This is a genomic window from Pandoraea sp. (genome assembly GCF_004297875.1).
Classification (GTDB): Bacteria; Pseudomonadota; Gammaproteobacteria; order Burkholderiales; family Burkholderiaceae; genus Pandoraea.
Genome location: NZ_SCSK01000044.1, coordinates 1 through 56,087, shown reverse-complemented (window position 1 = coordinate 56,087; position 56,087 = coordinate 1). Strand labels below are relative to the sequence as shown.

The 56,087-nt window shown below is 62.0% G+C and carries 56 protein-coding genes, 1 tRNA gene and 2 pseudogenes (1 of these 59 running past the window's edge); 43 read left to right on the top strand and 16 right to left on the bottom strand.

What is annotated here, in order from left to right; translation table 11 throughout:
- A protein-coding gene (locus EPN80_RS13025) for an FAD-dependent monooxygenase (RefSeq protein WP_293027773.1) crosses the window boundary here: on the bottom strand, window positions 1–1,284 show its 5' portion. It extends 432 nt beyond the left edge of the window; the window shows 1,284 of its 1,716 coding nt (coding positions 1–1,284); its start codon is at window positions 1,282–1,284; the stop codon falls past the left edge of the window.
- Window positions 1,285–1,427: 143 nt separating this feature from the next.
- Between EPN80_RS13025 and EPN80_RS13020 the strand changes: the two genes are divergently transcribed.
- From EPN80_RS13020 to mdoH, 8 genes are all read left to right on the top strand, one after another.
- The gene (locus tag EPN80_RS13020) at window positions 1,428–1,874 is read left to right on the top strand and encodes a MarR family transcriptional regulator (protein WP_293027771.1); all 447 of its coding nucleotides are present in this window, start codon (window positions 1,428–1,430) and stop codon (window positions 1,872–1,874) included.
- Window positions 1,875–2,173: 299 nt separating this feature from the next.
- On the top strand, window positions 2,174–3,367 hold the full coding sequence (locus EPN80_RS13015) for a Wzz/FepE/Etk N-terminal domain-containing protein (protein ID WP_293027768.1): 1,194 nt from the start codon (window positions 2,174–2,176) through the stop codon (window positions 3,365–3,367).
- 298 nt (window positions 3,368–3,665) lie between these two features.
- Window positions 3,666–4,088 (top strand): PaaI family thioesterase, encoded by a 423-nt coding sequence (locus EPN80_RS13010; RefSeq protein WP_293027765.1) that lies wholly within the window; start codon window positions 3,666–3,668, stop codon window positions 4,086–4,088.
- A 64-nt stretch (window positions 4,089–4,152) separates the two neighbouring features.
- Window positions 4,153–4,527: a RidA family protein gene (locus EPN80_RS13005; protein ID WP_293027761.1), complete on the top strand. Its 375-nt coding sequence runs from the start codon at window positions 4,153–4,155 to the stop codon at window positions 4,525–4,527.
- A gap of 92 nt (window positions 4,528–4,619) precedes the next feature.
- A complete protein-coding gene (gene panE, locus EPN80_RS13000; protein WP_293027757.1) occupies window positions 4,620–5,546 on the top strand; it encodes a 2-dehydropantoate 2-reductase in 927 nt (308 codons plus the stop codon).
- Between the two features lie 107 nt (window positions 5,547–5,653).
- Window positions 5,654–6,508 (top strand): alpha/beta hydrolase, encoded by an 855-nt coding sequence (locus EPN80_RS12995; RefSeq protein WP_293027755.1) that lies wholly within the window; start codon window positions 5,654–5,656, stop codon window positions 6,506–6,508.
- A 121-nt stretch (window positions 6,509–6,629) separates the two neighbouring features.
- The gene (locus EPN80_RS12990) at window positions 6,630–8,222 is read left to right on the top strand and encodes a glucan biosynthesis protein G (RefSeq protein ID WP_293027753.1); all 1,593 of its coding nucleotides are present in this window, start codon (window positions 6,630–6,632) and stop codon (window positions 8,220–8,222) included.
- Window positions 8,195–10,702: a glucans biosynthesis glucosyltransferase MdoH gene (gene mdoH / locus EPN80_RS12985; RefSeq protein WP_293027750.1), complete on the top strand. Its 2,508-nt coding sequence runs from the start codon at window positions 8,195–8,197 to the stop codon at window positions 10,700–10,702. Before EPN80_RS12990 ends, mdoH begins: the two co-directional genes overlap by 28 nt.
- A 41-nt stretch (window positions 10,703–10,743) precedes the next feature.
- On the opposite strand, the gene EPN80_RS12980 is transcribed toward mdoH, so the two are convergent.
- Window positions 10,744–11,454: a peptidoglycan DD-metalloendopeptidase family protein gene (locus tag EPN80_RS12980; RefSeq protein ID WP_293027747.1), complete on the bottom strand. Its 711-nt coding sequence runs from the start codon at window positions 11,452–11,454 to the stop codon at window positions 10,744–10,746.
- A gap of 331 nt (window positions 11,455–11,785) precedes the next feature.
- Between EPN80_RS12980 and EPN80_RS12975 the strand changes: the two genes are divergently transcribed.
- From EPN80_RS12975 to EPN80_RS12965, 3 genes are all read left to right on the top strand, one after another.
- Window positions 11,786–11,989: a cold-shock protein gene (locus tag EPN80_RS12975; protein WP_047214869.1), complete on the top strand. Its 204-nt coding sequence runs from the start codon at window positions 11,786–11,788 to the stop codon at window positions 11,987–11,989.
- A gap of 283 nt (window positions 11,990–12,272) precedes the next feature.
- Entirely contained in the window at window positions 12,273–12,551 is a 279-nt protein-coding gene (locus EPN80_RS12970) for a hypothetical protein (protein ID WP_293027743.1), read from the top strand.
- An 85-nt stretch (window positions 12,552–12,636) separates the two neighbouring features.
- Window positions 12,637–13,263, top strand: coding sequence for a LysE family translocator (locus EPN80_RS12965; protein WP_293027740.1), 627 nt, complete (start codon window positions 12,637–12,639; stop codon window positions 13,261–13,263).
- An 89-nt stretch (window positions 13,264–13,352) separates the two neighbouring features.
- On the opposite strand, the gene EPN80_RS12960 is transcribed toward EPN80_RS12965, so the two are convergent.
- The 3 genes from EPN80_RS12960 to EPN80_RS12950 form a co-directional block, all read right to left on the bottom strand.
- Window positions 13,353–14,261, bottom strand: a complete 909-nt coding sequence (locus EPN80_RS12960) for a LysR family transcriptional regulator (protein WP_293027737.1) — start codon at window positions 14,259–14,261, stop codon at window positions 13,353–13,355.
- A gap of 15 nt (window positions 14,262–14,276) precedes the next feature.
- Window positions 14,277–15,101, bottom strand: coding sequence for a class III extradiol ring-cleavage dioxygenase (locus tag EPN80_RS12955; protein WP_293027735.1), 825 nt, complete (start codon window positions 15,099–15,101; stop codon window positions 14,277–14,279).
- Between the two features lie 61 nt (window positions 15,102–15,162).
- Window positions 15,163–15,558 carry a DoxX family protein gene (locus EPN80_RS12950; RefSeq protein ID WP_047214864.1) on the bottom strand — a complete coding sequence of 132 codons (396 nt, stop codon included), beginning with the start codon at window positions 15,556–15,558 and terminating at the stop codon, window positions 15,163–15,165.
- A gap of 207 nt (window positions 15,559–15,765) precedes the next feature.
- On the opposite strand from EPN80_RS12950, the gene EPN80_RS12945 reads away from it, so the two are divergent.
- The gene (locus EPN80_RS12945) at window positions 15,766–16,875 is read left to right on the top strand and encodes an NAD(P)/FAD-dependent oxidoreductase (RefSeq protein ID WP_293027728.1); all 1,110 of its coding nucleotides are present in this window, start codon (window positions 15,766–15,768) and stop codon (window positions 16,873–16,875) included.
- Window positions 16,876–17,094: 219 nt separating this feature from the next.
- Here EPN80_RS12945 and EPN80_RS12940 read toward each other — a convergent pair.
- Together EPN80_RS12940 and fdxA are read right to left on the bottom strand one after the other, a co-directional pair.
- A tRNA-Asn gene (locus EPN80_RS12940) sits at window positions 17,095–17,170 on the bottom strand.
- A 71-nt stretch (window positions 17,171–17,241) separates the two neighbouring features.
- Window positions 17,242–17,565 (bottom strand): ferredoxin FdxA, encoded by a 324-nt coding sequence (gene fdxA / locus EPN80_RS12935; RefSeq protein ID WP_047214862.1) that lies wholly within the window; start codon window positions 17,563–17,565, stop codon window positions 17,242–17,244.
- A gap of 236 nt (window positions 17,566–17,801) precedes the next feature.
- Here fdxA and pncB point away from each other — a divergent pair, with 236 nt between their 5' ends.
- The 5 genes from pncB (at window position 17,802) to rmuC (ending at window position 23,692) form a co-directional block, all read left to right on the top strand.
- A complete protein-coding gene (pncB, locus tag EPN80_RS12930) occupies window positions 17,802–18,989 on the top strand; it encodes a nicotinate phosphoribosyltransferase (protein ID WP_293027725.1) in 1,188 nt (395 codons plus the stop codon).
- A 76-nt stretch (window positions 18,990–19,065) separates the two neighbouring features.
- On the top strand, window positions 19,066–19,728 hold the full coding sequence (locus EPN80_RS12925; RefSeq protein ID WP_293027721.1) for a lactate utilization protein C: 663 nt from the start codon (window positions 19,066–19,068) through the stop codon (window positions 19,726–19,728).
- 104 nt (window positions 19,729–19,832) lie between these two features.
- A complete protein-coding gene (locus EPN80_RS12920; RefSeq protein ID WP_293027719.1) occupies window positions 19,833–21,251 on the top strand; it encodes a sodium:proton antiporter in 1,419 nt (472 codons plus the stop codon).
- Window position 21,252: 1 nt separating this feature from the next.
- A complete protein-coding gene (locus EPN80_RS12915; RefSeq protein ID WP_293027717.1) occupies window positions 21,253–22,242 on the top strand; it encodes a D-glycerate dehydrogenase in 990 nt (329 codons plus the stop codon).
- Between the two features lie 19 nt (window positions 22,243–22,261).
- On the top strand, window positions 22,262–23,692 hold the full coding sequence (rmuC, locus tag EPN80_RS12910) for a DNA recombination protein RmuC (protein ID WP_293027714.1): 1,431 nt from the start codon (window positions 22,262–22,264) through the stop codon (window positions 23,690–23,692).
- 18 nt (window positions 23,693–23,710) lie between these two features.
- Here the strand turns inward: rmuC and EPN80_RS12905 are convergent, their stop codons facing one another.
- From EPN80_RS12905 to EPN80_RS12880, 6 genes are all read right to left on the bottom strand, one after another.
- Entirely contained in the window at window positions 23,711–24,211 is a 501-nt protein-coding gene (locus EPN80_RS12905; protein ID WP_293027850.1) for a GNAT family N-acetyltransferase, read from the bottom strand.
- Window positions 24,211–24,489, bottom strand: a complete 279-nt coding sequence (locus EPN80_RS12900; RefSeq protein WP_293027711.1) for a hypothetical protein — start codon at window positions 24,487–24,489, stop codon at window positions 24,211–24,213. The genes EPN80_RS12905 and EPN80_RS12900 overlap by 1 nt, the downstream gene beginning before the upstream one ends.
- 34 nt (window positions 24,490–24,523) lie before the next feature.
- On the bottom strand, window positions 24,524–25,798 hold the full coding sequence (glp, locus tag EPN80_RS12895; protein ID WP_293027708.1) for a gephyrin-like molybdotransferase Glp: 1,275 nt from the start codon (window positions 25,796–25,798) through the stop codon (window positions 24,524–24,526).
- A gap of 87 nt (window positions 25,799–25,885) precedes the next feature.
- Window positions 25,886–26,479 carry a molybdenum cofactor guanylyltransferase MobA gene (mobA, locus tag EPN80_RS12890; RefSeq protein ID WP_293027706.1) on the bottom strand — a complete coding sequence of 198 codons (594 nt, stop codon included), beginning with the start codon at window positions 26,477–26,479 and terminating at the stop codon, window positions 25,886–25,888.
- Between the two features lie 110 nt (window positions 26,480–26,589).
- Window positions 26,590–27,705, bottom strand: a complete 1,116-nt coding sequence (moaA, locus tag EPN80_RS12885; protein ID WP_293027702.1) for a GTP 3',8-cyclase MoaA — start codon at window positions 27,703–27,705, stop codon at window positions 26,590–26,592.
- A gap of 141 nt (window positions 27,706–27,846) precedes the next feature.
- Entirely contained in the window at window positions 27,847–30,891 is a 3,045-nt protein-coding gene (locus EPN80_RS12880; RefSeq protein WP_293027699.1) for an Rne/Rng family ribonuclease, read from the bottom strand.
- A gap of 601 nt (window positions 30,892–31,492) precedes the next feature.
- On the opposite strand from EPN80_RS12880, the gene EPN80_RS12875 reads away from it, so the two are divergent.
- The 4 genes from EPN80_RS12875 to EPN80_RS12860 are packed head-to-tail and all read left to right on the top strand — an operon-like array spanning window position 31,493 to window position 34,594.
- Window positions 31,493–32,497, top strand: coding sequence for an RluA family pseudouridine synthase (locus EPN80_RS12875; protein WP_293027696.1), 1,005 nt, complete (start codon window positions 31,493–31,495; stop codon window positions 32,495–32,497).
- A complete protein-coding gene (locus EPN80_RS12870) occupies window positions 32,484–33,146 on the top strand; it encodes an HAD-IIIA family hydrolase (RefSeq protein WP_293027693.1) in 663 nt (220 codons plus the stop codon). The genes EPN80_RS12875 and EPN80_RS12870 overlap by 14 nt, the downstream gene beginning before the upstream one ends.
- A complete protein-coding gene (locus EPN80_RS12865) occupies window positions 33,143–33,535 on the top strand; it encodes a Rieske 2Fe-2S domain-containing protein (RefSeq protein ID WP_293027846.1) in 393 nt (130 codons plus the stop codon). Before EPN80_RS12870 ends, EPN80_RS12865 begins: the two co-directional genes overlap by 4 nt.
- 36 nt (window positions 33,536–33,571) lie before the next feature.
- Window positions 33,572–34,594, top strand: coding sequence for a S49 family peptidase (locus EPN80_RS12860; RefSeq protein WP_293027690.1), 1,023 nt, complete (start codon window positions 33,572–33,574; stop codon window positions 34,592–34,594).
- 46 nt (window positions 34,595–34,640) lie between these two features.
- Here the strand turns inward: EPN80_RS12860 and EPN80_RS12855 are convergent, their stop codons facing one another.
- Window positions 34,641–35,357 (bottom strand): SAM-dependent methyltransferase, encoded by a 717-nt coding sequence (locus tag EPN80_RS12855; protein ID WP_293027687.1) that lies wholly within the window; start codon window positions 35,355–35,357, stop codon window positions 34,641–34,643.
- Window positions 35,354–35,962 carry a Maf-like protein gene (locus EPN80_RS12850; RefSeq protein WP_293027684.1) on the bottom strand — a complete coding sequence of 203 codons (609 nt, stop codon included), beginning with the start codon at window positions 35,960–35,962 and terminating at the stop codon, window positions 35,354–35,356. The genes EPN80_RS12855 and EPN80_RS12850 overlap by 4 nt, the downstream gene beginning before the upstream one ends.
- A 105-nt stretch (window positions 35,963–36,067) precedes the next feature.
- Here EPN80_RS12850 and EPN80_RS12845 point away from each other — a divergent pair, with 105 nt between their 5' ends.
- From EPN80_RS12845 to nagZ, 22 genes and pseudogenes are all read left to right on the top strand, one after another.
- Complete coding sequence (locus EPN80_RS12845; RefSeq protein WP_293027681.1) at window positions 36,068–36,658, top strand: YceD family protein; 591 nt, start codon at window positions 36,068–36,070, stop codon at window positions 36,656–36,658.
- Between the two features lie 90 nt (window positions 36,659–36,748).
- The gene (rpmF, locus tag EPN80_RS12840) at window positions 36,749–36,928 is read left to right on the top strand and encodes a 50S ribosomal protein L32 (protein WP_047214845.1); all 180 of its coding nucleotides are present in this window, start codon (window positions 36,749–36,751) and stop codon (window positions 36,926–36,928) included.
- Window positions 36,929–37,065: 137 nt separating this feature from the next.
- Window positions 37,066–38,127: a phosphate acyltransferase PlsX gene (plsX, locus tag EPN80_RS12835; protein ID WP_366469571.1), complete on the top strand. Its 1,062-nt coding sequence runs from the start codon at window positions 37,066–37,068 to the stop codon at window positions 38,125–38,127.
- A gap of 12 nt (window positions 38,128–38,139) precedes the next feature.
- On the top strand, window positions 38,140–39,129 hold the full coding sequence (locus tag EPN80_RS12830) for a beta-ketoacyl-ACP synthase III (RefSeq protein ID WP_293027678.1): 990 nt from the start codon (window positions 38,140–38,142) through the stop codon (window positions 39,127–39,129).
- A gap of 102 nt (window positions 39,130–39,231) precedes the next feature.
- Window positions 39,232–40,161, top strand: coding sequence for an ACP S-malonyltransferase (gene fabD / locus EPN80_RS12825; RefSeq protein WP_293027676.1), 930 nt, complete (start codon window positions 39,232–39,234; stop codon window positions 40,159–40,161).
- Between the two features lie 17 nt (window positions 40,162–40,178).
- Window positions 40,179–40,928: a 3-oxoacyl-ACP reductase FabG gene (gene fabG / locus EPN80_RS12820; RefSeq protein WP_293027674.1), complete on the top strand. Its 750-nt coding sequence runs from the start codon at window positions 40,179–40,181 to the stop codon at window positions 40,926–40,928.
- Window positions 40,929–41,052: 124 nt separating this feature from the next.
- Window positions 41,053–41,292 carry an acyl carrier protein gene (acpP, locus tag EPN80_RS12815; RefSeq protein WP_047214840.1) on the top strand — a complete coding sequence of 80 codons (240 nt, stop codon included), beginning with the start codon at window positions 41,053–41,055 and terminating at the stop codon, window positions 41,290–41,292.
- 135 nt (window positions 41,293–41,427) lie between these two features.
- A complete protein-coding gene (gene fabF / locus EPN80_RS12810) occupies window positions 41,428–42,660 on the top strand; it encodes a beta-ketoacyl-ACP synthase II (protein WP_293027670.1) in 1,233 nt (410 codons plus the stop codon).
- 49 nt (window positions 42,661–42,709) lie between these two features.
- Window positions 42,710–43,174, top strand: coding sequence for a protein YgfX (locus EPN80_RS12805; protein ID WP_293027667.1), 465 nt, complete (start codon window positions 42,710–42,712; stop codon window positions 43,172–43,174).
- Between the two features lie 31 nt (window positions 43,175–43,205).
- Window positions 43,206–43,805: an RNA polymerase sigma factor RpoE gene (gene rpoE, locus EPN80_RS12800; RefSeq protein ID WP_047214838.1), complete on the top strand. Its 600-nt coding sequence runs from the start codon at window positions 43,206–43,208 to the stop codon at window positions 43,803–43,805.
- 37 nt (window positions 43,806–43,842) lie between these two features.
- The gene (locus tag EPN80_RS12795; RefSeq protein WP_293027663.1) at window positions 43,843–44,469 is read left to right on the top strand and encodes an RseA family anti-sigma factor; all 627 of its coding nucleotides are present in this window, start codon (window positions 43,843–43,845) and stop codon (window positions 44,467–44,469) included.
- Window positions 44,470–45,522, top strand: coding sequence for a MucB/RseB C-terminal domain-containing protein (locus EPN80_RS12790; protein WP_293027661.1), 1,053 nt, complete (start codon window positions 44,470–44,472; stop codon window positions 45,520–45,522).
- Window positions 45,523–45,556: 34 nt separating this feature from the next.
- Complete coding sequence (locus tag EPN80_RS12785) at window positions 45,557–47,101, top strand: DegQ family serine endoprotease (protein WP_293027659.1); 1,545 nt, start codon at window positions 45,557–45,559, stop codon at window positions 47,099–47,101.
- Window positions 47,102–47,111: 10 nt separating this feature from the next.
- Window positions 47,112–47,390 carry a glutaredoxin family protein gene (locus tag EPN80_RS12780; protein ID WP_293027656.1) on the top strand — a complete coding sequence of 93 codons (279 nt, stop codon included), beginning with the start codon at window positions 47,112–47,114 and terminating at the stop codon, window positions 47,388–47,390.
- 115 nt (window positions 47,391–47,505) lie between these two features.
- Entirely contained in the window at window positions 47,506–49,299 is a 1,794-nt protein-coding gene (lepA, locus tag EPN80_RS12775; RefSeq protein WP_293027653.1) for a translation elongation factor 4, read from the top strand.
- A gap of 15 nt (window positions 49,300–49,314) precedes the next feature.
- Entirely contained in the window at window positions 49,315–50,208 is an 894-nt protein-coding gene (gene lepB / locus EPN80_RS12770; RefSeq protein ID WP_293027650.1) for a signal peptidase I, read from the top strand.
- 135 nt (window positions 50,209–50,343) lie between these two features.
- Window positions 50,344–51,009: pseudogene (rnc, locus tag EPN80_RS12765) on the top strand (ribonuclease III); the annotation flags it as partial.
- Window positions 51,010–51,248: 239 nt separating this feature from the next.
- Window positions 51,249–52,142: a GTPase Era gene (era, locus tag EPN80_RS12760; RefSeq protein WP_293027647.1), complete on the top strand. Its 894-nt coding sequence runs from the start codon at window positions 51,249–51,251 to the stop codon at window positions 52,140–52,142.
- The gene (gene recO / locus EPN80_RS12755; protein WP_293027644.1) at window positions 52,108–52,947 is read left to right on the top strand and encodes a DNA repair protein RecO; all 840 of its coding nucleotides are present in this window, start codon (window positions 52,108–52,110) and stop codon (window positions 52,945–52,947) included. The genes era and recO overlap by 35 nt, the downstream gene beginning before the upstream one ends.
- On the top strand, window positions 52,944–53,705 hold the full coding sequence (gene pdxJ / locus EPN80_RS12750; RefSeq protein WP_293027641.1) for a pyridoxine 5'-phosphate synthase: 762 nt from the start codon (window positions 52,944–52,946) through the stop codon (window positions 53,703–53,705). The genes recO and pdxJ overlap by 4 nt, the downstream gene beginning before the upstream one ends.
- Before the next feature lie 28 nt (window positions 53,706–53,733).
- Entirely contained in the window at window positions 53,734–54,147 is a 414-nt protein-coding gene (gene acpS, locus EPN80_RS12745; protein ID WP_293027638.1) for a holo-ACP synthase, read from the top strand.
- Window positions 54,140–55,168: a beta-N-acetylhexosaminidase gene (nagZ, locus tag EPN80_RS12740; RefSeq protein ID WP_293027635.1), complete on the top strand. Its 1,029-nt coding sequence runs from the start codon at window positions 54,140–54,142 to the stop codon at window positions 55,166–55,168. Before acpS ends, nagZ begins: the two co-directional genes overlap by 8 nt.
- A 55-nt stretch (window positions 55,169–55,223) precedes the next feature.
- Here the strand turns inward: nagZ and EPN80_RS12735 are convergent.
- A pseudogene (locus EPN80_RS12735) lies at window positions 55,224–55,370 on the bottom strand (helix-turn-helix domain-containing protein); the annotation flags it as partial.
- Between the last annotated feature and the right edge of the window lie 717 nt (window positions 55,371–56,087).

Here is a 56,087-nt window from a genome sequence, read left to right as displayed (position 1 = left end):
GAGTGGCGAATGCAGATAGTCGTGCGCGCGCGACGTGCGCCAGTGAAACAGCGGACGCACGAATTCGTGGCGCAGCGACAATGCCAGCGTCGCGTCGCGCAGCAGGCGAAATCCATGCGAAGGCGGTGTCATGAAGCGGGTGCTCTTGCCGGCTTCGGCGATGATCTCCCGCGCCGCGCCGACGCGATCTGCGGAATAGGCGGCCAGCAAGGTGGCCGGCGCCCAGCCCTTGACGACCCCGGCCAGTTTCCAGGCCAGATCGAGTGCATCCTGAAAACCCGTATTGGCGCCGCGCACGCCGAAAATCGGCAACAGGTGCGCGGCGTCACCGACGAACGCGACGCGGTTGTGCACGAACTCGGGCAAGGTCATGGCGCGGGCCGAATACACCGAACACCAGTCGAGCTGCCAGGGCGTGCCGGCGCGGCCGATCATCGCCAGTTGGGCGTCGATGCGCTGCTTGAGCGCTTCGGGGCGCAGCGCGACTTCGGGGCTTTCGCCGGCGGGCAGTTGATAGTCGATGCGCCAGATATTGTCCGGCTCGCGGTGCATCAGTACGGTATTGCCCGGATTCCAGTCGGGCGCGAAGAACGCCAGGCGCTCGGTCGGCAGGTCGAGATCGATCAGGATGTCGGCGATCACGAAACGCCCTTCATAGCTGTCGCCGACCAGGCGCAGATTCATCGCCTGACGAATGGTCGAGCGCGCGCCATCGGCGGCGACCAGCCAGTCGCTGCGATGCGTGTAGGGACCCTCCGGCGTATCGACCTGCAGGGTGACGCCGCGCTCGTCCTGGCTGAGCGATTCGACCCGATTGCCCCAGCGCAATTCGATCAGCGGCTCCTGGGCGATGGCCTCGACCAGGTACCCCTCCAGGATGTTCTGCTGCAGATTGATGAGCGGTCCGAAGCGATCGTCGTCGTCGCTGGGTGCCTCCATGCGAAACACACGCTGGCCGCGATAGAACGAGTTGCCGCTGCGCCACGGCAGCCCCTTGGCAAGCACCCGGTCGGCAACGCCGACCTGTTGCAGCACCTCCAGCGAGCGGCGCGTGAAGACGATCGCACGACTGCCCTCCGAGACTTGCTGCTCGGCTTGCAGCACCACGGTGCGAACCCCATGCCGGGCTAGCAGCAAAGCCGTGGACAGGCCGATCGGGCCGCCGCCGACAATGGTCACGGGCGTTGAAGGCTCCGTGCTCCCGGCGCGTGGCGGTCGGGCGTATGGATGAACCTGATACTGGTAATACAGCGAGCTGCGCGGTTGGATATCGGGCTGATGCATGGTTTGGGCAGGCGATGAAGGGGCATGGTCGGCTGAGCGGTGGGCACTTGCCGGCCATGCCGATTTAGTTGCGTTAGCAACGATATTAATGTGATATGGTTGCGTTAGCAACTAAATTTGGCCGAACTCAGGGAAACCACTTAATGCAACCCAAGCAACGAAGTCTCGAAGCGTTTCTGACTTACAAGATGCACCGGCTGATGAAGCAGCACGACCGGCGCATGGGGGCGCGCTACACGGAGCTATCCGGCCTGTCGCTGAGCGAGGGGCGCGCGCTGGTGACGATTGGCTCGGCGGGTTCGTTATCGATTCAGGAATTGGCGCGCCGTGCCAACCTGGACAAAAGCCAGGCCAGTCGCGGCGCCGAAGGGCTGGTGCAGCGCGGCCTGGTGGCGCGGGTGCCGGACGAGCACGACGGTCGCGCCGTCAAGGTCACGCTGACGCCGGCCGGCAAGGCCGCCTACAGGCATGCATTCGCCGAGGCCCGCGCTTACTACGAGGGGTTGTTCGCGTGTTTGAGCGAAGACGAGCACGACACGTTTGATCGGCTGCTCGACAAGTTGCTGGTGCAGTCGGAGCGTTTAGGGTGAGGCAAGAGTCTTGATTCGATGCGGCCGTGCAAGAGGGACGTTTGATTGATATCGAAACTGATGGGTCGACGGAGTCGGCGGTGAGCGCTACAGGTTTTGTGTTAATTAATTATTACGATAATCATTAAGAATTTCTAATTATAAGAAAATAACAAATAAATAAAACGCCTGAACCTTGCGGAGCGGGGGCACTTTCTCGTATGATCCGGTCATCAGAAATGTGGGAGTTTTCTGAGGTTTTTTGTTAGGGCTCAAAGAAAATTTCTTGAGCGGGGAAAGTTTAGGCCGGGGTTGTAAATATGAATCAGTCAGGGGCGGCAACAGATTTCAGCGACGATACGATTGACCTCATGCAGCTACTTTCGCGCCTATGGCGAAGGCGACTGCTTGTGATAGTTTTGTCTGTCATTTTTGCTGCAGCAGTATTTGCATTGATTTTTATAAAGAAATGCCAGTATCAAAGCAGTGGCTTTCTGCAATTGCCGATGCAGTTGACAGAATATAACGCCGCAAAAGCCGCGCTTGTCGACAACAGGACTTTTCAGCGTTTCCTGGTGGCCAATAAGCTCGAGCACGACCGCGACGCGGTTTATTTGAGCAACGAGTTGAGTGAACAATTTCTGCAAAAAAATGCGTCAGCGATTTTCCCGTATTCCAAGGACGACTTGCGGTACCTGAACGGTATCAAGACGCCCCTGGATCCCAACCTGCTGGGCTTTTCGATTTCGTTGACCAGCGAGTTGCCGGCGAGCGCACAGGCGCGAGTCAAGATCCTGGGCGATTTCATCAAAGATACGCTGCTGCAGCAGGCCCTCATGAGCACGGTGCGCGACAAGGCCGGCGCCGCGCTGCAGCGCAAGCAGGAAATCGATAACCAACTGATCCAGCAAAAACTGAAGCTCTCGGTGGCGCTGGAGAAACAAAAAGCACTTCAGCAAATCGCCGCGCAATATCCGCAGGCATCCAAGGGCGATGCCAGGCAACTGCTGTCCAACGCCGCCGACGGTGCCCGCTATTTGTCGCCGGTGGTGCAACTCGTGGGCGTGGCCTCGGGCATTGCCGACATCAAGGCGCGCATTCACACGCTGGAGCGGGATGCGGCGCAAAATGCCTTGAGCTATGCGTTTTATGCGCGGGTCGAGGCGATCAGCCGGCAGCCGCTGACTGGTGCCGCGATGCTGGCTGCCTTTCTGGCCGATCAAAAGGACACATTCAAAACGCAGGATCTGACCAACGATCAGGTTCGCGAGGTTTTTAACGATATTTCGCTGACGGCCGATCGGATGAAGGCCATGTATTTGCAGAAGGCCCGTTTTATTTCCGGCCCGACGCTGCCGGATCATCGCTCCGGACCGGGCATGCCGGTACTGCTTGTGCTGTCCCTGATGCTCGGCGGCGCGGCAGCGTGCGTGGTGGTGCTGCTGCTCGATGCGTTGATGCAATCGGCCGAATACAATGCGCCGGCCCGGCATCTGACCCGGGTCGCGGCCTGAATTCCTTCCTGCGCCCGGCAATCTGCCGGGCGCGCCCGGGCCTGCTCCGACGCGAGCGGCGAACCCCCTGATTTTCCCGCTTCCGCAAGGTTGTCGCCGATAGGCTGCTGAGTGCCTGAACCGCGCCCTGCTCTGGTCTGCGGATGGCTGCATGCGCCGCGCCGGCACGCGGATAGCGGCGATCCGTTATATGCTGTCGGGGTTATCGACGCGGGTATGACCCGCTACACGGGTATTTGCGCCGCAGAGGGTGCGCCCGCCGACTGAATCAGTGACCGACTGCCAGGAACAGAACACCATGAAGGCAATGCTGAGACCCGACGTTTCCATCGACTTCCTGCACCACCGCCAGCAGGGGTCGTTGCCCGACTGGCTCGGCTTGCAGATTACCGACCTCGCCGAAGGCCGCTTGAGCGCCAGGATGCAGGTGCGGCGCGAATTGCTGGCGCCCAACGGTTATCTGCATGCCGCCAGCGTGATCGGACTGGCCGATTCCAGTTGCGGGTACGCCTGCCTGGCGCATTTGCCGCCGGAGGCGAAGAATTTCACCACCATCGAGCTGAAAAGCAATTTTCTGGGCACCTGCACACAGGGCTGGTTGACGTCCGAGGCCGTGGCCGTGCATTTGGGCCGCAGCACGCAAATCTGGGATGCCACGGTGCGCGATCCGGACGGCCGAACGATCGCGCTGTTCCGATGTACCCAAATGGTGCTTTACTAGCGGGACGGCAGGGCGCGGGGCGCCCTGCACCGCGTATCTTTGTCGACCTATCTTTTTTCTCATCATGCAAACATGCTTTACGCCCGAAGCGCCGACGCCGGCCGGTCATTACAGCCAGGCCGTGGTGGCCAACGGTTTCGTATTCGTCGCGGGCCAATTGCCGTTCATTCCCGGGCAAGGGCGTAACCCGCCGCAGGGCGCCGATGCACAGACTCGGCAGGTCATGGCCAATGTCGAGCGGATTCTGCGCGCCGCCGGCTCCGCGCTCGAGCGTATCGTCAACGTGACGGTGTATCTGACCGACATGAGTCATTGGGCCGAGGTCAATCTGGCGTACGCTCAGGTCATGGGCGAACACAAGCCCGCGCGGACGGTGACGGTGTCGCCGCAGTTGGCGCCCGGTTGCCTGCTGGAAGTGCAGGTGACGGCGCTGGCATAGCGGACGCCGTGAAATCGGTCTGGCCGGCCGAGGCGGCCGGAACGCGTGCTGCGCTATGATCGTTGGCTGGACCACAAGTTGAAGGAAGTGCAATGCGTATTCTGATATTGGGCGCAGGTGGCACGGGCGGATATTTTGGCGGGCGCCTGGCGCAGGCGGGCGCGGACGTGACGTTTCTGGTGCGCCCCGGGCGGGCTGCCGAACTCGCCGCCCACGGGCTGGTGATCCGGAGTGCGCGCGGCGATATGCAAATGCCGGTGCGGTACACCACGGCCGAAGGGCTTGCGCCATTCGATCTGGTTTTGCTCAGTTGCAAGGCCTACGACCTGGACAGTGCGATCGAGGCGATCGCGCCGGCGGTGGGACCGGACACGACTGTCCTGCCGATTCTCAACGGCCTGCGGCACTACGACCGGCTCGACGCGGCGTTCGGGCGCGATCGGGTGTTGGGCGGGTTGTGCCTGATCAGCGTGGTCAAGGGCCCGGAGGGCGAAATTCGCCATCTCAGCGACTTTCACACGCTGGTGTTCGGCGAGCGCGACGCGCAGGCGCCCGCGGGCCGCTGCCGGGCGATCGCCGAATGTTTCGCCGCCGCCAATTTCGACACGCGCCAGAGCGACGAAGTGATGCAGGACGTGTGGGAGAAATACGTGTTTCTCACCGCGCTGGCGGCTTCGACCTGCCTGATGCGCGCCAGCATCGGCGCGATCATCGCGACCGACGAGGGCCGCTGGATCATGGAGACGATCTACGCCGAGTGCGAGGCGGTGGCGCGCGCCGGCGGTTACGCGATGCGCGAGGCGGCGCGCAAGGCCGCGCTGAAGACACTCACGGCGCCCGGCTCGCCGATGACCGCATCGATGCTGCGCGATCTCGAAGCGGGCTATCGCATCGAGGGCGAGCACATCGTTGGCGACATGATCCGCCGCGGCCAGCTGGCGGGCGTCGAGATGCCGGTGTTGCGCGTGGCGTGGTGCCACCTGCAGGCTTACCTGGTGCGTCGCGACAGTGCCGCTTGAGGCCCGCCGACCGGCGAGCCGCGAGGCATCGCCGCTTACTCTGAGGAATCCGACCTAATCCGCGTTAAGATAGCCGGGAATCTGTTTTGTGCTGCGCGGGGAACCCCATGTCTGGAAAATGGCTGCGGTCGTTGATGTTGCTGCTTCTGTGCGGCGGCGTGGCGATGCTGGCGCGCGGACAAGGCGTCTTGTCGGTGCGCCGCCCGGACGGGCGCCAGGCCAGGCTGGCGGTCTATGCGCCGAGCGGGCAAGCCTGTGCGCCGCTGGCGGTGCTCTCGCCCGGAAGCGGCGACGACCGCGGCGGCTTGACCTACCTGGCCACCGCCTTGCAGCGGCATGGCTGGCGCGCGGTGATGCTGCTGCACCGCGAGCGTGATCCCGAATCACTGCGCGATCGTCTGCGCAATGGACGTTTTCGGCACGATTTGTTTTCGTTATCGACCACCCCGGACGATTACCGGGATCGCCTCGACGATGTAGCCGCGGCTTTGGCCTGGGCTCGCGCGCAGTGCCGCGCGCCGGTGGCGGTGCTGATCGGCCATGCGATGGGGGCCGTGACGGCGATGCTCGAGGCCGGCGCCGAAAATCGGCTTGGACTCCAGGGGCGTGATCGTTTCGATGCCTATGTGGCTCTCTCGCCGGAGGGGCGCGGACCGATTTTTCCCGCCGATGCCTGGCACCATTTGAGCAAGCCCCTGTTGCTGCTGACCGGCACGCTCGACGATGCGCCGAATGGTTCGTGGCGAGTGCGCACGCAAGCGTTTGCCGATCTGCCCGCCGGTTGCCACTGGTTGGGCGTGATCGACCACGCCACTCATATGAATCTGGCCGGCTTCGGCTACGGCAATGGAGCCATCGAGAAAATCATCGTGCCGACGGTGGAGGCGTTTGTCGATGGCGTACGCGCGCACCGTTGCGAAGCGTTGCCGAACCAGCCCGGACTGCGTCTGACGCGCCAATAGGCGGCGGGCGGCAGTCCCCGGCGCGCAAGTTACGCATTGTTACTGCGGGAAATCCCGCAGACGCGTAAAATCGCTGCTTTGGCGCAATCTTTTTCGTCGCCGATCGTAATAAGAGCAATACATGCTGATGACATTTCTGCTGGCCATGAATCCGTTCAAGCGGATACCTGGCGCGGTCAAACGCGCGCATGACACAGGCCGACTGGCATTTTTCGCAGCCGGGGCCGCGCTGGCGCTGGCAGGTTGGGCGGCTGCGCCGAGCGCCCACGCGTTCGGTTTCAGCGATGTGGCGTGGCGCGCCCAGACGATGGCGGCTGCTCCCTACAAGGCGCAGCCTTCGAACTTGCCCAAAGCGCTGCGCGATCTCAGCTACCAGCAATATCGCGAGATCCGCCTCAAGCCGAGAGACACCTATTGGCGCGGCACCAAGCTGCCCTTCGAGCTCGGCTTTTTTCATGAGGGCTCTTTCTACGACCACCCCGTCCAGATCAATGAAGTCAACGACGGGCGCGTGCTGCCGATCCGCTTCAACCCCGACATGTTCGACTACGGCGCGAACAAGCTCGATCCGAAGCAGTTGAGCAAGCTGGGCTTTGCTGGCTTTCGCGTGCACTATGCGCTCAATACGCCCAAGCACAAGGACGAGGTATTGGTGTTTCTCGGCGCGAGTTACTTTCGGGCGGTCGGCAAGGGGCAGGTCTATGGCCTGTCGGCGCGCGGGCTGGCAATCGATACGGCACTGAGTTCGGGCGAGGAATTTCCGCGGTTCGTCGATTTTTGGATCGTGCGCCCGGCCCCCGGCGCGAAAGAGCTGACGATTTACGCACTGCTCGACTCTCCGAGCGTAACCGGCGCCTATCGCTTCATTTTGCGCCCCGGCACGCACACCGAGATGGATGTCAAGGCGCGCATCTTCATGCGCGCGAATGTCAGCAAGCTTGGCATCGCGCCGCTGACCAGCATGTACCTGTACGGCGAGAATCAACCCTCCGCGGTGCCCAGTATCCGGCCGGAGGTACACGATTCGGACGGTTTGTCGATTCACTCGGGCACCGGCGAGTGGATCTGGCGGCCGCTGGTCAACCCCAAGCGACTGCTGGTGTCTTCATACGCCTTGAGCAACCCGGCGGGTTTTGGCCTGATGCAGCGCGACCAGGATTTCTCCAGCTACGAAGACCTCGATAACCGCTACGATTTGCGCCCGAGCGCCTGGGTCGAGCCGCGCGGCAAGTGGGGGGCGGGGCGGGTCGAACTGGTGCAGATTCCCACGCCGGACGAGACCAATGACAATATCGTGGCCTATTGGGTACCTGATAAGTCGCCTCACCCCAAGCAGCCGTATGATTTCGAGTATCGCTTGCTGTGGGGTAAGGATGCGGCCGACCGTCCGCAGACCTCTTGGGTCATGCAAACGCGACGCGGACAGGGCGCGCAAGGCAAACCCGACGGGAGCATCCTTTTCGCCCTGGATTTCGAGGGGCCGGCGCTCGCCAAGCTGCCTGCCAGCGCCAAAGTGGAAGGAAACGTTTCGGCTGACGGCAATGGCAAGATTCTCGAGGCGTCCACGCAGCACAACGATGTGACGGGAGGCTGGCGCCTGTTGGTGCGCATGCGCCGCCTCGACAACGAAAAACCAGTCGAGCTGCGCGCTTACCTGCACAGCGGAAACACTACTTTGTCCGAAACGTGGAGCTACCTGTTACCCCCAGAATAAACCGCCGCGAGGATGTCCCGGCGAGCGAGCGCTATGCCGATCAGTTGCCGCTGAGCGCTGAGGATCGCCTGGCGCTGCTCGAGCGGGTTGGCGAGTGCGAAGGCGGAGATGCCCAGGCGCTGGTGCGCTTGCATCGCGCCTTGGCCGGGGATGCGCCGCAGGTGCCGGACGAGCCTGCCTACGGGTCGGTATTCAGGCGGCTCGAGCTGGCCTACGGGGCGCCGCAGGCCGACGCGACGCCGGTTATCGCGCAGCACGGCCGCGGCGATGGGGTACAGATCGTGAGTGCGCCGACAGTGGCGCGCACGCCCATCGGTCCTCACCCCTGGTCGCTCAACCCACTGTCGCGCTGGCTCGGTGGCCTGTTCGGCGGGCGCGCTCACGCGCCGGCCCCGGATTCGCCCGACCCGCGGGGGCGATGGCGTCATGCCGGTCGTGTCCGGCGCATGATGCTGCTGGTTCTCACGCTGGCGCAAACGGCGCTGGCCACCCACTTCATGAGCACCGTGCTGCCCTATCAGGGACGCGATCCGCTGGAGATCGTTGCGCTGGTCCTGTTCGCGATACTGTTCTGCTGGGTATCGGCCGGCTTCTGGACGGCCATCATGGGGTTTTTCGTGCTGCTGTTCGGCCGCGACCGCTACGTCATTTCGCGCACTGCGGTCGGCCAGGAGCCGCTTGGCGAGGGCGCGCGAACCGCGGTGGTCATGCCGATCTGCAACGAGAGCGTGCCGCGTGTGTTCGCGGGCCTGCGAGCGACTTACGAATCGTTGGCCAAAACCGACGATTTGGCGGCCTTCGACTTTTTCGTGTTGAGCGACAGCAACGATCCCGACGTATGCGTGGCCGAAACCGATGCATGGTTGTCGCTGTGCCGGGCGGTCGACGGCTTCGGCCGCATCTTCTATCGCCGGCGGCAGCGCCGGGTCAAGCGCAAGAGCGGCAATATCGACGACTTTTGTCGGCGCTGGGGCGGCAACTATCGCTACATGATCGTGCTCGACGCCGACAGCATCATGAGCGGCGAGTGTCTGGGCAAGCTGGCGCGCATGATGGAGGCCAACCCGGGCGCCGGCATCATCCAGACCGCGCCGCTGGCGGCCGGGCGCGAAACGTTCTACGCACGGCTGCAGCAATTCGCTTCGCGCGTTTATGGCCCGCTGTTTACCGCCGGGCTGCACTACTGGCAGTTGGGCGAATCGCACTACTGGGGCCATAACGCGATTATCCGCCTGGCGCCGTTCATGAAGCACTGCGCGTTGGCGCCGTTGCCGGGCAGCGGGGTGCTGACCGGCGAGATTCTGTCGCACGATTTCGTCGAAGCCGCATTGATGCGGCGCGCCGGCTGGGGCGTCTGGATCGCCTACGATTTGCCGGGCAGCTACGAGGAAATGCCGCCCAACCTGCTCGATGAGCTCAAGCGCGATCGACGCTGGTGTCAGGGGAATCTGATGAATTTTCGGCTGTTTCTGGCCGAGCGCATTCATGGCGTGCACCGTGCCGTTTTTGTCACCGGCGTCATGGCTTATCTGTCGTCGCCACTATGGTTTCTTTTTCTGCTGCTCTCCACCGTGATGCTGGCCAAGCACACGCTGGTGGCGCCGCAGTATTTTGTCGAGCCGCGCCAGTTGTTTCCGTTGTGGCCGCAATGGCACCCCGAACGGGCCATCGCGCTGTTCAGCGCGACCGCGACACTGTTGTTCCTGCCGAAGGTTCTGAGTGTGATCCTGCTGTGGTTCAAGGACTCGACGCGTTTTGGCGGGGCCTTCAACCTGACGCTGGGCCTGGCCATCGAAATGGTGCTGTCCGCCTTGCTGGCGCCGATACGCATGCTGTTTCATACCCAGTTCGTGGTGGCGGCGTTCACCGGGTGGTCGATCCAGTGGAAGTCGCCGCCGCGCGAGGACGCCGAGACGACCTGGGGCGAGGCGTTGCGCCGGCACGGGTGGCATTCGCTGCTGGGCATCGTTTGGGCTGTGGGTGTCTACTGGCTCAATCCGGCTTACCTGCTTTGGCTGCTGCCGATCGTCGGCGCGCTGGCGCTGTCGGTGCCGCTTTCGGTGTTCTCGAGCCGGGTATCGCTGGGGCGACGCTTGCGCCGCATGCGGCTGTTTCTGATCCCGGAGGAGTCGTGGCCGCCGAAAGAATTGCGCTGGGCGCAGAAGTATACCGAGACGGCTTCGCCGGGGCCGGACTTCGTCAAGGCGGTGGTCGATCCAGTGGTCAACGCGCTCGCATGCGCCAGTGCGAGGCTACGGCCGCCGCGCAGTAATGATGTGGCGAGGCGTGCCGAAATGGTGCGCGAGGCGCTGGCCAATGGACCCGATGATTTGCCCGACAAGCAGAAAAGCCGGTTGCTGAGCGATCCTTTGGCTTTGTCCGCGCTGCATCTGGCGGTGTGGACGCAAGCCGACGCGCACCCGGGCTGGCGTGCCGCCCTGGCGGGCGGGTTGCAGCAAGGTTATTTGCTGTCTCCCTAGCGCCCGCCCCACAAGCGGCGCCAGGGCCGCCAGGTCAGCGTCTAGCGGCTGGGCAGGTAGCGTAGCGGATCGAGCGGCTTGCCCTCCTGGCGCAATTCGAAGTGCAACTGGACGCGTTGGCTGTCGGTGCTGCCCATCTCCGCGATTTGCTGGCCCTGCGCAACATATTGTCCCTCCTTGACCAGGATGACCCGGTTGTGGGCATAGGCGGTCAGGAAGCCGCCGCTGTGCTTGAGCATGACCAGATTGCCGTAGCCGCGCAGACCATTGCCGGCATAGACGACCTTGCCGGCGGCCGCTGCGACCACCGGCTGGCCGAGTTGCCCGCCGATGTCGATCCCCTTGTTGCTGGTGCCATTAAAGCGTGCGATGACCGGGCCCTGAACCGGCCAGCGCAGCGCAATGCTGCTCGCCGGCAGCGCATTGTCGCTGGCCGCCGGTGGGACGGTTTGACTGCTGGCGGCCTCGCCCGCGCCGGCCGGCGGCGCTACACGCAGCACCTGGCCGACGTCGATTCGATTGGGGTTGGAGAGATTGTTCCAGCGTGCCAGGCTCGTGACGCTCTGACGATAGGTTTGCGCGATCTTGCCGAGCGTGTCGCCGGAGCGAACCCGGTAGTAACCGTCCCCGACCGGGCCGCCCGAGGGGGCCGACGCGCACGCGGCGAGCAATGCCGGAAGCAGCAACAATGCGAGTCGCCGGCGGGGGCGTGAAGGGGTGGCTCGAGTGGGCAAGGGAGCTGCGCTGATCATCCTGTGTGTCGGTTTGACGAATCCGGAAGGGACTCGCGGTGGTTGGCAAAAGTGGGGATTGTAAAGGCAAGCGCGGCCAGGCGCCGCAGCGACAACTAAAAAACGACCGGGTGCGCGGGCAGTGCCGACGGGCCGGTAAATAAATTGTTTGACACGATTTTAAATCCGGCGTATAAAGGCCCACGCAGATTGTCAAGTGCGAAGTTGTTGCTCATTGTTGTTCTCCAGCGTTCGCCGGTACTTCAGTTCTTCATTTCCTCCCCTTGATTTTCGTGCGTTCGCGGGATGATTTTCATCTCGATTGTTTGATTTTTATCTTTTGGAAAGAAACATGGATACTGGTATCGTCAAATGGTTCAACGACGCTAAAGGCTTCGGCTTCATCACCCCGGATGCTGGCGGCGAAGATCTGTTTGCTCATTTTTCGGAAATCAAGACCGAAGGCTTCAAGTCGCTGCAGGAAAACCAGCGCGTGTCGTTCGAAGTTAAGACCGGCCCGAAGGGCAAGCAAGCCGCCAACATCAAGCCGCTCTAAGCATCGCTGAACGCGGCGTTGCGCCCTGACCGGGAGCGGTGCCCGTAAAACGATACGGATGGCGGGTGGACAGCAATTCAGAGCTGTCCACCCGCCATTTTTTTTCGGTATTTTCCCTCGGTATTTATCCTGTACCACGGAGGGTCCGCGGCGTATCATGAACCTTGCGTGAGCAGCCGGCGGGGCATTGGCGAAGTACTCCAACCGAATTCTGAATCGGCGGCTGGTTTTGCGTGGATCGCTTCGTCCACGAGATGGCGGCGCGTCCGACAAGGAGAAGGTTATGGTCTCAAACGGCTCTGTGCTCGACGCACTGCGCCACGTGCAGTTGCGCAAGGTTCCCTGGTACAAGCGCTCGACGCTTTTCGACTATCTGCGCTCGCTCGGCCTGATCGAGTCGACACGCAGCGACTACGAAGTCAGCGGTGTTCGCTATCCGCTGGTCATCGCGCTATTGACCAAGGCCGGGCAGGACGAGATTCGGCGTCTGGCCAGCCTGGAACAGGTCGCCGACTGGGAGAGCATTCGGCTCGAACATTACAACCATCCCCACGTTCACTGACGAACTGCGCTACGATACCGGTCTGGGTCGAGGCGGTCGCCGACTGCGCCGACCGTGTTCGATACGAACGTATTCCGGGTGACACATGAGCTTGCAGACGTGGTGGTTGTACGTTGTGACGGTTTTCCTCATCTCCGCTACGCCGGGGCCCAACATGCTGCTGGTGATGACGCACGGGGCACGGCATGGCCTGCGGCCGTCGGTCGCCACGATGGCCGGTTGCATGAGTGCGCTGTTGCTGATGATGTCGATCTCCGCGGCCGGACTCGGTGCAGTTCTCAAAACCTGGCCGGTGGTGTTCGATACGCTGCGCTACGTTGGCGCCGCCTACCTGGTCTATCTCGGCTTCAAGAGCTGGCGTGCGCCGGTGAGCAAACCGGTCGACGAAGCGACTGAAGCACCGGTCAAGGCAACGCGCCGTTCGCTGTTCAAGAGCGGGTTCCTGGTGGCCAGCAGCAACCCCAAGGCAATTCTCTTCGCCGCGGCATTCTTGCCGCAGTTCATTGATCCTGCCGCGCCCAAGCTGCCGCAATTCGCGATTTTGCTGGCAACCTTCGCGGTGATCGAAGTCAGCTGGTACGCGGTCTACGCGACGAGCGGCTTGCGCGTTGCGCCATATCTTAAGCAGACGCGCGTGCTGAAGGCTTTCAATCGGCTCAGTGGCGGCGTTTTCATGGGATTCGGCGCCTTGATGGCGGCGGTCCACCGCTAGGCAGCCGTTAAGCCGGCCCGGCTACGCCGCACGGTCTTCTCCTGACCGGACGGGAGGTGACGACGGGGCTGACCCGTTCTGCGGGCTGCTTATTGATCCTGCCGGGCCCAACTGGCGTTGGCAAACGCGTCGCTCAGAAAGTCGACCAGTACTCGGGCCTTGGCAGTCAGATGCTTGCGAGTCGGGTAGACCGCGTAGATGCCGATACCGGCGGCGCTATAGTCCGGAAACAAGCGGACCAATTGCCCCTCACGCAGGCTTTGCGCCACCAGAAACGCAGGTTGTAGGACGATGCCCGCACCGGCGCGCGCCACCGTCAGGCATGTATCGCCGTTATTCGCATAGAAGCATGGCCGGGTCTTGACCGAAACCGAGCCGTCCGGCCCCTTGAAACGCCACTCGTCCTTGTGCGACGCGTAGCTGTAACTGATCGTTTGATGCGAGACCAGCTCGGCCGGATGCGCGGGTGTGCCGTGCGCGGCCAGGTAAGCGGGCGAGGCGCAGGCGATGACCTCCGTGTGAGCCAGCTTGCGGTGAACCAGCGACGAGTCGGGCAGACGGGCGATGCGGATGCCCAGGTCGTATCCTTCCTCGACGATATTCACCAGTCGGTCCGACAGTTCGATATCGAGCGTAATGTCCGGATACTCGCGCATGAAGAGCGGCCATAGCGGCGCCAGATGCCGCACGCCGAATGCCAGCGGCGCGTTGATGCGCAGCAGTCCGGCCGGCTTGATGGTGTGCGCGCCGGCCAGCGTGTCGGCTTGATCGAGTTCCGCCAGAATCTGCCGACAGCGTTCGAAATACTCCTGCCCCGATTCAGTCAGCGACAGCTTGCGGGTCGTCCGCTGCAACAGCCGCGTGCCGAGTCGCGCCTCGAGATCGGCCACATGGCGCGAGACGGCCGTCTTGGAGGCGTCGATGATTTCTGCTGCCTTGATAAAACTGCCGGCCTCGACAACCGCAATGAAGCATTCGATCTCGCGTAATTTGTTCATCGGCGCTCGCGCGGTTCAGGCGACGAGCGCCTCGATATCGCGCAGTGCGGCGGCTGCGGACCCGAACGCGAAGGCATCCATGCGCAGAACATCGTAGGTGGTGCCGGTATCGAAATGCGCCTGCTGTGTCCAGTCGTCGCTCGCACCCATGGCGATGAACAGCGGCAGCAGGTGATCGTCGTCGGGATGCGCGCGCACCGCGTGGGGCGCGTGGGCGCGGTAGTCGAGCAGCGCGGACAGATCGCCCGCCACCATACGCTCGGCGAACCATTGCGCGAATTCGTCGACATAGCGCGCGCCGGGCATCCGGTCCTGCTGCAAGCGCAATTCGCGCAGATTATGGGTGAACGAGCCGGAGCCGATGACCAGCACGCCGTCGCGTGCCAGCGGCGACAGGGCTTGCCCGATCCGGTAGTGGTAATCGGGCGCTTGATGCGGCTGCAAGGAGAGTTGGGTTACGGGGACATCCGCCTCCGGGAACAGATAGCGCAGCGGCACCCAGGCACCGTGATCGAGCCCGCGCTGCGAATCGATGGTCGCGGCAATGCCGGCCTCCCGCAGCGCGTCGACAGTACGGTGCGCCAACGCTGGCGAGCCCTGGGCTGGATAGTCGAGCCGATAGAGTTCACGCGGGAAGCCGCTGAAATCGTGCATGACTGTCGGTGTGATCAGACTGCCGACACTCGGCTGCTGCGTAGCCCAGTGGGGCGAGATCAGCAGAATGGCCTCGGGTCGCGGCAAGCGCTGGCCGAGCAGGCTCAGCAGCGCGCCGGTGCGGCCCGGCTCGATCGCCAGGGTCGGCGCGCCATGTGAGACGAATAGTGTCGGCAGGGGTGACATACGCAACTCTCCTGAGTACATCGAATAGATCGAGAACGAGCCGGCGTGAGCCCGCCCAGGGTCAGCGCTTCTTGATCGCGTAAGCGCCGTCGCCCAGCAGGAACAGCACGATCAGCGCGACCATCCAGAATGCCGGATACTCCCAACCGCCGCCTTTATTCGTGAAAAGCCAGCCGTTGGCGCCATGTACCATGATAATCGCGCCGAGCAAGTCTGCCGCCAGCGGAATCGCGAAGTACGAGGCGTAGTAGCCGATGATCAATGCAATGCCGCCCACGACTTCCAGCACTATCACAGGATAGGCCATGGCGCCCGGCAAACCAATCGAATGAAAAAAGCCCACGGTCCCGGGCAGGGTAAAGACGAAAATTTTCAGGCCGGCATGTGCCAGAAACATAATGCCCAGACTCACGCGTAGCAGCAGCGCGGCGTAGGGCGCGGTTTTTTGTTGAATCACGGTTTCTCCTGACAAAATGAAAGATTGGTAGACACGCGGGGCGGCTACGCCGCTTTGAAGTCCCGGGTTTTCCTGCGATCATTCTAGGTGAGTCCGGAGAGTGAATAAATCGGGCTAAATGAAATTAATTATCCCGTAATTCGGGTCAATAGAGCGATTCGAGCAACACCGGCGGGTCGCGGATAAAGGCATCCGGGCGGAGGACGAATGGAGCAGATCGATTGCGTAGTGATCGGTGCTGGCGTGGTGGGATTGGCGACGGCGCGCGCGCTGGCGGCGCAAGGGCGCGAGGTGGTCGTGCTGGAGGCCGAAACCGGGATCGGCATGGGCAGCAGCTCGCGCAACAGCGAGGTCATTCACGCGGGGATCTACTATCCGCAGGGTTCTCTCAAGGCGCGCCTGTGCGTCGCGGGAAAAGCGATGCTGTACGCTTTCTGCGAGGAGCGCGGCATTGCCCACCGGCGTTGCGGCAAACTGATCGTCGCGACACGGCAAGCGCAGTGCGCGGCGCTGCAGGAGATTCGGCAGCACGCCGCGGCCAACGGCGTGGACGACCTGCGCATGCTCACGGGCACCGAGGCCCGACGCCTCGAACCGGACTTGTCATGCGAAGCCGCGCTGCTCTCGCCCAGCACCGGCATTATCGATAGCCATGCTTACCTTTTGGCGTTGCAGGGTGATGCCGAGGCGTGCGGCGCTCTGTTTGCGTTTGGCTCCCCGGTGCTCGGCGTCGAGCTCACCGCCGATGGCCCGGTGCTGGAGGTCGGGGGCGCACAACCGAGCACCTGGCTGGCCCGCACGGTGATCAATTGCGCGGGCCTGGCGGCGCCGGCCCTGGCCGCGGCGATTCGTGGTTTGCCGGCATCCCATGTGCCGCGCGCTTACTACGCCAAGGGCAACTATTTTGGCCTGAGCGGGCGTGCCCCTTTTTCCCGCCTGATTTACCCGGTCCCGGAGCCCGGCGGGCTGGGCGTGCATCTGACGCTCGATCTGGGCGGCCGGGCCCGCTTCGGTCCCGACGTCGAGTGGGTGGCGGCCATCGACTATCGCGTCGATCCCGCCCGCGCGGAGCGTTTTTACGACGCAATTCGGGCGTATTGGCCGGCCCTGGAAGCGGGCATGCTGCATGCGGACTACGCAGGGATCCGACCGAAGATCGCCGGGCCAGGAGAGCCGGCTGCGGATTTTCGCATCGAAGGGCCACAGGCTCATGGCGTGAGAGGCCTCGTCAACCTGTTCGGCATCGAGTCGCCCGGACTGACCGCCGCGCTGGCCATTGCCGATCATGTGGCGGCGCTCACGCAAGAGCGCGCATGACGTCGCCGTTGCCGGCAAGGGCGGCCGTGGCGTGAGAGGGCATGAGAAGGCCTCGCGCCCGGGCGCGGCACTTGCGCCGTGGCGAGAAAATTGGCAGGGAAAGGCAAACGCGCTATCAAAATGCGCAGTCGGATGTGCGGCCCGAAGCTCGCGGCCCGCGGCGAATGGCCATCAAAGCAAAAAGCCCACTGAGAAGTGGGCTTTTTGCTTGAATTTGTTTGGCTCCCCGACCTGGGCTCGAACCAGGGACCTGCGGATTAACAGTCCGTCGCTCTACCGACTGAGCTATCGGGGATCAAAAGAGAAAGCGATTATAGTGGCCTTGTTGATGCCGTGTCAACAACTCGTCGGCTCAATCTGAGCGGATCAGCGCTCGAGCAGTTTGAGCTTGTCGGTGACGTCTTTCCAATCGTCTGCGTCGGGCAGCGGCGCCTTGGTCTTGGTGATGCTGGGCCAGGCCTTTGCCAGTTCGGCGTTCAGGCCGACGAACTCCTGCTGATCGCCCGGCACGTCTTCTTCGGCGTAGATCGCGTTGACCGGGCATTCCGCCACGCATACGGCGCAATCGATGCACTCGTCGGGGTCGATGGCGAGGAAATTGGGGCCTTCGCGGAAGCAGTCGACCGGGCAGACGTCAACGCAGTCGGTGTAGCGGCACTTGATGCAGTTTTCTGTGACAACGTGGGTCATCGTAATTCCTGGGAGCTCGAGCGGCTGCGGATGGCCGCGTAAAGCCAATATTGTAGCGCAGCCGTTCGGGGCGATGAACACTCGTGTGGTTTGCGGTACCATCGGCCGGGAGACCGCGCGGCGGGTCTGCCGAGCGGGTCCGGCAGGTGGTGCGGCGAATGGATTCGCCGCCCGGCGATGCGGGGCCGGGCCGATTTATTTAGCGACAACATCCAGAGCAGGCACGACGGGGCGCCATGATTATCACTTCGCTGTTGGACACCGATCTGTACAAGTTCACCATGATGCAGGTGGTGCTGCATCACTTCCCTGCGGCCCAGGTGGAGTATCGCTTCAAATGCCGCACGGAGGGCGTCGACCTGGTGCCCTACATCGACGAAATTCGCGACGAAATCAGGCAGCTATGCGGATTGCGCTTTAGCGATTCGGAACTGGAATACCTGCGCCAGATGCGCTTTATAAAAAGCGATTTCATCGATTTCCTCGATCTGTTTCATCTCAACGAAAAGTACGTCCAGATAATGCCGTCGTCCAAGGGCAACGGCGAGATCGAGATCGTCTTTCGCGGCCCCTGGCTGTATACGATTCTGTTCGAGATCCCGGTGCTGGCGATCGTCAACGAAGTGTATTTCCGCAATACCCAGCGGCAACCGGCCTATGACGAGGGGCGCGAGCGGCTGCGCGAAAAAATCGGACTGCTGTCGGGGCGGCAGGGTTTCGAGGATTGCAAGATCGCCGATTACGGCACGCGGCGGCGCTTTTCGCGCGAGTGGCACGAGGAGGTCATCCTCACCCTCAAGCGCCAGCTTGGCGAGCAGTTCGCCGGCACCAGCAACGTGTATTACGCGCTCAAGCACGGATTGACGCCGTTGGGCACGATGGCGCACGAGTATCTGCAGGCCTGCCAGGCGCTGGGCCCGCGCTTGCGAGACTCGCAGATCTTCGGCTTCGAGATGTGGGCCAAGGAATACCGGGGCGACCTGGGGATTGCGCTGTCCGACGTGTACGGCATGAAAGCGTTTTTGCGCGACTTCGATATGTATTTCTGCAAGCTGTTCGACGGCGCGCGGCATGACTCGGGCGATCCGTTCGAATGGGGCGAGCGGCTGCTCCAGCATTATCAGGACAACCGCGTGGATGCGCGCACCAAGACCATGATTTTCAGCGACGGTCTCGACATTCCCAAGGTGATCCAGCTCTACGAACGCTTTCGTGACCGTTGCCGGCTGGCGTTCGGAGTCGGCACGAATTTGACCAACGATCTTGGCTATCAGCCCCTGCAGATCGTCATCAAGATGGTTCGCTGCAATGGGCAGCCGGTGGCCAAGCTGACCGACTCGCCGGGCAAGAACATGTGCGAGGACGAGGCTTACCTGGCCTACCTGCGGCAAGTCTTCGAGATTGCGCCGGCACCGGCGCAATGACGCTGGCCCGCGATTTGCCGGGGCCCGCGGGCCGCTATAATCGGGTCTCAAGCCCGCGATACTTCAGGAAGGACATATGGACACTTCGGCTGCTCGCCAACGCATTCTTGCCCGCATTCGCAGCGCTCAGCAGCGCCCCGCCGAGGTGACCCAGGCCGAAAGAGACGCGGCCGAGGATTATCTGCAGCGCCACCCGGAAGGCCCGCGCCCCGCGCTGCCGGTCGAGCGCGTGGGTCGCTTCGTCGAGCAGGCGCAGGCGCTGTCGACCACGGTACAAGCACTGGGCGCCATGGCGGAAGTACCGTCGGCCGTGGTCGCCTATTTGCGCGAACTGAATTTGCCGGCGCAGGCGATTGCGTGGAATACGCTGCGCGATCTGTCGTGGCAGGCCGCCGGCTGCCAGGTCGAATTTCGCCCGCCGCGCGACGCCGATCTGGTCGGCATCACGGGCTGCTTTTGCGCAGTCGCCGAGACCGGCGCACTGGTGCTGGCTTCCGGCCCCGATACGTTCGCCTCGGCGGGGTTGCTGCCCGAAACGCATATCGCCATCGTGCCCGTATCGCGCATCGTCGACGCGCACGAGGATGCCTTCAACCTGGTGCGCCGCGAACTTGGGCAATTGCCCAGAGCGCTCAATATCATTGCCGGACCGTCGCGCACGGGCGATATCGAGCAGACGATCATTCTGGGCGCGCATGGTCCTTATCGGGTGCACGTGTTGCTGGTCAATGACGCCTGAGTGCTGAGTGCTGAGTGACGTCTGATTTGCGCGGAGGGCGGGCACTTTGCCTGGCCGCGCGGATCGAATAGCCCCGTCGTCACAAAAACCGATACAGGGACTGCATGAATAAGATCGCGCTGCGAGCATTTTTCGGACTTTTCTTATTTCTTCCGGTGGTCGCTCGTGCTGCCGATTTCGATGCGGCGGCGCTTTCCGCCTGGTGGGGCATTCCCTTTGCGGGCATCCTGCTGTCGATTGCCCTGTTTCCGCTGCTCGCTCCGGCATTCTGGCATCACCATTTCGGCAAGATCTCGGCGGTTTGGGCGCTGGCGTTTTTGCTGCCGTTCGCCGCGGTTCACGGTGTTGGCGCCGCATGGCATGGCCTGGTGCACGCGCTGGTTGCCGAATATATTCCGTTCATTGTGCTGCTGGCGTCGCTGTTTACCGTGGCCGGTGGAATCTGCGTGCGCGGCAATCTGCACGGCACGCCGCGCCTGAACACAGGGCTGCTGGCACTGGGCACCGTACTGGCCAGCATCATGGGAACCACCGGCGCGGCAATGCTGCTGATCCGTCCGTTGCTGCGGGCCAACGACAACCGCAAGCATGTCGTGCATGTCGTGGTGTTCTTCATTTTTTTGGTCGCCAATGCCGGCGGGTCGCTCACACCGCTGGGTGATCCGCCGCTATTTCTCGGATTCCTCCAGGGCGTGGACTTCTTCTGGACTGCGATTCATCTGTGGCCGGAAACACTGTTTATCTGCTGCGTGCTCCTGGTGACCTTCTTTTTGCTCGACAGCTATTTTTATCACACCAAGGAAGAGGAGCGCCCGCCGGTGCTCGACCCGACGCCGGATAGCGGGCGCGTCTGGCTCGAAGGCAAGGTCAATTTCCTGCTGCTGGCGGCGGTCGTTGCGCTGGTACTGCTCAGCGGCGTGTGGCGCCCGGGCGTCGAGTTCGATGTGTTCGGCACGCCGGCCGCCCTGCAAAATGTCGTGCGCGACCTGGGGCTGATCGGGGTGATGCTGGTGTCGCTGGCGATCACGCCGCGCAGTGCGCGCGCCGGCAACGATTTCAATTGGGAGCCGATCAAGGAGGTCGCCAAACTGTTTGCCGGCATCTTCCTGACGATCATTCCGGTCATCGCGATATTGCGGGCCGGCGAACACGGCGCATTCGGCGCCGTGGTGCGTCTGGTAAGCGACGCGCAGGGGCAGCCGGACAATCTGATGTATTTCTGGGCCACCGGCCTGTTGTCGTCGTTTCTCGATAACGCGCCGACCTATCTGGTGTTTTTCAACACCGCCGGCGGCGATGCGCACGTGCTGATGGGCGAGGTCATGACGCTCGCGGCAATCTCGGCAGGCGCGGTTTTCATGGGCGCGAACACCTATATCGGGAACGCCCCGAATTTCATGGTCAAGGCGATCGCCGAGCAGCGTGGCGTCAGGATGCCGACGTTTTTCGGCTATATGCTGTGGTCCGTAGCGATTTTGATGCCGTTGTTCATCGTGACCAGCTTCCTGTTCTTTGGAGCCTGATGTGAAACCTAAAGTGTTGGTCGCGCGAGCGGTGTTCCCCGAGGTGGTGGAGCGGCTTGCGCAGTATTTCGAGGTCGAGAGCAATCCGCGTGACGAGATCTGGAGTCCGGCGGAGCTCGTCGCGCGCCTGCACGACAAGCAGGGTGTCATGACCACCGCCAGCGAGCGTATCGATGCCGAGGTATTGGCCGGCGCCCCCAACCTGCGGGCTGCCTGCAACATGGCGGTGGGGTACAACAATTTCGATATTCCGGCGATGAGCACTGCGGGCGTGATGGCTACGAACACACCCGATGTACTCAACGAGACCACTGCGGATTTCGGCTGGGCACTGCTGATGGCGACCGCGCGCCGCATCACCGAGAGCGAGCGCTGGCTGCGCGCGGGGCACTGGCGGAAGTGGGCCTACGATATGTTTCTGGGGGCCGATATTCACGGCGCCACACTGGGCATCATCGGCATGGGACGCATCGGGCAGGCGTTGGCCCGGCGCGCTTCGGGTTTCGACATGCAGGTGCTCTACCACAACCGCTCGAGGGTGCCGGAGAGCATCGAGCAGGCGTGCAAGGCTCGCTACGTCGGCAAGGAAGAGCTGTTGCGCCAGGCTGATCACGTGATTCTCGTCTTGCCCTATACGGCGGCCAGTCACCACACTATCGGCGAGGCCGAACTGGCCATGATGAAGCCGACCGCCACGCTCGTGAATCTGGCGCGCGGCGGGATCGTCGACGACGCGGCGCTGGCGCGTGCGTTGCGCGACAAGCGCATCGCGGCGGCCGGTCTCGATGTATTCGAAGGAGAGCCGGCCGTGCATCCGGCATTGCTGGAGGTGCCCAACGTCGTGCTCACGCCGCACATCGCCAGCGCCAGCGAAGCGACGCGGCGTGCCATGGCCGACCTGGCGGCCGACAACCTAATCGCGGCGCTGGGTTTTGGACCGGATGCCGGCAAGCCGCCGTGCCTCTTGAACCCGCAAGTCAAACAGAAATAATTCCGTTATGGCTAATTCGATGGTGACTACGATACTGCTGGTGGCGATCCTGCTTGGTCTGGCGTTGCTGGGGATGCTGGTGGCACGACGCGGAAACGGGGCGGAGGGCTTGCGCGCGATGCACGAGGATCTGTTGCGCGCCGGCGAGCGAAGCGAACGGGCGCTGCGCCAGGAGCTGAGCGACGCGGCGCGCGCCGGGCGTACCGAGCAGGGCGCCCAGTTGTCGCAATTCCAGCAGGCCCTGGCCGCGCAGATGACGAGCGTGGCCACCGTGCAGAACAATCAGATCGACGGATTTGCCCAGCAGCTCGCCAAGCTCACCGAGAGCAATGCCGCGCAACTCGAAGCGGTACGGCAAAGCCTGATGCAGCAAGGCCAGCAGATGCGCGAGGAGCAGGGCGCGGCATTGCGGCGCTTCGGCGAGGCGCAGCAACAACAACTGACGCAACTGACCGAGAGCAACGAACGGCGGCTGGTTGAGATTCGGGCCACGCTGGAGCAGAAGCTCAAGGATATCGAGACCCAGAATGCCGCCAAGCTCGAGGAGATGCGCCGCACCGTCGACGAGAAGCTGCACGCCACCCTGGAGCAGCGCCTGGGCGAGTCGTTCAAGCTCGTGTCGGACCGTCTCGAGCAGGTGCACCGCGGCCTGGGCGAAATGCAAACGCTGGCCGCCGGCGTGGGCGATCTCAAGCGGGTGCTGACCAACGTCAAGACCCGCGGCACCTGGGGCGAAGTGCAGCTCGAGGCACTGCTCGAACAACTGCTGACGGCCGACCAGTACCAAAAGAACGTCGCAACGGTGCCCAGGAGCAGCGATCGCGTCGAATTCGCGATCGCGCTGCCGGGGCGGGACGGGGATACGGGCGAGCCGGTATGGCTGCCGATCGACGCGAAATTTCCGCGTGAAGACTACGAGCGGCTGATCGATGCGCAGGAGCGTGCCGATCCCGGTGCGGTCGAGGAAGCCGCCAAGGCGCTCGAGAATCGGATTCGCCAGGAGGCGCGCACGATTTCAGAGAAATATCTCTCGCCGCCGCACACGACCGACTTCGCCCTGCTGTTTCTGCCCACCGAAGGCTTGTACGCCGAGGTGCTTCGGCGTCCCGGATTGAGCGATGCGCTGCAGCGTGATTTCCGCGTGAGCGTGGCCGGACCGACCACGCTCACGGCGCTGCTCAACAGCCTGCAAATGGGATTTCGCACGCTTGCGATCGAGCGACGCTCGAGCGAGGTCTGGCAAGTGCTGGGCGCCGTCAAGACCGAGTTTGGCAAGTTTGGCGATGTACTGGCGCGAACCAAATCTCAACTGGAGACCGTCACCCGTTCGATCGATCAGGCCGAGGTGCGAACCCGCCAGATGGCGCGCAAACTCAAGACCGTCGAGGCGCTGTCCGGTGACGAGGCGATTGCCCTGTTGGGCGGCGACGTGACGATCGAAGAAGATTGACGACGTCTGCCAAAGGCGCTATCCGAGCAGTTGATGCTTGGGAACGGACGCTGCAAAGCGTTGCAGCGCTTCGCCGGTCATACGTACCACGCGCCACTCGGGCAATACGTCGGCGCCCTGGGCTTCGTAAAAATCGATCGCCGGCCGATTCCAGTCGAGCACCGTCCACTCGAAGCGGCCGCAGTTGCGTTGCACGGCAAGGCGCGCCAGTGCGTGCAGCAGGGCCTGTCCGAGGCCATGGCCGCGTGCCGACGGTTTGACGTAGACGTCCTCGAGGTACAGGCCGCGCCGGCCCAGGAAGGTCGAGTAGTTATGGAAAAAGAGCGCGTAGCCGACCACTTCCTCACTGATTTCCGCCAGCAGGCATTCAATGACCGGCTGCGGCCCGAATAACGCATCGCGCAGATCATCTTCGGTCGCCACGAGCATGTCGGTCAGTCGCTCATAGGCTGCCAGCTCGCGCACCAGCGAATGAATCGCCGCGACGTCGCCGGGTCGAGCCGGTCGCAAGTGGGCCATCATCGGCTTTCTTCGGCGATATCGGTCAGGACGATTTCGATGCCCCCGAACCGTGCGGCCACCCAATTGTAGGCGTGGCAAGCGATCCAGAGCAGGGCGAAACCGATGACCGCGTTGAGCAACAGGGCCGAGAAGACGGCGAATCCGGGCAGTTCCCCGTAGCGTATGAAGGCGGCCAACAAGGCAATAAGAACGATTGGAACGCTGAAGGTGAGGTAGATCAGCACAAGCGCTTTCGACGTCTGTACGGGCGCGATATAGGAGATTTGTTTTTTCATGGGTTGTTTTTCGATTTGGCGTTGTAGCGTTTGGTCAGATCAGTCCCTCGAAAAGCAGAATATCGACTTCGTCGCCGGCGGCAACGTTGCCTTGGGCGTGAGGCAGCACGACGAAGCAATTGGCCTCGCTCATCGAATGCAGCATGCCCGAGCCTTGCGCGCCGGTGACCGACACTTCGACCGGGCCGGCCGAGCCGGAGCTGACAATGCCGCGCAGGAATTCAGTCCGACCCGGACGCTTGGCGATGGCCCCCGCGCTGCGTGCCCGCATCAGCGGAAGGGCCTGGGAATTGGCGCCCATCGTCGCGAGCAGCGCGTCCCTGACGAAAAGATAGAACGTCGCCATGACGGCCACCGGATTGCCGGGCAGGCCGAACAGCAGTGCGTCGTGTCCGGCACTGGCAAGGCGGCCAAACGCCAGCGGCCGGCCGGGGCGCATCGCGACTTTCCAGAAGGCGACTTCGCCGAGGCGGGCCATCATCGGTTTGGTGAAATCGGCGTCGCCCACCGAGACACCGCCTGAGGTGATGACGATATCGGCATTTTCGCAGGCATGACGAAAGGCGGCCTCCAGCGCGACGGGGTCGTCCCGCACGACGCCCAGATCGAGGACGTCGGCGCCGAGGCGATGCAGCATGCCGAACAGGGTATAGCGGTTGCTGTCATAGACGCAGCCCGGGTCGAGCATCTGACCCGCCGAACGCAGTTCGTCGCCGGTGGAGAAAAATGCGACTCGCACACGGCGAAATACCGGGACTTCGACGATCCCCAGCGATGCGATCAAGCCCAGGTCGGCGGGGCGCAGCCATTTGCCGGCGCGCAGCGCCGGCTTGCCGGCGGCCAGGTCCTCGCCGGCGCGGCGACGATGCTGGCCCGCGCGCACGGCATCGGGGGCGAAACGCACGTAAGTATCGTCCGCATCAACCAATTCCTGGGGAATCACCGTATCGCAGCCGGACGGCATCAACGCACCGGTCATGATGCGCACGCATTGGCCGGCCGTCACCGTCCCGATGTACGGGCGCCCGGCCAGCGCGGTTCCAACGACCTCAAGCCGCGGCGAGCCGCCACCGAGGGCTGAGCTGTCGAAGGCATAGCCATCCATGGCCGAGTTGTCATTGGCGGGGACATTGATCGGGGAGATAAGGTCGTTGGCCAGGACGCGGTCGAGCGCGGTGCGTACGGCAACATACTGCACGCCATTGACCGGGACGACGCACTCGCGAATGATGTGCCGAGCCTGTTCGACAGCGAGGGCCTCGGGGTCGTAGTCGGACATGCAACCGATGACGGTATTCAGTGTGTTCATGCAAATGGGGCGCTATCCAGAACAAGCCGCAGGAAGCGGAACGGGCCGTCGGCACCGGTGCGAGCGGCATATGGGCGGCGAGCCGGCTTAGCGCCGCTCGATATCGTTGAGCTCTTCTAGCGTGTTGATATTGTAAAACGGGCGCTCATCGTCAAAAGGAACTTGTGCGATGGTGTGGCGTGCTAACCACGTTTGTATTTTTCGCTCTCCGGCGCCCAAATAGTCTGCCAGGTCGTCGGCCAGCGTGCGCGGGACCATCATGAACGCCGGCTGCACGCGCCATTGACCGGCATGCGGGGTGACGGCGACCGCCACTTCGGCCCCTGGCCGATCCTGCAATCCTGCGGCCAGGCGCGCCACAAGGTCGGTCGGCAGCAAAGGTGAATCGCACGGCGCGGTGACGACGAATTCCGTGGTCGCCGCCCTTAGCCCGGCAAGTATGCCGGCCAGCGGTCCGGCAAAATCGGGGAGATCGTCGCAAACCACGGTCGCGCTGAGCGCGCGGTACCGCTCCAGATTGCGATTGGCGCTGATCAACAGGGTCGCCACCTGCGGCGACAGCCGCCGCATGACATGCGTCACCAGGGGCATGCCGCGCAACGCCTGCAATCCTTTGTCGGCGCCGCCCATGCGGGCGCCGCGCCCGCCGGCGAGGATCAGGCCGGTTATCGCGTTCGGCACGGGGATTCCGGAACGTGGCGCCATGTCGGTGCCCCTGTCAATTGGCAGGCGGCCGGGCGTTCAGGGACGCGCCGCCCGGCTCATTGCATTGGCGGCCCGGCGGCAATCTGCTATCCACCGATGTAGGACATCTCGACCTTGTCCCGGGGAGGGGACGTCGGGCCGGTGCGGCTCGCGCGTTGCGCCGAATAGCGATCGGCGCGCCCGTGCCATATGTGCCCGATGGCGGCGGCGATCTCTTCGTCGCTGTGGCCGCTGCGCAGCAATGTGCGAAGATCGAATCCGCTGTCGGCGAACAGGCAAAGATAGAGCTTGCCTTCGGTGGACAGCCGTGCGCGCGTGCAGGTGCTGCAAAACGCGCGCGTGACACTGGAAATCACGCCGATTTCTCCGCCGCCATCTGCGTAGCGCCAGCGCTGCGCGGTTTCGCCAGGATAGTTCGGCTCCAGCGCAACAAGCGGCAATTCGGCGTGAATGCGCTCGATGACCTCGCTCGACGGCAGGACTTCGTCCATGCGCCAGCCGTTGGACGTGCCGACATCCATGAATTCTATGAAGCGCACGATGATGTCGCTGCCGTGGAAATGGCGTGCCATCGGCACAATCTCGCGATCATTGGTGCCGCGCTTGACGACCATGTTGACCTTGATCGGGCCGAGGCCAACTTGCCGGGCGATCTCGATGCCGTCGAGCACATCGGCGACCGGAAAGTCGACATCGTTCATGCGCCGGAAAATGGCGTCGTCCATGCCGTCGAGGCTGACCGTGACACGGCGCAGCCCGGCATCCTTCAGGCTTTGCGCTTTGCGGGCCAGCAGCGCGCCGTTGGTCGTCAGTGTCAAGTCGAGCGGCTGGCCGGTGCGGGTGCGCAGGCCAGCCAGCATTTCGATGAGCTTCTCGACGTTCTTGCGCAGCAGCGGCTCTCCGCCGGTCAAGCGGATCTTTTCGACCCCGTGCGCGATGAACAATCGGGCGAGCCGTTCGATTTCCTCGAAACTCAGTAGCGAAGAGTGCGGCAAAAAGGGGTAGTCCTTGCCAAACACGTCTTTGGGCATACAGTAGACGCAGCGGAAATTGCAGCGATCCGTCACGGAAATACGCAGGTCATGCAGCGGACGCGCCAAGGTGTCGACCAACCGCCCGTTGGCGGGCAGAAGTTGCTTGGGGATGACCGGCACGTGTGTTGGGTAGCGCAGGTCGGTCAGGAGGATCGTTTTTTCTGTCATGGCTGCGAATGCAACATTTCCGTTCCATTCTAATGGAATACGCTGCATGGGGCGCCATAACCCTTTGGTGGACGTGCCCGGCGACGCCAAAACAAAAAAACAGGGGGCTTGCGCCCCCTGGTCATGCGATCGCTCAGTCGGTCAGATGTGGGTTGAGCCCGTCGTTGCCACCGGTGCCGAGGTGGCTGCCGATTGCGTTTCGACCTGGATCATCGGACCTTCGACCTGCGGCGGCAACGGCTTGCGCTCGCGCGGCGCACGGGGCGGAACAACGATTTTCGCCATGGCTTCCTGTGCCTGGCGCTGCTTTTCCACATCGGTGTGGACCCACACCAGACCGGCAGCGGCGAGCGTGGATTCCAGCGCGTCGCGCGAGACCGATCCCCGCGGTGCGACGCTGGCGGTCGGCGCAGCGACCGCTGACGCCTCGACCGGCGGTTGCGCAGGGGCAAGCGCCTCGGCTACCTCGCTCGGCGCCGCGGGGGCGGCCGGCATCTCCGGTGCTACCTCGGCTTCGGTCGGCAGTGCTTGGGTCGCGGGCAGCGGTGCGACAGTTTCCACCGGTTGGGGTGCTGCTTGTTCGGCGGGCAGCGGCGCGAGCGCATGCGGGGCGATGGCCGGAGCCGCCTCGACGCTTGCCGGCGTCGGTGCGGTTTCGATCGGTTGTCGGTCGGCCGCGGCTTCCGGGGTCGCAACGATCGCCTCGGCGGCGGGCGCCGCCGTAACTGCCTCAGCCGGCGACGTCTCTGCGGCAGCGGGTGTCGGCGGGATGGGCTCGCTCGCAACGGCGGCGACCGCCGGCGCGACGACGGCAGCGACTGCCGCAGCCTCGTCGACAACCTCTGCCGGCGCATGCGCGACCGGTGTCGGTGTCACCGTTTGGGCAGGCACTTCATCGACCGCGGTCGGTGCCGCCACCGGGGCCGCGGTTTCGGCGGCCAGATCGGTATTGGGAACAGCGCCAGTCTGTTCACCGGGTTCCCGCTCACGGCGGCCGCCGCGGCGGCCGCGACGACGGCGGCGGCGCTCTTCTCCTGCGGCTTCCGACGCCTCGTCGATAATTGGCGCCGGCGCCGCCACTATTGCTTCCACCTCAGGCTCACTGACAGGCGCTTGTGCGGGTTGACGCGGCCGTTGCTCCTGCTCGGTATCCAGCGGCTTGCGTTCACGCCGATCCGGCCGGCGGCCGCGACCCTCGCGGGTTTGCTCGCGTTGTACGCCTTCGTTGGCGGATTCCTGCGCCGGCGCGGCACCGCGATTTTCGTCGCGCTCGCGCGGCTGGCGATTCTCGCTGCGCGGCTCTCTCGGTTCGCGCGGCGGGCGTGTGGCGTCCTTGCCATTGCCGCCCGGCTGCTCGCCACGGTTATTGCGGCGATGACGGCCTTGCGGCGCGCGATCCTGGCGTTCCCGGGCCGGGCGCGGTGCCGCTGCCGGCTGAGCTTCCTCGACTGGCGCCTTGGCGGCAGGCTCGAATCCCAGCAGGCGTTTGACCCAGCCGATGAAGCCGCCACCGGCGGGTTCGAGCGGTGCCGGGGTGCGTGGCGGGCGCGGTTGCGACACCGGTGCCGGCTGATCTGGAGTGATGCCCTTGACGGCCGCCTCCTGGCGCGGCTTTGCCTCGTCCTTGCGCTTGCTGTAGCCCGGCTCTTCGGCCTCGAGCTCGCGCGCGGCATCCTCGGCCAGGATGTAGCTGGCTTTCGGGGCTTCCAGGCGGGGATCGTCGTGGCGCACGCGCTCGAGCTTGTAATGCGGTGTCTCGAGGTGTTTGTTGGGGATCAGCAGTACGCCGACCTTGAAGCGTGCTTCGATCTTGTTGATCTCGGCGCGTTTTTCGTTGAGCAGGAAAGCCGCGACTTCGACTGGCACCTGGCAGTGGATGGCCGCGGTGTTCTCCTTCATCGCCTCTTCCTGGATGATGCGCAGGACCTGCAGGGCGGAAGACTCTGTGTCGCGAATATGGCCCGTGCCGTTGCAGCGTGGACAAGTCACGTGAGTGCCTTCGGACAGCGACGGACGCAGTCGTTGGCGCGACAGCTCCATCAGACCGAATCGGGAAATTTTGCCCATCTGGACGCGGGCGCGGTCGTGCTTGAGCGCATCCTTGACGCGCTGCTCGACTTCGCGCTGCGCCTTGGTCGACTCCATGTCAATGAAATCGATCACGATCAGGCCGCCGAGATCGCGCAGTCGCAATTGGCGCGCGACTTCGTCGGCGGCTTCGAGGTTGGTGCGCAGCGCCGTTTCCTCGATGTCCGCGCCCTTGGTCGAACGTGCCGAGTTGACGTCGATCGACACCAACGCTTCGGTATGGTCGATGACGATCGCACCGCCCGATGGCAGGGGAACCTGACGGGAATAGGCGGTTTCGATTTGATGTTCGATCTGAAACCGCGAGAAGAGCGGAACGTCGTCGCGATAGCGTTTGACGCGATTCAGGTTGTCTGGCATGACCACGCTCATGAAAGCGCGGGCCTGCTCGTGGATGTCTTCGGTGTCGATCAGGATCTCGCCGATATCCGGCTGGAAATAATCGCGGATGGCACGGATGACCAGGCTGGATTCGAGGTAGATCAGCAGAGGTGCGCGGTTGCTGTTGGCGGCCTCTTCGATCGCGCGCCACAACTGCATCAGGTAATTCAAGTCCCACTGCAATTCTTCGGCGGCGCGGCCGATCCCGGCGGTGCGCGCGATGATGCTCATGCCTTCGGGCAACTCGAGCTGCGCCATGGTCTCGCGCAATTCCTGGCGATCTTCTCCCTCGATGCGGCGCGATACGCCGCCACCGCGGGGGTTATTGGGCATCAGGACCAAATAGCGCCCGGCCAGCGAGATGAATGTGGTAAGCGCCGCTCCCTTGTTGCCGCGCTCTTCCTTCTCGACCTGAACGATGATTTCCTGGCCTTCCGAGAGAGCGTCCTGGATGCGGGCGTTGCGAACATCGGCGCCGTCACGGAAAAAAGCGCGGGCAACTTCCTTGAAGGGGAGAAAACCGTGGCGATCTTCGCCGTAGTTGACGAAACAGGCTTCGAGAGAGGGCTCGATGCGGGTGATGACGCCCTTGTAAATATTACCTTTTCGTTGCTCGCGACCCGCGGTCTCGATATCGATGTCGATGAGTTTCTGGCCATCGACGATGGCCACGCGCAACTCTTCCTGCTGCGTGGCATTGAACAACATGCGTTTCATGAAAACGGCTCCCACCCGTCGCTTGGACCGATCGTCCGGTGCGCCGGGTACTGTCATGCATTATTTATTCAACACGCGAGGAAGGCACCGTCTGGCTGGGAGAATTGCCGGGGGCGCTTGGGCCGAAGGGCACAAAAGCGCGCAGGCGCTTGTGATAACGCTACCGCGTTCGACCGGAATTGATTGCCGCCCTCATGGGCTGCAGGAGGGTCAATTCGAGTCCGAAGTCCGTAAATCGAGAAATTCCATCGATTTTTCTCGTTAGCCATGCCAGCGCGCGGTGGTTGCGGCGGCGGCTCAATTCTTATGACTTTATGCGTAACGCTATTCACAAAACAGTCAGCTTAAACGAAGCTGGCTGGTCAAAAATTCTTTTGCCAAACACTCATTCCTGCGGACACGCAACACCGCCGAACCCGCCTGTGGGCGCGGTCCCTGCAGCGCATGCGATCCGTGCGTATCACTTGTTGCCTTGTTTTTCCGGCTAAGCAACCTACCCGGGGTGCAAGTAGAATATAAGTTTGACGCTTGCACCAGCAAAGGCCCGGATTTTGGTATTGTTCCGCTTCCGGCGACCTCTGTTTGACAAATTATATTCATAATGAATGAGTTAGGCAAAATCCGGCGCAATGCACCGGTAGCCACGCCGTCAGCTGGACCCCAAGTCAAGCTGATCGAGGTCGGGGACGACGCCAGCGGGCAGCGCATCGATAATTTTCTGCTGCGCCATTGCAAAGGCGTGCCCAAAAGTCACGTCTACCGCATTTTACGTAGTGGCGAAGTGCGCGTGAACAAAGGCCGGGTCGATGCCGCATACCGTTTGGTGCTGGGCGATGTGGTGCGGATCCCGCCAGTGCGGATTGCTCAGACCGAGGCGCCGGCCAACGTGCCTGCGGCAAAATTTCCCGTGGTTTTCGAGGATGATTACCTGCTGGCCATCGATAAGCCCGCGGGCGTCGCCGTGCATGGCGGCAGCGGCGTCTCGTTCGGTGTTATCGAGCAATTGCGCCAGGCTTATCCACAGCAACGCTTTCTGGAGCTGGTGCACCGACTCGATCGGGAGACGTCCGGCGTGCTGTTGATTGCGAAAAAGCGTGCGGCACTGGTCGGAATGCACGAGCAGATTCGTCACAACCGCATGGACAAGCGTTATCTCGCCTGCGTGATCGGTGCGTGGACGGACAGCCAGCGCGCGGTCACGGCGCCGCTTTTCAAGTATCTGACCCCCGAAGGCGAGCGCCGCGTCAGAGTCCAGGCGGACGGTCAGCCGTCGCACACGATATTTCGCCGGCTCGAGGTCATCGATGGATATTCCCTGTTGGAAGCGGAACTGAAGACCGGTCGGACGCATCAGATTCGCGTTCATTTGGCGCATTTGGGCACGCCGATCGTCGGTGACGACAAATATGGCGATTTTTCCGCCAACCGTGCGCTAAGCCGTGCGGATGCCCGACCGTCGCTCAAACGCATGTTTCTACACGCGAGACGTTTGCGTCTGGTGCACCCGATATTGAATACGCCGTTGCTGCTGGAAGCGCCCCTGCCGCAGGATTGCGAGCGGTTTTTGCAACAATTACGAGACTTGAGCGTTAATGCCAAAAGCTGAGTTTGATCTGATCGTGTTCGATTGGGACGGGACCTTGATGGACTCGACTCCCACGATTACCCGCTGCATCCAGGCGGCCTGCCGCGATCTCGACTTGCCGGTGCCTGCCGACGAGGTCGCCAGTTACGTCATTGGGCTCGGGTTGCGGGATGCCTTGCAAACCGCCGCGCCAACGCTCGATCCGAGCCATTATCCCCGTCTGTCGGAGCGTTATCGATTCCATTATCTGCTCAGCGGCAACGAGACTGTGCTGTTTCCGGGCGTGCGCGAGATGCTCGCGGAACTGCGCGAACGCGGCCGCTTTCTTGCCGTTGCCACCGGTAAATCCCGGGTCGGCCTCAACCGTGCCCTGGAGGCGGTTGGCTTGCTTGGCGCCTTCGATGCCACGCGATGCGCGGACGAGACGTTTTCCAAGCCGCATCCGGCGATGCTGCAGGAGATCGGCCGCGAACTGGGGCAGGACCTGTCGCGCACAGTCATGATCGGCGACACGACCCACGATCTTCAGATGGCTGCCAATGCCGGCGCGGCCGGGGTCGCCGTAGCCTATGGCGGCGCTCATTCGCTCGAGGCCCTGCGCGCGCTGGGGCCGAGCTATTGTGCCCAGAGCGTCGATGAGCTGAGGGCTTGGCTGCTGGAGCGAGTCTGATGGCGGACGAAGAGGCAATTCCGATTTGCGCCGGCTCGGCGTTGACCGATGGTGGCCAGGGAGTGCGCTTTCAGGTGAGCGTCGGCGGTCGCGCCACCCCCGCCTTCGTGATTCGCTTCGAAGGACAGGTGCATGGCTACCTCAATCAGTGCGCGCATGTACCGATGGAGCTGGACTGGGCCGAAGGGCAGTTTTTCGAGAGCTCCGGCTTATACTTGATGTGCTCGACCCACGGTGCGACTTACGAGCCCGACTCGGGCCGCTGCGTTGGCGGTCCGTGCCGCGGCGGCGCGCTGCATAAGCTGCGCGTCGAAGAGCGTGACAGCGATGGCGGGGCCATTGTGGTTTGGTTGCCTGAGCGGGATATTCGACCGCTGGCGCCGGCCTGAGCGGCCATTTTTTCAATGCTTTGTTCCTGATTGGCCATGTCCGAACCTTTCCCGCCCGACAACCCTTCCCGAGACGAGCCGCGCCTGCCGGAGGCTCGCCATACCGCCGGCCGAGCCGGCCCCGATGAAAAGTGGGAGCGGGTCCTGCTCGAGAGGGTGCTGCTCGCGACGATCAAGGAGCAGCGGGCGGCGCGTCGTTGGAAGATATTTTTTCGATTGATGGCGCTCGCGCTGTTCGGCCTGATTGCTTGGGCGTTGATGGACACGGGTGCGACGCCGGTGACGACCGCCGGCCGCCACACGGCGCTGGTCAAATTGACCGGCGAAATTTCCGCGAGCGGGCAAGCCAGTGCCGACTCGATCAACAGGGCGTTGGATTCGGCGTTTGCCGATAGCGGGACGGCGGGCGTGATTCTGCGCATCAACAGCCCAGGCGGCAGTCCGGTGCAGGCCGGTCGCATTTACGATGAGATCATGCGGCTGCGCGCCAAGTATCCCGCCAAGCCGATCTATGTGGTGGTCGACGAGATGTGCGCGTCGGGCGGTTATTACGTAGCGGCTGCGGCCGACAAGATTTTCGTCAATCAGGCCAGCATCGTTGGTTCGATCGGCGTATTGATGGACGGGTTCGGCTTCACCGGCCTGATGGACAAGTTGGGCATCGAGCGCCGCTTGCTGACGGCTGGCAAGAACAAGGGGTTCCTCGACCCGTTTTCTCCCGAGACGGATACGCAGAAGGCGTATGCATTGCAGATGCTGTCCGAGGTGCACCGCCAGTTCATCGACGCGGTGAAAAAGGGGCGGGGCGCACGGCTAAAGGATGATCCGCAACTGTTTTCCGGCCTGTTCTGGACGGGCGAGAAAAGCATTCAGCTCGGGCTGGCCGACGGCTACGGCACGGTCGATTCCGTGGCGCGCGATGTCATCAAGGCCAGCGATATCGTCGATTACACCGTGAAGGAGAGCTTTCCCGACCGGGTGGCGAGGCGGTTTGGGGCAGCGGTGGGCAACGCTGCCATCGAGACGCTGGTGATGAGCGGGCGCATGGCCATGCGCTGAGCGTGCCCGCGCACTTAGACGATCCCCGCATTTGCCGCGGGGGTTTTTATTGAGCCAGCAGCAAAAAGATGGCGGGCCGCTTGTGCAGGTCCAGCCGCTTGCGTGGCCAATCCTGAACCCGGTGACTGACGACGGATTCTCCGGTCTGGGTCAGGTCGACCGCAACGCACAATAGCGTGGTGCCCGCGCAGGTGCCGAGCAACGCATCGAGCATGGCCTGATTGCGATATGGCGTCTCGATGAAAATTTGAGTCTGCTTCTCGCGTCGCGAGCGCAGTTCGAGCTCGCGGATGCGTTTGATGCGCTCCGCGGGATCCACCGGCAGATAGCCGGCGAAAGCGAAACTTTGGCCGTTCAGGCCGGATGCCATCAGAGCCAGTAATATCGAGCTGGGACCCACCAGCGGGATGACTCGGATGCCCAATTCATGAGCGCGGCGCACCAGCAGGGCACCTGGGTCCGCGACCGCCGGGCAGCCGGCTTCGGAAATGAGGCCGCCGTCCGCGCCCGCCATGATCGGTGCCAACAACGCGTCGATGGCCGCTGGCGGTGTGTTGACATTCAGCTCTCGGATCGTAATTTCCTGAAGAGGCTTGGAACAGCCCGCCAATTTCAGGAAAGCCCGAGTGCTCTTGGCCTGTTCTCCGATGAAATATTCGAGCCGCGCGGCGCAGTGCCTGACCTCGTCCGGCAAGACGGCAGCAAGGCCGCCGGCGGTGGCGGGGCCCAGTGTATTGGGAATCAGGTAAATTGCGCCGGTCATTGGGCTTGCGAGGCGGGCAGAGTGAAGCCGGCGCGCATCAGCATGGTCGTCAGCGCGATCAATGGCAGGCCGATCAGCGCGGTGGGATCGGTGGACTCCACTTTCTCGAGCAGCATGATCCCGAGCCCCTCGGATTTGGCGCTACCGGCACAGTCGTAAGGCTCCTCGGCACGCAAATAGGCGTCAAGCGTCTCGTCCGGCAGGTCGCGAACCGTCACGAAAGTCATCACGTCGTCGCTCTGCGACAGGCCCGAGCGCGCGTCGTGCACGCAAAGCGCCGTGTGGAATTCGACAACCTTGCCGCGCATCATGCGCAACTGGGCCATGGCGGTCGGGTGATCGCCGGGTTTGCCGATCTGCCGCCCGTCGAGCATCGCGACCTGGTCGGAGCCGATGACGACGGCATTCGGGTGTGCCGCGGCGACCGCATGCGCTTTTTCCCGTGCCAGCCGCAGTGCCGTCTCGTGCGGGCTTTCGCCGGTCAGGGGCGTTTCGTCGACATGCGGCGCCTGGACCGTGAACGAAACGCGCAGCCGCTCGAGCAACTCGCGTCGGTAGCGGGAGCCCGAGGCAAGGATCAGTGGCGGATTGCTGTGTAGCGGCATGGGGCTTTAAGTGTTTGACGAAAAAAGAAAATTTAATTAGAATCCACCGTTTTTCCGGTTCGGTGCGGCTTTGCTGTGCCGAAGGCTCTGCAAGGCGGCGGATGTATGCGCGAATACGTGGTTAATCTTTTCGAATTCGCCCGTACCGGGATGATCGCCGAAGGCGATTTGCCCGTGCAGGAGTTGCCGCGCATGTTAACCGAAGTTCCGGCGGCTGTGCCAGTAACCGAGCGTTTGGCCGTGGTATTCCACTGGCGCGCACAGGGCTTTGAACACAGCGAGCATCGCGCCGATGGTGGTGTGGCGATGCGGCAATACCTTCGTCTGGCGGTTGCGGGCGACATGTGGCTGGAATGCCAGCGCTGCATGACGCCTTATCGGCACCCGATGGCGACCGAGACGGTGTTCGAAGTCGTGCGCGACGAGGCACAGGCCGATGCCTGCCTGGCGGACGATACGCTGCCCGAGGCGATCGTCGGCTCGGTAAATTTCGACCTGGTCGAGTTGGTGGAAGAAGAATTGCTGTTGGCGCTCCCGCTGGTGCCGAAACACGAGGTTTGCCCGGAAGTCCATGCCAGTCTGGTCACCGGCGCTGACGGACAGGCCGAGCAGGTGCCGGAGGAGGAGCATGACAAGCCGTCGCCGTTCGCCGCGCTGGCCGCGCTAAAGCGCACGTCAGGCAGTGGCGGCAAGTAAGGAACTCACGCGTCATCGCGCCTTGACCGGATCTGGTCAACGGCGGGCGCCTGAACTGTGTTAAAATTCGCAAAATTCTGAGGAGTTATCATGGCTGTTCAACAGAACAAAAAATCGCCGTCGAAGCGCGGCATGCACCGCTCGCACGATTTTCTGGGTCAATTGCCCCTGGCCGTCGAGCCGACTTCGGGTGAGGCGCACCTGCGTCACCACATCACGCCGAACGGTTTCTACCGCGGTCGCAAAGTGGTCAAGACCAAAAACGACTGATTGCTGCACGCAAGCGATTCGCTGCATGCTTCGCTTTGCCGGCATCTTCGAATCGTTTGAAGTGATAAAAAAGCGGCGGTGACATGCCGCTTTTTTATTAGTGAATCAAACTCTACAAGCCAACTACGTCGACACGCATGACAGTCAGAATGACGATCGACTGTATGGGCGGGGACCACGGCCCAGCGGTTACGGTGCCCGCAGCAGTCAAATTCGTGCAGCACACCGACGATGTCGAACTCGTATTGGTCGGGCTGGAGCAGCCGATTCAGGCGCAACTGGCCAAACTGAGAGCCCAGGCTCACCCCCGCCTGTCGGTCGTGCAGGCGTCCGAAGTGGTATCGATGGACGACTCGGTCGAAGTCGCGCTGCGCAAAAAGAAAGATTCGTCGATGCGGGTCGCGCTGAACCTGGTGAAGGATGGGCAGGCCCAGGCGTGCATATCGGCCGGCAATACCGGCGCGCTGATGGCTGTGTCTCGCTATGTCCTCAAGACGCTGGTCGGCATCGAGCGGCCCGCGATTGCCACGCAGCTACCTAACGAAACCGGCGGTTACACCACCGTGCTCGACCTGGGGGCCAACGTCGATTGCGAACCGACGCATTTGCTGCAATTCGCCGAAATGGGATATGCGCTGGTGTCGGCCGTCGGCGGCAAGGAGCGGCCCAGCATCGGGTTGCTCAATATCGGCGAAGAGATCATCAAGGGCAACGACGTCATCAAGCAAGCCGGCGAGCTGTTGCGCGCCAGCACACTCAATTTCTACGGCAACGTCGAAGGTAACGACATCTACAAGGGCACGACCGACATCGTGGTGTGCGACGGTTTTGTCGGCAATGCGGTGTTGAAGACGTCCGAGGGCCTGGCACAGATGCTGGGCAACATGATCAAGGAAGAATTCGAGCGCTCCTGGCTGAGCAAGCTGGCCGCGCTGGTGGCGCTGCCGGTGCTGCGACGCTTCAAGCACCGCGTCGACCACCGTCGCTACAATGGTGCGGCTTTGCTCGGCTTGCGTGGTTTGGTCATCAAGAGCCACGGCTCAGCAGACGTCTACGCGTTCGAGTGGGCGATCAAGCGCGGCTACGATGCCGTGCGCAATGGTGTTCAGGCGCGCCTGGAGCGCGCCATGGAAGACAATAAAACCCAGCTCGAGGAGACGGGTGCCGCGCAGGCCGCCCCGATTGCCCCGGCATACTGAATGTTGTGTGACATGACCCAACCCGCGATCCATTCTCGTGTTATCGGCACCGGCAGCTATCTTCCGCCGCGCCGCGTCAGCAACCAGCAGCTGGCTGAAGAGTTGGCCGCGCGCCAGGTCGAGACGAGCGACGAATGGATTGTGGCGCGCACGGGTATCAAGGCCCGATATTTCGCGCCGCCTGGCATGACGACCAGTGACCTTGCCGTCGAGGCCGCGCGCCGGGCGCTGGAGATGGCTGGCGTCGACGCTCAGGCCGTCGACTTGATCATTCTCGCGACTTCGACGCCCGACTTCGTGTTTCCGAGCACGGCGTGCCTGGTGCAAAGCAAACTTGGTATCACAAACGGCTGCGCGGCATTTGATGTGCAGGCGGTGTGTTCCGGTTTCGTGTATGCGCTGGCCACGGCTGACAACTTTATCCGCAGTGGTGCATACCGGAACGTGTTGGTGATCGGCGCAGAAACCTTCTCGCGCATTCTCGATTTCAACGACCGCACCACCTGTGTCCTTTTCGGCGATGGCGCAGGTGCGGTGCTGTTGTCCGCCTCCAGCGAGCCTGGTGTGCTCTCGACGGCTTTGCACGCAGATGGCCGTTACGCGGATATCCTGTGCGTGCCGGGCAATGTGCACGGCGGTGCCATTCAGGGCAATGCCTTTCTCTACATGGACGGCCAGGCCGTTTTCAAGCTGGCCGTCGGGGTCCTCGAGAAAGTGGCATTGGAGGCCTTGGATAAGGCGGGACTGGAAGCGTCGCAGATCGACTGGCTGATTCCCCACCAGGCCAATATTCGAATCATGCTCAGCACTGCCCGCAAGCTGCATCTGCCGACCGAAAAGATGATCGTAACGGTCGACGAGCACGGCAATACCTCGGCGGCGTCGATCCCCCTGGCATTGGACGTCGCCGTGCGCGACGGCCGTATCCAGCGCGGTCACCGGGTGATGCTCGAGGGCGTCGGCGGTGGATTCACCTGGGGCGCTGCGCTGCTACGCATGTAATGCAGGGGCGGCGCGCTGATCGGCTCAGTCGTCCGATTCGGCGCGCGCCGTGCATGTCATATGCATACTTCTCAATGTATTTCAGTGAGCGGTGAATCAAAAATGAAATTTGCATTTGTATTTCCTGGACAAGGTTCGCAATCGGTCGGCATGCTGGCCGGGTTCGACGGACATGCCGTGGTGCGGGAAACGCTGCAGGAAGCGTCCGACGCGCTGGGGCAGGATGTCGCCGAGCTCATCTCATCGGGGCCTGCCGAGGCTTTGAATCTGACGACCAACACCCAGCCGGTGATGCTGGCTGCGGCCTACGCGGTATATCGCGCCTGGCTCGCCGAAGGCGGCGCAGCACCGGCGCTCGTGGCGGGGCATAGCTTGGGCGAATACACCGCACTCGTTGCTGCCGGCGTCATTGCGTTCCGGGACGCGGTTCCATTGGTGCGCTTTCGCGCGCAGGCAATGCAGGAGGCCGTGCCGGTCGGGCAGGGCGGCATGGCCGCAATTCTCGGACTCGACGACGACACTGTACGGGCGGTCTGCGCCGAATCATCGGCCGCCGGTGTTGTCGAAGCGGTCAATTTCAATGCGCCGGCCCAGGTCGTCATCGCTGGCGACAAGGCCGCCGTGGAAAAGGCCTGTGAAATCGCCAAAGCCCGAGGCGCCAAGCGCGCGCTGCCGTTGCCCGTGTCCGCGCCGTTTCACTCGTCGCTGCTCAAGCCGGCGTCCGATCGTTTGCGCGAATATCTGACCGACGTCACGTTTGTCGCACCGAGCATCCCGCTGATCAATAACGTCGACGTGGCGATCCTCAACGATCCCGCACAAATCAAGGATGCTTTGGTGCGACAGGCCGCTTCGCCGGTGCGGTGGGTCGAGACCGTGCGCAAGATGGCGGATGCTGGTGTCACGCATGTGGTCGAGTGCGGGCCGGGCAAGGTGCTGACGGGCTTGACCAAGCGCATCGACGGCGAACTCGCCGGTATCGCCATCACGGATGCGGCTTCCTTGGCTGATGCGCTGACCCTTCTGAAATAACGGAGCAGACGAGCGTTATGGATAAAAATCTGGCAAATCACGTGGCATTGGTCACTGGAGCGTCGCGCGGCATCGGGCGGGCCATTGCGCAGGAACTCGCCCGGCGTGGCGCAACCGTGGTCGGAACGGCCACCAGCGCCGCTGGCGCGGCCGGTATCGATGAATATTTGGCGACCGAGAGCCTGTCCGGCAAAGGCGTCGTGCTGAACGTGACCGACCCGGCTCAGTGCGATGCGGTGCTGGGCGATATTCTCGAGCAGTTCGGCAAAATCGATATCCTCGTCAATAATGCCGGCATCACGCGCGATCAATTGACGATGCGCATGAAGGACGACGAGTGGGACGACGTGCTCGATACCAATCTGAAGGCGGTCTTCCGCCTCTCGCGTCTGGTACTCAAGCCGATGATGAAGGCTCGCCAGGGTCGTATCATCAATGTGACATCGGTGGTTGGCGCGGCGGGCAATCCGGGGCAAGTGAATTATGCCGCCGCGAAGGCCGGCGTTGCCGGCATGGCGCGCGCGCTGGCGCGGGAAATTGGCAGCCGCAATATTACGGTCAATTGCGTGGCCCCAGGTTTCATCGACACCGACATGACCAAGGCGCTTGGCGAGGAGCAGCACGCCGCGCTGAAAAGCCAGATTCCCTTGGGGCGGTTGGGGCGGCCCGAAGAGATTGCCTATGCGGTCGCGTTTTTGGCGTCGCCGCAGGCGGCTTACATTACCGGCGTCACGCTGCATGTGAACGGCGGTATGTTTATGAATTGAGCAAGTTGCGGTAAAATCGTGCGATTTTTCGCATATTTAACAAACGTTTTTCGGAACTGAATTTTACCGAGCAAACCTGTTAAAATGCGCGCACTTGTATGGACTAATTTCCCTGGAGGGTTGAATGGATAACATTGAGCAACGCGTCAAAAAGATCGTGGCGGAGCAACTTGGCGTTGCCGAAGCAGAAATCAAGAACGAATCCTCGTTCGTCAACGATCTCGGCGCAGACTCGCTCGATACCGTTGAGTTGGTGATGGCCCTCGAAGACGAGTTCGGCATGGAAATTCCTGACGAGGAAGCCGAGAAGATCACCACGGTGCAACAGGCGATCGATTACGCCACCAAGCACGTCAAAGCATAAACAGTCCTGTCCGGGCGGCCTGACCGGGTTCCCGGAAACCAGGGATTCCTGTCAGCCGCAGAGCACACGGAGCGATAACCTCTGTGCCCTCTGTGGCTGTTGTTTTATATACCGCAGCAAAAGAAGGGGAGTATCGTGAGCCGTCGCCGAGTAGTTGTTACTGGCCTGGGGTTGATTTCACCCGTCGGCAATAACGTCGCCGAAGGGTGGGCCAACTTGGTGGCCGGAAAGTCGGGCATCGCCAATATCACCAAGTTCGACGCATCCGCCATGACGGCGCGTTTTGCTGGCGAGGTCAAGGGTTTTGACGTCACCGCCTATTTACCCGAGAAGGAAGCGCGCCATATGGATACGTTTATCCATTATGGCGTCGCGGCTGGCATGCAGGCGGTTCAGGACAGCGGTCTGAGCGTCACCGAGGAGACCGCGGACCGCGTTGGCGTGCTGGTCGGTGCGGGTATCGGCGGTTTGCCACTTATCGAAGAAACACAAATCGAACTGCTTAACCGCGGACCGCGCCGTATCTCCCCGTTTTTCGTGCCTGCATCGATCATCAACATGATCTCCGGGCACCTTTCCATCAAATACGGTTTCAAGGGCCCGAATCTGGCCATCGTCACTGCCTGCACGACCGGGCTTCATTGTATCGGCCAGGCGACGCGCATGATTCAGTATGGTGACGCCGATGTGATGGTCGCCGGCGGTGCCGAGTCGACCGTGTCGCCGCTGGGTGTCGGCGGCTTCGCCGCGGCTCGGGCCTTGTCGACCCGCAATGACGATCCGGCGACAGCCAGTCGCCCGTGGGACAAGGATCGCGATGGCTTTGTGCTCGGCGAAGGGGCCGGCGTGATGGTGGTTGAGGAATATGAGCGTGCGAAGGCACGTGGCGCCAAAATTTACGCCGAAATTACCGGATTCGGTATGAGCGGCGACGCCTATCACATCACCGCGCCCAATATCGACGGCCCCCGGCGCTGCATGCTCAATGCGCTGCGCGATGCCAGGCTCAATGCCGACGCAGTGAATTACCTCAATGCGCACGGTACGTCGACCCCGCTGGGCGACAAGAATGAAACTGACGCAATCAAGGCGGCTTTCGGTGAGCACGCCTATAAGATGGTCATCAACTCGACCAAGTCGATGACCGGTCATTTGCTGGGCGGTGCGGGCGGTCTGGAGTCGGTGTTTGCCGTCCTGGCATTGCATCATCAAATATCGCCGCCGACTATCAATATCTTCAACCAAGATCCGGAGTGCGATCTGGATTACTGCGCAAATCAGGCGCGGGACATGAAAATTGATGTCGCGATGAAGAACTCTTTCGGATTCGGTGGCACTAACGGCACGCTGGTGTTCCAGCATGTCTAGTCACGTCTGCGTCGTGATGGCGGTTTGATGCGGACGTCTCCCGAGAGCGATGTCCTTCCTGCTTCGGCCCTCGCGTAGATTGCTGCAGCTGATGTTCCTGATGGTGCTGGGCAATCTGGGCGCCGTTGGGTTGATGTTGTCTTCGCACGGCGGCGTGAGCGTGAAGCTGACCAGTGTCGCTTGGGGGGTGCTGGTACTTGCCGCGGCGTGTAGGTGGGCCGCGCGCAGGACTGTTCGGATGATGAGGTTCACGCCTGAAGGAGCGGTGCTTCTGGGCAGCATCGGCCAGACTTTGGTGCCCGCCTCTTTGGTCGGCAGTCGCTGTATCGGACGCTGGCTTGTCATGCTGACGCTGCGGCATCGAAATGGTCGCACAGAAATTTTACCGGTGGTGGCCGACGCGTTATCGAGCGATCGGCATCGCGCCCTGAGGGTGTTGGCCGCACGTCATGCCCAGCGACGCGCGGAGGCGTTTTCCGACGCCCGAACTCAGGGCGATCCACGACCTAAGTAGATCAAATGGATTTAAGAACGACGGATTCCAGGTGAGTGAAAGAGATATCGACCAAGCCCTTGTGGAGCGCGTGCAAAAAGGCGACAAAAGCGCTTTTGAGCTGCTGGTCGTTAAATATCACCGCAAGATCATCCGGCTTGTGTCCCGCCTCGTGCGGGACTCTGCCGAGGTCGAGGACGTCGCGCAGGAAGCGTTTATCAAGGCATACAGGGCGCTGCCTCAATTTCGCGGCGATTCGGCCTTTTATACCTGGTTGTATCGGATCGCGATCAACACAGCCAAAAATCATTTGGCGACCCAGGGCCGGCGTGCCCCGACGTCTACCGAGGCAGACGCGGAAGAGGCTGAAACTTTTGCAGAGGCCGAACAACTAAGGGATATCAATACGCCGGAATCCATGTTGATCAGCAAGCAGATTGCCCAAACGGTGAATTCGGCGATGGAAGCCTTGCCCAATGAGTTGCGAACTGCGATTACCCTTCGTGAGATCGAGGGTCTGAGTTACGAGGAAATAGCGGAAGCAATGGGGTGCCCGATCGGGACGGTCCGGTCAAGAATTTTCAGGGCACGCGAGGCAATCGCCAGCCGGCTCAAGCCGTTGCTGGATACACCAGATGGCAAGCGCTGGTAATGGCGCGTGCGATCGTAAGCTTTTGTTGGGGGATATCATGGAATCAGCTACGGTAAAAACGCAGCGGGGGCTGTCGGCCGAGCAGATTTCGGTGTTGATCGACAGCGAATTCGATGCGTCCGAGGCGTTGTGGCTAAACAGTCTTGGAGCCGAGTCCGAGCGGCAAGTCTGGTCGGCGTACCACTTGATTGGGGATGCGCTACGCTCCGACGAATTGGTTGAAACTCACTCGGAATCGGCTTTTCTCGCGAATTTCTCTGCGCGATTGGCATCCGAACCGCACTTGTTGGCGCCGGCGGCCCTTCATGCAGACGGGGGCGCCGCACGCCACAACGGCTTTTTGCGAGTGCGTCGGGTACTGCCGACCGCCGCAGCCATGGCGGCCGTGGCGATGCTGAGCTGGGTAATTATTCCTCGTATTCAGGCGCCAGCGAACGGCGTTGGCGCAGGTATCACGGTTGCGCAGAATTCGGCGCCGACCTCCTCCCCGATGCGGCAAGTCTCGGCGGGCGGATCCGCGGCAAACGAAAAAGCCAGCGACCTCATCGTCGTTCGCGATGCCCGACTGGATCAATATCTCGCTGCGCATCAGCAATATGCGCCATATTTAGTCGGACAGGGGGTGTCGCCTTATGTTCGAGCTTCGGCCCAAGCGGACCAATAAATGCGGTACTTGAATACTGAGTGTTCCTCGCGCGCCGCCCTGGGGCGCTTTTTCGTCGGCTTCTTTCTTCTGGTGATGTTTTCCCAGGCTCGAACCTGGGCCAGTACTCCGGTCACACCATCGAGCACGGACCCGTTGATTGCGCGCCGCGAAGTCAACGCATGGCTGACCAAAATCCACCGGGCCGCACAAACTCAGAATTACGTCGGCACATTCGTGTATCAGCGAGGCAGTTTCATCCGCTCGTCGCGGATCAGCCATTTTGCTGACCATGGGCACGAATATGAGCAACTCGAAACGCTGGACGGGCAACCGCGCAAGATTCTGCGGCACGATGAAGACGTCTATAGCTTCATCCCCGAGCACAAGATCATCTTTATTGAGAAACGGGAAAATAAGGACTCATTCCCTGCCTTGCTCGCCGCCGGCGAGCACGACGTTCTGAATTTCTACGAACCTAAGCTTCTGGCGCCTGAGCGGGTTGCGGGATTCAATTGCGTTGTGATCGATCTCGTCCCCAAGGATGCATACCGATTCGGCTATCGGCTCTGGGCGGATGAGCGCTCCGGGCTGCTGCTGCGTGCTCAGACGGTCGACGCGAAGGGGCGCGTGCTGGAGCAGGCTTCCTTTTCCCAGGTGAGTATCGGTGTGCCCAGCCAAAAAAGTCGGATCATGGCCGAAATCCAGGATGTCCGTGGCTGGCGAATCGTCAAGCCGCACATCCAAACCGTCCATCTTGCCGACACTGGGTGGTCGATCAACGCCAATGTGCCTGGATTCAAAGAGATCCGGGAAGTGCGAAGAATCATGAATACCAATCCGGGTAGTGGGCCGATCGAGGTATTGCAGGCGGTCTACTCCGACGGCATGTCGGGCCTGTCGGTCTTCATCGAGCCGGCGACGAGGGAGCGCAAGGAAGGGCACGGTAGTACTGGTGCCACCAATATTCTGATCAAAAAGTATGATAATTTCTGGCTGACGCTCCTAGGGGAAGTTCCTCAGGCCACCTTGCAGCGGTTTGCCGCTAGCATAGAATATAAACCCGTCAAATAAAGATCGTCCCTTTATATTCCGGTACTTGATGTTTATGAAAAGATTCCCGCTTTATGTGCTAGGGAGCGTTCTGCTCGCCGTCGCGACTTTGTCGTCGGCCGCTTCGTCCTCCGCTCCCACCGCGGCGGCCTCGTCCGCTATCGCCGCTTCGTCCGCGGCCTCGGCGCCTGCGGCCGCTTGCGCGCCGGCTGGAGCGCAACGATTGTCGTCGTTGCCCGACTTCACGCAGTTGGTGGCTAAAGTCGGACCCGCGGTCGTCAATATCCGAACGACGGAAAAAGTGCGCATACAGCGCGGCAGTATTCCGGGCATGAACGACGACGCTATGGCGGAGCTGTTCCGGCGTTTCTTCGGCATCCCGTTGCCGCAAGGGCCGCGTAGCGGCAAAACGCCCAATAACAAACAACCTGCGCCTCAGGACGAAGAGCAAAACAGCGGCGTGGGATCGGGGTTCATCATCACGCCGGACGGTTACATCATGACCAACGCTCACGTGGTCGATGGCGCCGATAGCATTTATGTCACATTGACCGACAAGCGGGAATTCAAGGCGCGCCTGATTGGCCTCGATAAACGGACTGACGTTGCGCTGGTGAAAATCAATGCGGCCAATCTACCAGTCGTCGCACTGGGCGATTCGAACAAGCTCAAGGTCGGCGAATGGGTCGTCGCCATCGGTTCGCCGTTCGGTCTCGATAATACGGTGACCGCGGGCATCGTGAGCGCCAAGGGGCGCGATACGGGTGATTATCTGCCGTTCATCCAGACCGACGTCGCGGTCAATCCCGGCAACTCGGGCGGCCCGCTGCTGAATATGCGGGGCGAAGTCATCGGTATCAATTCGATGATTTATAGCCAGACGGGTGGTTTCATGGGGATTTCGTTCGCCATCCCGATCGACGAGGTCATGCGGGTTGCCGATCAACTGAAGAAAACCGGGCGAGTCATCAGAGGTCGCATCGGTGTGGCCATCAGCGAGGTGACCCAGGACGTCGCCGAATCGCTGGGCTTACCCAAGCCGCAGGGAGCATTGGTGCGTACCGTTGAGCCTGGCGGCCCCGCGGACAAGGCCGGCTTGCTGGGCGGTGACATCATTCTCAAATTCAACGGACAACCCGTCGATCATGCGACGGATTTGCCGCGCCTGGTGGGTGAGACCAAACCCGGCACAAAGGCCACGCTCTCGGTATGGCGCAAGGGAGCGATACGCGAACTCCACGTCGTCGTCGCCGAAATGGCCCCGGACAAAACCACCAAGACCGACAACCGCGCGGCACCCCCGGACCAAGCCGCTCCGAACAAACTGGGCCTGGTTGTTTCCGACCTGACCGATGCCCAGCGCAAGGATCTCAAGGTCAAGAACGGCGTGATGGTCGAACTGGCCGCCGGGCCGGCTGCCGGTGCCGGCATTCAGCAGGGTGACATCATTTTGCGTGTCGGCGACACCGATATTGTCAGTGCCAAGCAATTTGCGGCTTTGGTGCAGGGATTGGACAGCAAGAAGCTCGTTGCCGTGCTCGTACGCCGCGGCGATGCGACGCAATTCATTCCGTTGCGGCCGAGCGCTGCGAAGAAATAGATATTATTCAATGACCTCGACCGGCCGCCCCATTGCGCTGACGTTGTATGGCCGGTCGTGGTGCCATTTGTGCGAGAACATGCTGCATGCCCTGCAGCCTTTGCGGCAAGTATTTGATTTCCAGGTCACTCTGGTCGATGTCGATAGCGCGCCCGAGCTTGAAAGCCGGTTCGGCGAGTGGGTGCCGGTACTCATGATGGGTGACGTCGAGTTGTGCCACTATCATCTGGACGAGCCGCGAGTGCGCACCGCGCTGGCTGCCGCCTCAGGAATTCCCCCCGAGACTTAAATCGCCCCGACCGGCGTTGGGCGCAAGCGGTTTCAGCTAAAATACGACGTTTGCCGATAGCCAGGGCCTCTTGCCGCTTTGGATTGGCAGATCCCGCTCCTCTTTCCTGTATCGCATGGACCACATTCGCAATTTTTCCATCATCGCGCACATCGACCACGGCAAATCGACCCTGGCGGATCGCATCATCCAACTGTGCGGCGGTCTGTCCGATCGTGAAATGGAATCCCAGGTCCTCGATTCGATGGACCTCGAGCGGGAGCGAGGCATCACCATCAAGGCGCAGACCGCCGCGCTGAGCTATCGAGCCCGGAACGGCGAACTCTACAACCTCAATCTCATCGACACTCCGGGGCACGTCGACTTTTCGTATGAAGTCAGCCGTTCGCTCTCGGCTTGCGAAGGTGCGTTGCTGGTCGTCGACGCCAGCCAGGGCGTGGAGGCGCAGACAGTCGCCAATTGCTACACGGCCATCGAGCTGGGCGTCGAGGTCGTACCGGTCCTGAACAAAATTGATTTGCCGTCGGCGGACCCCGACAATGCCATCCAGGAGATCGAGGACGTGATCGGCATCGACGCGATGGACGCCGTGCGATGCAGCGCCAAGACCGGCCTGGGTGTGGAGGACGTGCTCGAGTCGCTGATTGCCAAGGTGCCGCCGCCCGAGGGAGACCCCGCCGAGCGCCTGCAGGCATTGATCATCGATTCCTGGTTCGACAACTACGTTGGCGTCGTCATGCTGGTGCGCATCGTCAACGGTGTGCTCAAGCCAAAGGAAAAGATTCAGATGATGGCCAGCGGCGCGAGCTATCTGGTCGAGCAGGTCGGTGTATTCACGCCCAAGTCGCAATCGCGCGAGCAGCTCTCGGCAGGTCAGGTCGGCTTCATCATTGCCGGCATCAAGGAGCTCAAGGCCGCCAAGGTGGGCGACACCGTCACGCACGCGCTCAAGCCCGCGGCCGCGCCGCTGCCTGGCTTCAAGGAAGTCAAGCCGCAGGTCTTCGCCGGTCTTTACCCGGTCGAAGCCAATCAATATGATGCGCTGCGCGAGTCGCTCGAGAAACTCAAGTTGAACGACGCGTCGCTGCAGTACGAGCCCGAAGTATCGCAGGCGCTTGGTTTCGGTTTCCGCTGCGGCTTCCTGGGGCTCCTGCACATGGAGATCGTGCAGGAGCGGCTCGAGCGCGAATTCGACATGGACCTGATCACGACCGCGCCGACGGTCGTGTACGAAGTTCAGCAAAACGATGGCACGCTGACCATCGTCGAGAATCCGTCGAAGATGCCCGATCCGTCAAAAATCGAGGAAATCCGGGAACCGATCGTCACGGTCAATCTCTATATGCCGCAGGAGTACGTTGGGTCTGTGATCACGCTGTGCACGCAAAAGCGCGGTGTGCAGATCAACATGTCGTACCACGGTCGGCAGGTTCAGTTGACCTACGAAATCCCGATGGCCGAAATCGTGCTGGATTTCTTCGATCGCCTGAAATCGGTGTCGCGAGGCTATGCCTCGATGGATTACGAATTCAAGGAGTACCGAGCCGCGGACGTCGTCAAGGTCGACATGCTGATCAACGGGGAGAAAGTCGATGCGTTGTCGATCATCGTGCACCGCTCGGCCAGTCAGCACCGTGGCCGCGAAGTCGCCGCGAAAATGCGCGAAATCATTCCCCGCCAGATGTACGACGTGGCTATTCAGGCCGCCATCGGCGCGCATATCATCGCGCGCGAGAACATCAAGGCGTTACGCAAAAACGTGCTGGCAAAGTGTTACGGTGGCGACATTACCCGCAAGAAGAAGCTGCTCGAAAAGCAAAAGGCTGGCAAGAAGCGCATGAAACAGGTGGGTAGCGTGGAAATTCCTCAAGAGGCTTTCCTGGCCATCTTGCAAGTCGAAGACAAATAAACCTCGGGATAACCCATGAATTTCGCCTTGATTCTTTTTGTTCTGGTTATTGTTACTGGCCTTGCCTGGATCGCCGACAAACTCATCTTTCAACCTGGCCGCCGACGTGCAGCCGAAGCTGCGGTTGCCGCGTTCGATGAGCAGCAATTGGCCATAGGAACGGCAGCCAACGCCGACGGCGTGGCCAGCGCGCGAGCCAAGCTGCGCGACGACAAGTTGCGTCAGCCCTGGTGGCTGGAGTACTCGGCCAGTTTCTTTCCGGTGATATTGGCGGTGTTCCTGGTGCGATCGTTCGTGGTCGAGCCGTTCAAGATTCCCTCCGGCTCGATGATCCCGACACTGCACATCGGCGATTTCATTCTGGTCAACAAATTCGACTACGGCATTCGTCTGCCGCTGCTCAACAAAAAGATCATCAGCATTGGCGAGCCGCAGCGGGGCGACGTCATGGTGTTCCGCTATCCGAAAGATGAATCGATGGATTACATCAAGCGCGTCATCGGGGTGCCGGGCGATATCGTCGCGTACGAAAACAAGCGCCTGACCATCAACGGCAAGCCGCTGCCGATGACGCAGTTGCCCGATTATTTCGACCAGGAACGCATCGCGTACTTCAAGCAGTACAACGAGACGATCGGCAGCGTGACCCATCGCATTCTCAACGACCCGAATGTGCCGCCGTTCATCCTGGGCGCCAGCGACTTCCCGTACCGCAGCAACTGCACCTACAACAGCGAAGGTGTTGTTTGCAAAGTGCCGCCCGGCCATTACTTCATGATGGGCGACAACCGCGACGACAGCGCAGACAGCCGCTATTGGGGCTTCGTGCCGGACAAGAACATTATCGGTAAGGCCTTCTTCATTTGGATGAATTTCAGCGATCTCAAGCGGATCGGCATGATTCACTAACGATTCGACGAATCGCCTGGCGTTGATGGACGTGGCGGAATTGCGGCCGCCACGGTTGTTTTTCCGCCAAATCGGCCCTTGGCCGTCTGAGCAAATACTCGCGCTGGCCTGGGGCGGCCGCGCTATACTTCCGCCATGCCTGTATCTCTCAATCAGCTGGAAGATCGCCTCCAGTATCGTTTTCACGATGCGGAATTGTTGTGTCGAGCGCTGACACACCGCAGCCATAGCGCCGCCAACAACGAGCGGCTCGAATTTCTCGGGGATTCGGTCCTGAATTGCACTGTGGCTACTGTGCTTTTCCAGCGCTACGCCAAGCTCGACGAGGGAGATTTGTCCCGCGTCCGGGCCAATCTGGTCAAGCAGCAATCCCTGTATGAGATTGCCCAGACCCTTGGTATCAGCGACTTTCTGCGCCTGGGCGAGGGCGAGCTCAAAAGCGGCGGCTTTCGCCGCCCGTCCATCCTGGCCGACACGCTGGAGGCCATTCTCGGCGCGATCTTTCTAGACGGCGGGTTCGATGCGGCCTTCGCCGTCATCAAACGGCTGTATACGCCGATACTGGAACATGTCGACCCGCAAACGCTGGGCAAGGATGCCAAGACGCTGCTGCAGGAATACCTGCAGGGACACAAGATCGCCTTGCCTCAATATACGGTGATCGCCACGCATGGTGCGGCGCACAATCAGCAATTCGAGGTAGAGTGCCTGGTGCCAAAGCTCGAAATCAAGGTATTCGGTTCGGGCCCAAGCCGACGCGCCGCCGAGCAGGCCGCCGCCAAGAAGGCGCTCGAGGAGGTCCAGAGACACGCGCATCTACTGAAGGGCAAGGGCGATAAAGCGCCCAAGATCAGCCGCAAGCGTGCGGCCGGCAAGTCGGCCCAGGCTGCCGAGGCGGGCACCGGTGCCAACACGGTGGCGGTTGATGCTGCGAGCGGTGCGCTGCCCGGTGGCGCCGGAGGCGAGCCGAAATCGGCTGGCCATGTTGCCAGGGAGTCACGTGGCGGCGAGGCGGCAGTTCCGCAGAAAGGATGATTGCGATGACTGAAGACGCCAAATTCCGCTGCGGCACGATTGCCATCGTCGGGCGACCCAACGTGGGTAAATCGACGTTGATGAACGCGCTGGTCGGTCAGAAGATCAGTATTACGTCCCGCAAGGCACAAACGACGCGGCACCGTATCACCGGCATTCGGACCACGGAATCCGCGCAATTCATCTTTGTGGATACCCCGGGATTCCAGACGCGCCATGCGTCGGCGTTGAACCGCTCGCTCAACCGGGCGGTCACCTCGACACTTTCGAGCATCGATTTGGTGTTGTTCGTCATCGAGGCCGGTCATTTCAATGTCGATGACGAGCGCGTGCTCAAGCTGATACCGAACAACGTGCCAGTGCTGCTCATTCTGAACAAACTCGACCGCATCGAAGATCGCACCGTGCTGCTGCCGTTTCTCGAAATGCTGGGACAGCAACGGGAATTCGCCGCCATCGTCCCAATGTCGGCCAAGCGGAACGAAGATATCGCTCGCCTGTTCGAAGTCATTCGGCCCTATCTTCCGGAAGGCGAGCCGATCTACGGCGAAGATGACCTGACCGATCGCAGCGAGCGGTTCCTCGCGGCCGAACTCTTGCGCGAAAAGGTATTCCGCTGGACCGGCGACGAGCTGCCCTACACCAGCACCGTCATTATCGATAAATTCGAGCAGGAAGGCCGGTTGCGCCGTGTTTTCGCCACCATCCTGGTGGATCGCGACAGCCACAAGGCCATGATCATCGGCGCCAAGGGCGCAAAGCTCAAGCAGATCAGCAGCGAAGCCCGGGTCGATATGGAAAAATTGTTCGATGGCCCGGTCTACCTTGAGGTTTGGGTCAAGATCAAGAGCGGCTGGGCTGACAATGAAGCCGGCCTGCGGGCGTATGGCTACGAATGACGTGCTGGCGCGGTCTGCGGCAAACCTTGAAACAGCGGGCGACGACGAGGCATCGCCTGCGGCCAGCCACGCGACGCGGCAGGCCAGGAATGTGCGCGTCACCGCGCAGCCCGGATTCGTGCTGCATAGCTACCCCTACCGCGAAACCAGCCTGATCATCGATGTCCTGACGCGTGACTACGGTCGCATCGCTCTGGTCGCCAAGGGCGCCAAGCGACCACACTCGGCACTGCGTGGTGTTTTGCAGACGTTTCAGCCGCTCTCGCTGTCCTGGAGCGGCAAGTCGGAGTTGCGCACCCTCATCCGCGCGGAATGGGTCGGCGGGCTGCTGCCGCTATCGGGGGATGCGCTGCTCAGCGGCTTCTATGCGAACGAACTGTTGGTCAAATTCTGCGCGCGCGAAGATCCGCATGAAGTGCTCTTCAGTCACTACGTCGAGACGCTGCATCACCTCGCGCATGGCGAGCCGGCAGCCCAGACGCTGCGCATCTTCGAGCGGGTTCTGCTGCGCGAGACCGGCTACGCGGCGGCGTTCGACCGCTGCACTCAAACGCGCGCGCCAGTGGCAACCGCCGGCCAATATGTGTTTCACCCAGAAGTGGGCGTTCGGCCGGCGCGCCAGGACGATCCGGCCGAGTGGCCCGTGGTCAGCGGCCAGACCCTGCTCGACATGGAATCTGATAATTACGAACGGCCGCAAACCGTTGCCCAAAGCAAATTATTGATGCGGTTTCTGCTCAATTACCATCTCGGAGGCGTGCCGCTCAATACGCGCCAAATTCTCCTCGATCTGCAAAAACTATGAGTCATTTCCTCACTGGCGCCCAGATCATCGATCTTGGCGTGAATATCGATCATGTCGCCACCCTGCGCAATGTGCGCGGCACCCAGTACCCCGATCCGATTGAGGCCGCCCTGCAAGCGGAAGAGGCGGGCGCCGACGCGATCACCCTGCATTTGCGCGAGGACCGCCGCCACATTCGCGATGCCGATGTCGAAGCGTTGCGCCCCCTGCTGCGTACCCGCATGAACCTCGAATGCGCGGTGACCGAGGAAATGCTCGCGATCGCGTGCCGAATTGCCCCGCACGACGTTTGTCTGGTGCCCGAAAAGCGCCAGGAGCTCACCACCGAAGGCGGGCTCGAGGTGGCCGGACAATTGCCCCGCATCCAGGCCGCATGCCGCCAACTGGAGCAAAGCGGGATTCGCGTGTCCCTGTTCATCGATCCCGACGACACCCAGATTCGCGCCGCCGCCCAGGCGGGGGCGCCGGTCATTGAACTGCACACCGGTCGATATGCCGAAGCGCAGAGCGCGGCGCTGCAGCAGCAGGAATTCGAGCGTATCGTGCGCAGCGTCGACCTGGGCGTGTCGCTGGGGCTCAAGGTCAACGCGGGCCACGGACTGCATTATCAGAACGTCCAGCGTATCGCGGCAATCGCCGGGATTGCCGAACTCAACATCGGGCATGCGATTGTCGCTCACGCGCTTTTCGCCGGCTGGCAAAACGCCGTGCGGGAAATGAAGGCGATCATGGTCGCCAGCCGGCTCGCGGCGGCGTGAGCATCGATCGCCACCTACGGACGATTCAATGATCTACGGCATCGGCACGGACATCATCCAGATATCCCGGGTCGCCGGCGTCATGGAGCGCACCGGCGGACGTTTCGCCGAACGTGTTCTCGGCCCCGACGAATTGGTCAAATATCACGCGCGTAATGCGCGCTCTGCCCAGCGCGGCCTGGCCTTCCTGGCGACACGCTTCGCCGCCAAGGAGGCTTTTTCAAAAGCCATCGGGCTGGGCATGCGATGGCCCATGACGTGGCGCGCATTGCAAACCCTGAACGCGCCGTCGGGGCAGCCACAGGCGGTTGCCTCGGGTGAACTCGCCGATTGGCTGGCGGCCCGCGGCTTGCGCATTCAGATATCGATAAGCGACGAAAAAGATTATGCGATCGCCTTTGTGGTCGCCGAGAGTGATGCAGTGGAGAGCAGGCATGAGTAAACGCAAACCGGGGCCGGTCATGCTCGATGTGACGGGGCTGACACTTAGCGAAGCCGACATTCGGCGGATTGCTCACCCTCTGACCGGCGGGGTGATTCTGTTCGCGCGCAATTTCGACGATCGTGCGCAGCTTTGTGGGTTGACAAAGCAGATCCGTGAGGCGCGCGACGACATCATCATCGCGGTCGACCACGAAGGTGGCCGTGTGCAGCGCTTCAAGACCGACGGTTTCACCCATTTGCCCGCGATGGCCCAGTTGGGCGCGCTATGGGACAAGGACGTCTTGCTCGCCACACGCGCCGCTACTGCCGTAGGCTATGTGCTGGCTGCGGAGTTGCGCGCCTGCGGCGTGGACTTCAGCTTCACGCCCGTGCTCGATCTCGATTTCGGCACTTCGGCGGTGATCGGCAATCGCGCCTTTCACCGTGATCCACGGGTCGTCACGCTGTTGGCCAAGAGTCTCAATCATGGGCTGCTGCTCGCGGGAATGGCCAACTGTGGCAAGCACTTTCCTGGACACGGCTTCGTTGCGGCCGATTCGCATCTGGAAGTCCCGATCGACGAGCGGCCGCTCGATACCATCCTCAGCGATGACGCCCGGCCGTACGGGTGGCTGGGACTCAGTCTGGCTGCCGTGATGCCGGCCCATGTGATCTACCCAAAGGTGGATTCGCAACCGGCGGGCTTCTCCCGGGCGTGGTTGCAAGACATTCTGCGCGGAAAACTGGGATTCAACGGAGTGATTTTCAGCGACGATCTCAGCATGCAGGGCGCGAGTGTGGCTGGCAACGTGGTGTCCAGCGCGCAGGCCGCGCTCGCCGCGGGTTGCGACATGGTACTGATCTGCAACAGTCCGGACAAGGCGGATCAACTGTTGCGCGAACTGAGATATCAGGAAGACCCGGCCGCGATCAGACGCATTCGTCAACTGCTGCCGCAAACCAAGGCGCCTCGCTGGGAAAAGCTGCAAGCGCAGGCGCAATACCAGTCGGCCCTGGCACTGCTGCGCGAGGTGTTTTAGGCGCCGGCCCCACCACGACGCCGGTGAGGTAGGTCAAGCAGAGCCGGCGGCGGTGTCAAACGGGCGTGCCGAACTGCTTGAGCTTGTTGTAGAGCGTTTTCGGACTGATCCCCAACAACGACGCGGTTTTGCCGCGCACGCCACCGTTGGCCGCCAGGGTCGCCAGAATCAGCTGCCGCTCCACCTGCGCCAGCGGTGTCCCGGGAGCAAAGGTCAGTGCGCCTTCGCCGTCCCGAGCCGGGGCGGCGGCCGTCGTCTCGTGGGGCACGCCCGGAGGCGTGAACTGGGTTTTGGCGAGCATCAGCGCGCGCATCAACTGCAAACGCCAATCCAGCGAAGCCATCGAGGGCAGGGCAATGACCGGAATCGGACGATTGGCTTGCCACGAGAGACTCTTCAGCAAATTCACGTCATGAATGTTCGGCGAGACAGGGTCGACCAGGACGATATCGGGCGACGTGCGTTCGAACATCGATCGAGCGGTCTGCAAATCTGCGGCGACGTCCACCGTGAATCCGCTGGCGCGGGCGACTTCGGAGAGCGGAGCGATCCGATCCGGATCGTCTTCGAGAAATAAAACATGTGGCATGGAAATCACCAAATAGTAGGGCCGCTAAAACCAGTGCAGCCGGCACTCGCTATTTCGTCACGGACAGCTCGGGTGCCGGGGAATTCGCGTAATGGGCCACTGGGCAGATCGGCCTGGAACATTCCCCGATTTTGCAGCGCGGCAACTTAGGCCATGCATCACTTATTGTCCATCCCCGTGTTTGTAAAAGGAGTCGGAAGAAAGTTCCGGAATCGGGATAGGGGCGGTCAGGTAGTCTGACCGATCCCCTCCCACGCCACCCGGCATGCGGGTCCGCACCGGGCGGCTCGAGCAGTTGAGGTCATGAGAGCCGGGGAACGCCGATACGGT

Coding starts and splice junctions, on each gene's coding strand:
- EPN80_RS12990 (WP_293027753.1), top strand. CDS start 6,630: ATGCTGATGACATTTCTGCTGGCCATGAATCCGTTCAAGCGGATACCT.
- EPN80_RS12795 (WP_293027663.1), top strand. CDS start 43,843: ATGGAATCAGCTACGGTAAAAACGCAGCGGGGGCTGTCGGCCGAGCAG.
- EPN80_RS12780 (WP_293027656.1), top strand. CDS start 47,112: ATGACCTCGACCGGCCGCCCCATTGCGCTGACGTTGTATGGCCGGTCG.
- EPN80_RS12875 (WP_293027696.1), top strand. CDS start 31,493: ATGAATGAGTTAGGCAAAATCCGGCGCAATGCACCGGTAGCCACGCCG.
- EPN80_RS12805 (WP_293027667.1), top strand. CDS start 42,710: ATGTCCTTCCTGCTTCGGCCCTCGCGTAGATTGCTGCAGCTGATGTTC.
- EPN80_RS12975 (WP_047214869.1), top strand. CDS start 11,786: ATGGATACTGGTATCGTCAAATGGTTCAACGACGCTAAAGGCTTCGGC.
- acpP (WP_047214840.1), top strand. CDS start 41,053: ATGGATAACATTGAGCAACGCGTCAAAAAGATCGTGGCGGAGCAACTT.
- EPN80_RS12845 (WP_293027681.1), top strand. CDS start 36,068: ATGCGCGAATACGTGGTTAATCTTTTCGAATTCGCCCGTACCGGGATG.
- pncB (WP_293027725.1), top strand. CDS start 17,802: ATGATTATCACTTCGCTGTTGGACACCGATCTGTACAAGTTCACCATG.
- EPN80_RS12900 (WP_293027711.1), bottom strand. CDS start 24,489: ATGAAAAAACAAATCTCCTATATCGCGCCCGTACAGACGTCGAAAGCG.
- EPN80_RS12790 (WP_293027661.1), top strand. CDS start 44,470: ATGCGGTACTTGAATACTGAGTGTTCCTCGCGCGCCGCCCTGGGGCGC.
- panE (WP_293027757.1), top strand. CDS start 4,620: ATGCGTATTCTGATATTGGGCGCAGGTGGCACGGGCGGATATTTTGGC.
- pdxJ (WP_293027641.1), top strand. CDS start 52,944: ATGAGTCATTTCCTCACTGGCGCCCAGATCATCGATCTTGGCGTGAAT.
- EPN80_RS12995 (WP_293027755.1), top strand. CDS start 5,654: ATGTCTGGAAAATGGCTGCGGTCGTTGATGTTGCTGCTTCTGTGCGGC.
- fabG (WP_293027674.1), top strand. CDS start 40,179: ATGGATAAAAATCTGGCAAATCACGTGGCATTGGTCACTGGAGCGTCG.
- plsX (WP_366469571.1), top strand. CDS start 37,066: ATGACAGTCAGAATGACGATCGACTGTATGGGCGGGGACCACGGCCCA.
- EPN80_RS12870 (WP_293027693.1), top strand. CDS start 32,484: ATGCCAAAAGCTGAGTTTGATCTGATCGTGTTCGATTGGGACGGGACC.
- rmuC (WP_293027714.1), top strand. CDS start 22,262: ATGGTGACTACGATACTGCTGGTGGCGATCCTGCTTGGTCTGGCGTTG.
- lepB (WP_293027650.1), top strand. CDS start 49,315: ATGAATTTCGCCTTGATTCTTTTTGTTCTGGTTATTGTTACTGGCCTT.
- EPN80_RS12855 (WP_293027687.1), bottom strand. CDS start 35,357: ATGACCGGCGCAATTTACCTGATTCCCAATACACTGGGCCCCGCCACC.
- nagZ (WP_293027635.1), top strand. CDS start 54,140: ATGAGTAAACGCAAACCGGGGCCGGTCATGCTCGATGTGACGGGGCTG.
- rpmF (WP_047214845.1), top strand. CDS start 36,749: ATGGCTGTTCAACAGAACAAAAAATCGCCGTCGAAGCGCGGCATGCAC.
- EPN80_RS12850 (WP_293027684.1), bottom strand. CDS start 35,962: ATGCCGCTACACAGCAATCCGCCACTGATCCTTGCCTCGGGCTCCCGC.
- EPN80_RS12980 (WP_293027747.1), bottom strand. CDS start 11,454: ATGATCAGCGCAGCTCCCTTGCCCACTCGAGCCACCCCTTCACGCCCC.
- EPN80_RS12955 (WP_293027735.1), bottom strand. CDS start 15,101: ATGTCACCCCTGCCGACACTATTCGTCTCACATGGCGCGCCGACCCTG.
- EPN80_RS13020 (WP_293027771.1), top strand. CDS start 1,428: ATGCAACCCAAGCAACGAAGTCTCGAAGCGTTTCTGACTTACAAGATG.
- EPN80_RS12925 (WP_293027721.1), top strand. CDS start 19,066: ATGGACACTTCGGCTGCTCGCCAACGCATTCTTGCCCGCATTCGCAGC.
- EPN80_RS12860 (WP_293027690.1), top strand. CDS start 33,572: ATGTCCGAACCTTTCCCGCCCGACAACCCTTCCCGAGACGAGCCGCGC.
- recO (WP_293027644.1), top strand. CDS start 52,108: ATGAAGCCGGCCTGCGGGCGTATGGCTACGAATGACGTGCTGGCGCGG.
- fdxA (WP_047214862.1), bottom strand. CDS start 17,565: ATGACCCACGTTGTCACAGAAAACTGCATCAAGTGCCGCTACACCGAC.
- EPN80_RS12785 (WP_293027659.1), top strand. CDS start 45,557: ATGAAAAGATTCCCGCTTTATGTGCTAGGGAGCGTTCTGCTCGCCGTC.
- EPN80_RS12880 (WP_293027699.1), bottom strand. CDS start 30,891: ATGAAACGCATGTTGTTCAATGCCACGCAGCAGGAAGAGTTGCGCGTG.
- EPN80_RS12970 (WP_293027743.1), top strand. CDS start 12,273: ATGGTCTCAAACGGCTCTGTGCTCGACGCACTGCGCCACGTGCAGTTG.
- EPN80_RS12945 (WP_293027728.1), top strand. CDS start 15,766: ATGGAGCAGATCGATTGCGTAGTGATCGGTGCTGGCGTGGTGGGATTG.
- glp (WP_293027708.1), bottom strand. CDS start 25,798: ATGAACACACTGAATACCGTCATCGGTTGCATGTCCGACTACGACCCC.
- acpS (WP_293027638.1), top strand. CDS start 53,734: ATGATCTACGGCATCGGCACGGACATCATCCAGATATCCCGGGTCGCC.
- EPN80_RS13005 (WP_293027761.1), top strand. CDS start 4,153: ATGCAAACATGCTTTACGCCCGAAGCGCCGACGCCGGCCGGTCATTAC.
- EPN80_RS12965 (WP_293027740.1), top strand. CDS start 12,637: ATGAGCTTGCAGACGTGGTGGTTGTACGTTGTGACGGTTTTCCTCATC.
- EPN80_RS12920 (WP_293027719.1), top strand. CDS start 19,833: ATGAATAAGATCGCGCTGCGAGCATTTTTCGGACTTTTCTTATTTCTT.
- EPN80_RS13010 (WP_293027765.1), top strand. CDS start 3,666: ATGAAGGCAATGCTGAGACCCGACGTTTCCATCGACTTCCTGCACCAC.
- EPN80_RS13015 (WP_293027768.1), top strand. CDS start 2,174: ATGAATCAGTCAGGGGCGGCAACAGATTTCAGCGACGATACGATTGAC.
- lepA (WP_293027653.1), top strand. CDS start 47,506: ATGGACCACATTCGCAATTTTTCCATCATCGCGCACATCGACCACGGC.
- EPN80_RS12830 (WP_293027678.1), top strand. CDS start 38,140: ATGACCCAACCCGCGATCCATTCTCGTGTTATCGGCACCGGCAGCTAT.
- era (WP_293027647.1), top strand. CDS start 51,249: ATGACTGAAGACGCCAAATTCCGCTGCGGCACGATTGCCATCGTCGGG.
- EPN80_RS12905 (WP_293027850.1), bottom strand. CDS start 24,211: ATGGCCCACTTGCGACCGGCTCGACCCGGCGACGTCGCGGCGATTCAT.
- fabD (WP_293027676.1), top strand. CDS start 39,232: ATGAAATTTGCATTTGTATTTCCTGGACAAGGTTCGCAATCGGTCGGC.
- EPN80_RS12960 (WP_293027737.1), bottom strand. CDS start 14,261: ATGAACAAATTACGCGAGATCGAATGCTTCATTGCGGTTGTCGAGGCC.
- moaA (WP_293027702.1), bottom strand. CDS start 27,705: ATGACAGAAAAAACGATCCTCCTGACCGACCTGCGCTACCCAACACAC.